Raw genomic sequence first — 57,671 nt, 5'->3', positions numbered from 1 at the left:
AGGCATCATGATTACGGTGTTATTTTTCGCGCAGGTGCGCGAGCTCACCGGTATTGACCGGTTATCCCTGCCTGCCGACTATCAGGATGTGGCATCGCTGCGTCAGGCGCTGTGTGAACGTGGCGACCGCTGGGCGCTGGCGCTGGAAGACGGCAAGCTGCTGGCGGCGGTTAACCAGTCGCTGGTGGCGATGACGCATCCGCTGACCGATGGCGACGAAGTGGCGTTTTTCCCGCCGGTTACCGGAGGCTGACATGGACACACGTATTCGGGTAGGACAGGAACCGTTCAGCGTAGGCGACGAGTACAGCTGGCTGTCAACCAGCGATACTGACGGCGCCGTCGTCACGTTCACCGGCAAAGTGCGTAACCATAATCTGGGGGATAACGTCAGTGCGTTAACCCTGGAGCATTATCCGGGGATGACGGAAAAAGCGCTGGCTGAGATTATCGAGGCGGCACGTGAGCGCTGGCCGATTCAGCGTGTCAGCCTGATTCATCGTGTCGGGGCGCTTTTCCCCGGTGACGAAATCGTGTTTGTTGGCGTCAGCGGTGCCCACCGTCAGGCTGCGTTTGATGCGGCGCAATTCATCATGGATTACCTCAAAACGCGTGCACCGTTCTGGAAGCGGGAAGCCACGCAGGATGGTGACCGTTGGGTCGATGCCCGTGATAGCGATCGACAGGCGGCAGAACGCTGGTCCTAAGCGGTGACGGCGGTGGATTGATTGCCGCCGCTACACCATTGCTGGCGATATGATTTTACTACTGGAATAAAAACGATAAAAAGCAGCCGCTTATAAAAGTTGCATCACTATAGTGTTCGAATAATAATTAATAAGAATCATTTTTATTTCTATTTTTATGCAACGATAATGAGCCGCGGTGATTTTTCGCCGGATTCGCTTTTATTGTCATACAGTTAATTGCCATACAGTGAAAAAGGATAATGGTATGAAACGGCGTATAGCTTCCCTGTTCCCCGCCACATTGCTGGCGTCTTCCCTGATGATGGGACTGTCCTTCGGCGCACAGGCGGAGGATGCAGGTATTGTGATTTACAACGCACAGCATGAAAACCTGGTGAAATCCTGGGTAGACGGCTTCACTCAGGATACCGGTATTAAAGTGACGCTGCGTAACGGCGGCGATAGCGAGTTGGGTAACCAACTGGTGCAGGAAGGCAGTGCGTCACCGGCTGACGTATTTTTGACGGAAAACTCGCCATCGATGGTGCTGGTGGATAACGCCAACCTGTTCGCACCGCTGGATGCCGACACGCTGGCGCAGGTGGAGCCGCAGTACCGTCCATCCCATGGGCGCTGGATTGGTATCGCGGCCCGTTCGACGGTATTTGTTTACAACCCGGAAAAACTGACCGAAGCACAATTACCGAAATCATTGATGGATCTGGCGAAACCAGAATGGAAAGGACGCTGGGCGGCGTCTCCGTCGGGTGCAGACTTTCAGGCGATTGTCAGCGCGATGCTGGAGTTGAAAGGCGAAAAAGCAACGCTGGACTGGCTGAAGGCGATGAAAACCAACTTCACGGCCTATAAAGGTAACAGCACGGTGATGAAAGCGGTGAACGCCGGTCAGGTCGACAGCGGCGTTATCTATCATTACTACCCGTTTGTCGACGGTGCGAAAACTGGCGAAAACAGTAAAAATGTCCGTTTGTACTACTTTAAGCATCAGGATCCGGGTGCGTTCGTCAGCATCTCTGGCGGCGGCGTGCTGGCATCGAGCAAGCATAAAGAACAGGCTCAGGCATTCATGAAGTGGATCACCGGCAAGAAAGGCCAGGAAGTGCTGCGCACCAATACCGCGTTTGAATACGCTGTGGGCGTCAATGCGGCTTCTAACCCGAAACTGGTTCCGCTGAAAGACTTGCAGGCTCCTTCCGTGGACGCTGCCAAACTCAACGGCAAGAAAGTGGTTGAGCTGATGACCGAAGCGGGTCTGCTGTAATAAGTCAGTGTAGGGCGGGAGTCCAATAAGACCGATGGCCGATGTGGAATGGAAAGTCGCTGGTGTGGGAATGCCACCACCAGCGCGTTCGGGGGCGAAGCCGTACCGGATAGCAGGCGGCAGTATGGCGCTGATGGCGCTACTGCTGTCACTGCTGGCGTTATTGCCGCTGGGTTTCGTCGTGGGGGTAACCTTTACTACGGGCTGGGAAACAGTAAAGACGCTGGTATTCCGGCCCCGGGTTGGGGAACTGTTGCTCAATACCGTGTTGCTGGTGGCGATCACGTTGCCGCTGTGCACGCTGTTTGGGGTAGCGTTAGCCTGGTTGACCGAACGTACCACGTTGCCGGGGCGTCGGATGTGGTCGCTGTTACTGACCGCACCACTGGCGGTGCCCGCCTTTGTCCAGAGTTACGCCTGGATCAGCCTGCTGCCTGGCATGAATGGCCTGGCGGCAGGCGTGTTTCTGTCGGTGCTCGCCTATTTCCCGTTTATTTATCTGCCGGCGGCAGCGGTACTGCGTCGGCTTGATCCCAGTCTGGAAGATGTGGCGACCTCGCTGGGTGCCAGACCCTGGCGCGTTTTTTTTCGTGTGGTGCTGCCGCAACTGCGTCTGGCGATATGGGGCGGCTCGCTGCTGATTGCGTTACACCTGCTGGCGGAATATGGCCTGTACGCCATGATCCGCTTTGATACCTTCACCACCGCGATTTTCGAGCAGTTCCAGTCGACGTTTAACGGCCTGGCGGCAAACATGCTGGCAGGCGTGCTGGTGCTGTGCTGTCTGGGGCTGTTATCGCTGGAAGCCCTGACGCGGGGGCGTGCGCGCTATGCCCGCGTGGGTTCCGGTAGCGCTCGCAGTCAGACCCCCTGGCGGCTGTCGTCATCAGCCGCGTTGATGTACGGATTACTGCCGCTGGCGTTAACCACGCTGGCGCTCGGTGTTCCGTTGATGACGCTGGCCCGCTGGTTGTGGCTTGGCGGCATAGAGGTATGGCGTAATGACGAACTGTGGCCCGCGCTGCGTCAGACTCTGTGGCTGGGTATCAGCGGTGCTGTGTTGGTCACGCTGTGTGCGTTCCCGATGGCCTGGTTGTCGGTACGCTATCCCTCACGACTGTATCGCCTGCTGGAAGGGTGCAATTACGTGACCAGCGCGTTGCCGGGCATTGTGGTCGCGCTGGCGCTGGTCACCGTGACTATTCATACTCTGCGACCGCTTTATCAGACTGAATTCACCTTACTGTTGGCCTATGTGCTGATGTTTATGCCACGGGCGTTGATCAACCTGCGCGCGGGTATTGCGCAAGCGCCGGTTGAGCTGGAGAACGTGGCGCGCAGTCTGGGATGTTCACCGGGGCGTGCATTGTGGCGCATTACGCTCAGGCTGGCAGCACCGGGTGCGGCGGCCGGGGCGGCGCTGGTGTTTCTGGCGGTGACCAACGAATTGACCGCCACCTTGCTACTGGCACCCAACGGCACCCGGACGCTGGCGACCGGTTTCTGGGCGTTGACCAGTGAAATTGACTATATGGCGGCCGCACCTTATGCGCTGATTATGGTGGTGCTGTCGCTCCCGCTGACCTGGTTGCTTTATTCCCAATCGAAACGCACGGCAGGCTTATGAATACGCTCGAACTTTATGGCATCGGTAAATCGTTTAACGCCGTTACGGTGCTCGATGGCATCGACTTGCAGGTCGCACCGGGCAGCCGCACGGCGATTGTCGGCCCTTCTGGTTCCGGTAAAACCACGCTGCTGCGTATCATCGCCGGTTTTGAAGCGCCCGATAAAGGCACCGTGCGTTTGCAAACACGCGTTGTAGCCGATGCGGATCAGTGGGTGCCTGCGCACCTGCGTGGTATCGGTTTTGTACCGCAGGATGGCGCGCTGTTTCCGCATTTTACCGTGGCGCAGAATATTGGTTTCGGGCTTGAGGGCAGTAAGCAGGACAAACAGCGGCGTATTGATGAGTTGATGGAAATGGTGTCGCTGGACTCACGGCTGGCGGCGTTGTGGCCACATGAACTGTCCGGCGGTCAGCAACAGCGGGTTGCGTTGGCGCGCGCCTTGTCGCAACGCCCGGCGTTGATGCTACTGGATGAGCCGTTTTCCGCGCTGGATACCGGCCTGCGTGCTGCTACCCGTCAGGCGGTGTCGGCGCTGCTGGCGGAGGCCGGTGTGGCGTCCATTCTGGTCACCCATGATCAGGCAGAGGCGTTGTCGTTTGCCGATCAGGTCGCGGTAATGCGTCAGGGACGGTTAGTGCAGGTAGGGTCGCCGCAGTCGCTGTACCTGCGCCCGGCGGATGAAGGTATCGCCGCGTTTCTGGGCGATACGCTGGTGTTGCCTGCACAGCTTACTGGGGGGCGTGCCGCCTGTGCGCTGGGGGATGTGGCAGTGGATGATAATCAGTCTGCCGGGGTGGCGCGTATCATGTTGCGCCCGGAGCAGATTCAGGTCACGCTGGCCGAACCTCACGCAACGCCACAGGCGGTGGTGACCGGCATTGAGTTCGCCGGATTTGTCTCTACGCTACGTCTGCGCATGACACAAGGCGAACAGGTGATCGAACTGAAAAGCGTGAGTCGGGAAGAGATTGTTGTGGGCTGTGGCGTCAATCTGACGGTGGCAGGACGGGCGCATCGGCTTGACTAACCCCTGCGCGGGAAACGGTTGCATTGGGCGGGGGTAGCGGTCGGGTGAATGCCTGTCGGGCGGTGTTCCGTTTTGCAGGAATTACGATCCTTGTTGAGAAAGTGTTACCCGTTGTGCGCGTGGTTTTGTGTTAAGCTGAAAGTCAGGTGGGCGTAAGCCTGTTGTGTTTCACTTCTCATGCAAAGGTTGCATCATGGATCGATTTCCACGTTCTAACGGTTCCATCGTTCAACAAGCCAGCACGGGTCTGCAAACCTATATGGCGCAGGTCTATGGCTGGATGACCTGTGGTTTGCTGCTGACGGCGTTTGTCTCCTGGTATGCCGCCAATACCCCGGCGGTGTTGCAGCTGGTGTTTTCCAGCAAAATTACCTTTTATGGACTGGTGATCGCCCAACTTGGGCTGGTGTTTGTGCTGTCCGGCATGGTGCATCGCCTGAGTGGTGGTGTAGCGACCACGCTGTTCATGCTGTACTCCGCGCTGACGGGGCTGACGCTATCCAGTATTTTCATCGTGTATTCCGGTGAGTCTATCGCCAGCACGTTTGTGATCACGGCCGGGATGTTCGGTGCCATGAGTCTGTACGGGTATGTCACCAAGCGTGACCTGACCGGTCTGGGCAGCATGCTGTTTATGGCGCTGATTGGTATCCTGTTGGCGACCCTGGTGAATTTCTGGCTGAAGAGTGAAGGGCTGCAACTTGCCATCACTTACATCGGTGTACTGGTGTTTGTCGGCCTGACGGCGTATGACACACAGAAATTGAAAAACATCGGTGAAGAGCTGTCGGTTGATGACAAGGATAACTTCCGTAAGTACTCGATCATGGGTGCGCTGACGTTGTATCTGGATTTCATCAACCTGTTCCTGATGCTGTTGCGTTTATTCGGCAGCCGTCGTTGAGGTTGTTAACAAACAACCGGATTGTTTTATGAACGGTGAAGTTTGTCTGGTCAGTGAATGATTTCGTGCGGGATAAACGGAGTGGTTTCTTTGCCACTTCACCGCACGCACGACAATGAGAGGCTCAAACGCCGCCTCTCCTTGACCACTGGCTGGTGGGCTAAACTGTGCCGCTACGCGGTTCCTTCGGCATTCGACTTCGCTGTTCGGACCGCCCGTGACGCGTTCCATACGCGGCACGGGCTTGCGCGGCTTCCCTGCCGCGCATCCGGCGAAGTCGCCCGCCTCAGCACAGTTTTTACGCCAGAAAAACCCTTGTCTGATATACAACTCTTGTCTGATATTTAAAAGGTATCAGTAGTCCAACGGGGCAAATTGCTCTGTTAGTGTTTTTCATTTCTTTTCGCTGTCATCCACCGATGTGTGTCCCACCTGAGTTAACTGCGGACTATGCGCCGGTAACCAGCCGACCATCGATGGGAAGCGTTTCAAAAAATGGAACACCACCACGTTTTTCAGCACCTGCCAGGACGAGCGTGCCGGTAACTGTGCCGGGTCAACCTGCACGCAGTCTTCCCGTATTAACTGGTGCAGATTATCGCGTAATTGCTGGTTGAAGCCCCGATCGTTGATGAACAGATTCGCCTCCAGATTGAGCGCCAGACTGAGCGGGTCGAGATTGCTGGAACCGATGGTGGACCAATACTCATCTTGCAACGCCACTTTGCTGTGCAATGGCTGGCGGCGGTATTCGTAAATATCCACCCCGGCCTTCACCAGCCAGGGGTAGAGCAAGCGCGCGCCGAACAGCACGATAGGCATGTCTGGTTGCCCCTGAATAATCAACCGTACCCGCACATGCCGCCGTGCGGCTTTGCGCATCGCCCGCAGTAACCGATAACCGGGGAAAAAGTAGGCATTGGCAATCACCACTTCGCGTTTGGCACGCCGCAGCATCAGCAAATATTGTCGTTCGACATCGCGGCGATGCAGACCATTGTCGCGCCAGACAAACAGCGCTTGTGCGTTACCGGGATGCGGATTACGCACCGGGCGGCGAAAACGTCGCCGCCACCAGAGATGTGGCTCTTCATCGTGGACCAGCGCTGCCAGCATAAAACGGTAGATGTCATCCACCACTGGGCCGCGTACTTTCACCGCGTAGTCCTGTTTAGCTTCCGGGCCGTAATCACTCAGGTGGTCGGCGGAATAATTGATGCCGCCTATCCAGGCGGTGTGGCCGTCCACCACCACCAGCTTGCGGTGCAGCCGACGGAACAGATTGGTACGCATCAGGCCAAACAGGCGAGGGCGCGGGTCGTAAAAATGAAAACGTATCCCGGCTTCGATCATCGGTGCCAGAAAATCGGGCGACAGGTCGTGCGAGCCGTAGCCATCGGCGGTGGCGTCCACGCTGACACCGCGCCGCGCTGCGGCAATCAGTACCTCCCGTAATGCGTAGCCTACTTTGTCTTCAAACCAGATAAAGGTCTCCAGCACGACCCGATTGCGGGCCTGGCGGATAGCCTCAAACACGCTGGGGTAGTATTCGTCGCCATTCACCAGCAATTCAATGTGATTACCGTCGCGCCATTCGGTTCTCACAAATGGATCTCCACTGCCAGCGGCGCATGGTCGGATAAATGCGCCCAGGGTTTAGACGGCAGTAGCTTGGGTACACTGGTTTTGGCGTTGCGCACGTAGATACGGTCAAGCCGCAGCAGTGGGAAACGGGCCGGGAAGGTACGTGCCGGTTTGCCAAAATGTCGGCTGAATACCTCCTCCAGCCCGGCGCGGCGCTTGAGTATGGCGCTGGCTTTCATCTGCCAGTCATTGAAGTCCCCGGCGACAATCAACGGCGCGTCAGCGGGCAAGGTAGCGAGCAGGTCACACAGCAGCGAGAGTTGTTGCCGACGGTGTGAGGCGGTCAGCCCCAGGTGTACGCAGACGACATGGATATGCACATCCCGGTTGGGGACTTTCAGCACACAATGCAGAATACCGCGTTTGGCCTTGTCTGATACCGATACGTCCAGATTGCGGTAGCTAAAAATCGGGAAATGAGACAACACGGCGTTACCGTGATCGCCTTCCGGGTAGATAGCGTTGCGGCCATAGGCGTAATCATTCCACATGGTTTCTGCCAGAAATTCGTAGTGTGGGGTATCCGGCCAATGCTCCACTTGTAGTGGATGGGTAGAGTGGCGGCCTAACACTTCTTGCAAGCACACAATATCGGCGGATACCGAACGTACGGCATCACGCAGTTCAGGCAAAATAAAACGGCGATTGAGTGCGCTGAACCCTTTATGGGTATTGATAGTGAGGACAGTGAAAGAAATCCCCAATGGCGCTGGCGAAACGGTATCCATGGCTTTCCCTCGTTCCCAAGTAGCTGAAAATCAGTGTAGTCAGGATTTGGCAAGTCGTCGCTGACGCCAGAAGCAAACGATTCGCTCAGCGCTACCCTATCTTGTGCCTGAATAGCGCGTAAGCCGCGCTGCCAGTGGTCGCAGTAATGGTCAGTAACGGCCATAAACCATGCCAGATGATGCTCAGGCTGGCGTTTTTCAGATAGATCTGTTTGGTGATGTCGGTGAAATGGCGCACCGGGTTAACCCAGGTGAGCTGTTGCAGCCACATCGGCATGTTCTCAACCGGAGAGACATAGCCGGAGAGAAGGATAGCTGGCATCACGAAAACGAATACGCCGATGAAGGCCTGCTGTTGGGTCGAGCAGAGCGCGGAAATCAATAGCCCAAACCCCACCAGCGATAACCCGTATACCAACATGCTGAGGTAGAACAGCAACAGCGAGCCGGAAAACGGAATGCGATAAGCCAGGATTCCGGCTGCCAGCACGATACTGGCCTGTACGGTGGCGACAATCAGCGCTGGCACGGCTTTACCGACAAAAATTTGCCCGGTAGAGAGCGGTGACACCAGCAACTGCTCCAGCGTCCCTTGTTCCCGCTCACGGGCCACTGACAGCGCGGTGACGATCAGGACACCAATGGTGGTGATCAGCGCCACCAGCGACGGCACCACAAACCACTTGTAATCCAGATTCGGGTTATACCAGTGACGAATCACCAGGTGACTTTGGTGCGTCAGCGTCGGGGCGTTAATAAGCTCCTGCTGGTAGTCCTGCACGATTTGCTGAATATAGCGGGCAGCAATTTGGGCACTGTTGGAATGGCGTCCGTCAAGCAACAGTTGGAGACTGGTCGGCGAACCGTTTGCCAGTTGGCGGGAGAAATCAGCGGGAAAGCGCACCAGCAGCAGCGCGCGCTGGTCATCAAGCGTGGGGGCGATTGCCTGCGGGCTGTGCAACATGATGACCTGCGAAAACGCGCTGGCGCTGGCGAAACGCTGCGTCAGTTCGACGGATGCCGCGCCGTTATCTTCGCTGTAAATGGCGATGGTGGCGTCGGTGACGTCCAGCGTAGCGGCGAACGGGAACAACAGTACCTGCAACAGTACCGGTAATACCAGGATGGCGCGAGTCTGTGGCTCGCGCAGCAATGACTGTAGTTCTTTGCGGATCAGCGTCCACAGGCGATGCAACATACGCTTTTCCCTCCGTACCGCTCAGGGCGTTACTGTCCATGATCGTGCTTCGGATCTAATCGAGCCGCCGCCGGGTTTTCCAGGCAGTCAGGCCAATGAAAAACACCGCTGATGTCATCAAAAACAACAGATTCATCAGCAACACGCTGCCGATGTTCCCGGCTAAAAATAGGGTTTGCAGTGTGCTGACGAAATAGCGTGCGGGGATCAGGTACGATACCGCCTGTACCAACACCGGCATACTGTGAATTTCAAAGATAAACCCGGACAGCATCACCGCGGGCAAAAACGCCGCATTCAGCGCCACCATCGCGGCGTTGAACTGGTTACGGGTCAGGGTGGAAATCAGCAACCCCATACCTAGCGTGCTGGCGAGAAACAGACTGCTCATGCCAAACAGTAGCCACAGCGAACCACGATACGGTACGCCGAGTACAAATACCGCCACCACCACGCACAGCACCATGGCAATCATGCCCAGCACGTAGTAGGGGAGCAATTTGGTGAGCAGCAGTTCTGCGCGGGTGACCTGGGTTGATAATAATGCCTCCATGGTGCCCCGTTCCCACTCGCGGGCGATCACCAGTGAGGTCAGAATAGCGCCGATCACCGTCATGATGATGGTGATGGCACCGGGAATGATGAAATGGCGGCTGATGGCGGCAGCGTTGAACCAGTAGCGGGTCTGTACGTCAATCAGCGGTTGGTAATGGCTGCCGTTGTCTTGCGCGTATTGCTGCTGCCACAGTTGCCATACCCCCTGGGCGTAGCCCTGTACGAACTGCGCCGTATTAGGTTCGCTGCCATCGGTGATCACCTGAATCGGTGCCGAGTCTTGTGGCCGCGCCAGACGGGTGGCGAAGTCGGCGGGGATCACGATTAAGCCGCGAATTTGCCCGGCTTGCATCTTCTCTATCAGCGCCGGGCGGTTGTCGCTCAGGGTGACGGCCAAAAAGGGTGAACCGGTAAAGGCGCGCGCCAGACTATTGGCTTCGGCGCTGTGCTGCTCCATCAACACGCCGACGTTCAAACGGCTGGAGTCGAGGTTGATGCCATAACCGAAAATAAACAGCAGCAACAGTGGAATGACGAAGGCAATCAGTGCGCTGCTGGGGTCGCGCAGGATCTGGCGGGTTTCCTTCAGACACAGCGCGCGCAGCCGTCGCCAGGAAAAACGTTGATCGTTAAGGTGTTTTTTATCAAGGCTCTGGTTATCAAGGTGCTCTTCATCAAGGTCTTGCGGCATGCGTCACCTCCCGGTCGTAAGCCTGTACCAGCGTGATAAACGCCTGTTCCATGGTTGGCTCTGGCGTGTCGTCGCAGGCCGCCTGCCGCTTGAGATCGTCCGGCGTGCCGCTGGCGATAAGCCGTCCCCGGTATACCAACCCGATACGGTCGCAGTATTCGGCTTCATCCATAAAATGGGTGGTGACCATGACGGTCACGCCTTTGTCCACCATGCCGTTGATATGCTGCCAGAACTCCCGTCGGGTGAACGGGTCGACGCCGGAGGTGGGTTCGTCAAGAAACAGGATATCCGGTTCGTGCATTAACGCGCAGGCCAGCGCCAGCCGCTGGCGAAAGCCAAGCGGCAGCGAATCCGGTGTTTGCTGGAAAATGGGATGGAAATTGAACGCCAGCGCCATGCTGTTCACTTTTTCCTGCTGACGTCGGCCGCTCAGGCCGTAGACGCCGGAGAAAAAGCGCAGGTTCTGTTCTACCGTCAGGTTGCCGTAGAGCGAAAATTTTTGCGCCATATAACCGAGGTGCTGACGTGCTCGCCCGGAGCCAGTTTTGAGATCCATACCCAGCACCAGCGCCTGACCATCGGTGGGTGTCAGCAGGCCACACATCATACGAAAGGTGGTGGATTTACCGGCACCATTTGGCCCCAGCAAACCGAAGATCTCACCGCGACGAACCTGAAAATTTACCTGGTCGGTGGCGGCAAAATCACCGAATTTTTTTGTCAGGTTGCGCGCTTCGATCACCGTTTCCCGTCGATGGGTATCCAGTTGCGGCAAAATCGCCGCCAGTGACGAGGTGGCGCTGGGGCCACCTCCCAGCAGGTCAATAAACGCATCCTCGAAACGTGGTGCGGTATTTTGCACCCGATCCGGTGGCAGGTTGAGGGCATGCAGTAAGGCGTCGCGGTCTGCCTGTGGTTTGAGAATCAACCGCACGTAGCGCCCCTGAATCACCCCATCGCTCACCTGTGACTGGCGCAGCGCCTGTTGTAGCAGGCGGCGGTGATTACTGTCCGGCTGGTCGAGCAGAATGCAGCGGCCTGCCATCTGTTGTGTCAGGTCGGCGGGCGCGCCCCGGTAGAGCAGTTCGCCGTCGTTGAGTAACAGGACATCGCGGCACTGTTCCGCTTCATCCAGATAAGAGGTGCTCCACAGAATCAGCATGCCATCATCCGCCAGCTCGTGCACCATGCGCCACAGCTCACGACGGGAGATGGGGTCGACACCGACGCCTGGCTCATCCAGCAGCAATACGCTGGGTTGCCCCAGCAGCGTACAAGCCAGCCCCAGCTTTTGCTTCATACCACCAGAGAGTTTGCCAGCCAGCCGGGTGGTAAAACGGGTGAGATCGGTAAACTGCAACAGCCGCTCAAAGGTGGCACGTCGGGTATCACCGGTAATGCCCCGCAGGTCGGCGTAGAGTGTCAGGTTTTCCATCACCGTGAGGTCTTCGTACAGACCAAATTTCTGCGGCATGTAGCCCAGTCTGGCATGTAGCTGTCGGTCATCGGCTATCGGGTCGAGCCCCATCACCCGAATGGTGCCTGCGCTGGGGGTTAGCAACCCGGCCAGCATGCGCAATAGTGTGGTTTTGCCCGCCCCGTCCGGCCCTACCAGCCCGGTGACCGCTCCGGCGCGAATATCCGCACTCAGTTGCGCCAGCGCCGGTTTTTCCCGGCCAGCAAAGCGTTTTTCCAGCGCATCAAGGTGGATAAGCGGTACATCACTGGTCATGTGAGGCGTTATCCTGTTCCAGCGTGAGTGTGACCGGCATTCCCTGACGCAAACCGTCGTCTGCATCGTCCACAATGATACGCAGCCGGTACACCAGGTCAGTGCGAAGTGCCGTGGTTTCAACGCTCTTGGGCGTAAATTCAGCACTGGGTGAGACGAAGCCGATACGACCATGATAAGGGCGTCCCGGACGGCTGTCGGTGTAAATCAGCACCTTTGCCCCCGGTGCGGCACGCCCTAACTGCGGTTCACTGACGTAAGCGCGAATCCACACCGGGTGGGTCAGCGACAGGGTAAAGACGGTGCTGCCCGCATTAAGCATACTGCCGACTTCGGCCGCACGGGTGAGGATCACGCCGGGGGACGGCGCATACAAATGGGTATCCTGCACATTGAGTTGTGCCTGTGCTTCGGCGGCTTGCGCTTGTGCCAACGCAGCCTCGGCGGCAGCGATTTCCTGCGGTCGGTTACCACGTTGATACTGGCTGAGTTTTTCCCGCGCGGCCTGTAATGTTGCCTGAGCCTGATTGCGTGTTGAGCGGGCGTCTTCCAGCGTGTTGTCGGCGAGGGTGTGTTGCTTCCACAGTCCCTGCTGTCGTTGGTAGAAGCTGTTGGCGTAGTCGTAGGCGGCTTGCGCCTGCTCCACCTGAGAGCGTACCTGCGCGATTTCTTCGCTGCGGTAGCCTGCCTGTAATAGCGCCAGCTGTGCTTGTGCGTTGGCGACGCTGGCTTTCGCCTGTTGCAGCGCATTTTGCAACGGCGCGCTGTCCAGCCTGGCTAATTGTTGACCGGGCTGAACGACATCGCCTTCATCCACATTGAGTGCCGCCACGCGTCCACCTACCCTGAAACCCAGATTAACACTGCGGATATCCACATTGCCGTACAGCGTTAACGGCGTATTTTGCTGATGACGATGCTGCACCAGGGCGTAACCGACGGCCGCGATAATCATGACCGCCAGTGCCAGCCAGAGTCCTGTTTTCTTATTCATAGCGCTCCCAATGTGCTCTTGAGGTCTGGTGGTGCCCACCGAGCGTGGGATGACCTATCCCGACTGGACGATGGCATCACTGTAAGAATAATGGCTCATTCAACCGTTTGCCGCATGCTGACTGCTGACGGGGCGGTTTGATACCCCCTTCACGGACGCTACGATGGCTGAATGGGCTTTATAATCAGTAACTAATTGATATCCATAAAGAGCAAAACTATTTTGCGCACAATGCCGAGGATAAAATGTGATCGACAGATAAAAATTCCTCAAACAAGCGATTTCCTGTTACAATCGCAGGCAGTCATGCACCGTAGTTTGTGCCCATTCATCTGGAGTCGGCGTTGTGCGGCATACAAGCCGAGGCGACGCGGAACCCATCTGTCATCACCCTAAAAACTGCACCGGTAGATACCGGGTAGGGTGACTCTGGAGTTGTTCTCTTTATGTCTTTTCAATCCCTCGGTCTGAGTGCCGATATCTTGCGCGCTGTGGAAGAGCAGGGCTACCGTGAGCCGACGCCGGTTCAGAGTCAGGCGATTCCTGTCGTGCTGGAAGGGCGCGATCTAATGGCCAGCGCCCAGACCGGTACTGGCAAAACCGCCGGTTTCACCCTGCCGCTGCTGCAACTGCTGAACGAACGCCCGGTACTGGCGAAAGGTCGTCGTCCGGTGCGAGCGTTGATCCTGACGCCAACCCGTGAGCTGGCGGCGCAGATTGGCGAAAACGTTCAGGCGTACAGCAAATATCTGCGCTTGCGCTCGCTGGTGGTATTCGGCGGCGTCAGCATTAATCCGCAGATGATGAAGCTGCGTGGCGGCGTCGATATTCTGATTGCTACCCCAGGCCGACTGCTGGATTTGGAGCACCAGAACGCGGTTGACCTGTCGCAGGTAGAGATTCTGGTACTGGATGAAGCCGACCGTATGCTGGATATGGGCTTTATCCATGATATTCGCCGGGTGCTGGCGAAATTACCACCTAAACGGCAGAATCTGCTGTTTTCGGCCACCTTTTCCGACGAGATTAAAGAACTGGCTGGCAAGCTGCTGACCAATCCGGCCTCGGTGGAAGTGGTGCGCCGCAATACCCCGTCCGAGCTGGTGACGCAACACGTGCATTTTGTCGATAAGAAACGCAAACGTGAGCTGTTGTCGCACCTGATCGGCAAGCACAACTGGCAGCAGGTGCTGGTATTTACCCGTACCAAGCACGGTGCTAACCATCTGGCGGAACTGCTGAATAAAGACGGCATCACCGCTGCCGCTATCCACGGCAACAAGAGTCAGGGTGCGCGTACCCGTGCACTGGCGAATTTCAAAGACGGCGACATCCGTGTGCTGGTGGCGACCGATATCGCCGCGCGTGGGCTGGATATCGATCAGTTGCCGCACGTGGTGAACTACGAACTGCCGAATGTACCGGAAGATTACGTGCACCGCATTGGCCGTACCGGGCGAGCCGCATCGACTGGTGAAGCGTTGTCGCTGGTGTGTGTTGATGAGCACAAGCTGCTGCGCGATATTGAACGTCTGCTGAAGCGGGAGATCCCACGCATCGCTATCCCGGGTTACGAGCCGGACCCAACCATCAAGGCTGAGCCGATCCAAAACGGCCGTCAGGGTGGACGCGGCGGCCGGGGCGGCGCACCACGTCAGGGGGATCGCCCACAAGGTGAAAGAGCCTCTGCGCGTCCGCAAGGCGATCGTCCGCTTCAGCCACGTCGTGACGGCGGCGCTCGCCCGGCAGGCCGTCCGGAAGGGCAACCTGCTCGCCGTCGCCCGCCGCGTAATAAACCTGCCAACGCGCAATAATCGACTAGATGGCGGTTTTCGCCTCCGGCTGTGGCCGGGGGCGATAAAACATCACCGCATTGCCCGCCAGAATCAGCAATAATCCCAGCACCGCATTACTGCGCCATACGTACCCTTCGTACAGTGTGGAGACTGAAAGCGCCACTAACGGAAACAGCAAGGTCGCATAGGCCGCCTGACTGGCACCGATCCGCCCGACCAGCGCGAAGTAAGCGCCAAACCCAATCACCGAACCAAACAGCGACAGATAAAATAGCGAACCGAGGTATTGCAGCGAGAATTCCGGCGTGAAGCGATAACCCAGCATCAACGCTATCAGTCCCATCGCCAGCGCTCCGTACAGCATTCCCCAGGCGTTGGTCGTCATAATGTCCCGACCACTGTGTTGATGACGGGCGCTGATCATATTGCCAAGAGAGAAACCGTAGGTTCCCAGCAGGCTCAAACCGACGCCCCAGAGCAGTTGCGGGCTGCTGTTAAGACGCAACAGGTCATGCCAGAACAGCAGGAGAATACCGGCCAGCCCCAGTGGGGCGGCGATCATCACATTCCGGCTGAGCCGGGTGCCGAAAAACAGCCGACTGTTGAAGGCGTTAAACAGCACCGCCATCGAAAAAATCACCGACTCCAACCCACTGGGGATCCAGGCGACGGCATGATAAAAACAGAAGAAATTAAGACCGAAGACGGTGGCCCCCTGTGCCATGCACAATACATGCGCACGTCCACTCAACGGACGCAGGCGACGCGTCAGGATCAACAATGCCATCAGCAGCGTCGAGGCACTGGCAAAACGCCAGAAAATCGACACTTCCGGCGGAATATTGCCGTGCTGCAAACTGATGGCTATCCAGGTAGTTCCCCAAATCAATACTACGGCGCTATAAAGCAGGCTATTCATTGTCATACTCCAGAAACTACACCAGCGCTTATTATTCGGCATTGTCGAGAGGCCGGCTGTCAGCAGGTTGCGGTGAGTAGCAGAATCCTGCGGTTTTTTCTGTCGTAAGGCGCTAGCTGATGGGGAAGGGCGGTGGATTGTCGTGCCGGAGGTGTACAGAGCCATTCCTAATCGTGAACGCTTGTTTTACTCTGGTAGCCAGAGAGGGATGTTTTTCAGGGTGACAGATGAGCCAGTACGACGCTTTTGAGGTGTTACAGCATTATAAAACCCGTTTGCAGGAAACCGTGACGCTGGATAATCAGGTGCAACTGGCGGTCTGGCAGAATAGTCACGATCGGGTCACGCTGGAAAATACTCGTCATCACACTTTCAGTATGTACGTGCAGGATGGGTACGAAAGCTACCACAAGCGTCCCGATGGGTGGTTTAACGGCGGCGCGCCGGGGCGTTTTTGCCTGATGCCACAAGCGAGTCAGTCCACCTGGGATATTCGTGGTAGCCTGCGTTTTGCCCACTTTTACTGTACCGATCAGCACCTGCGCCAACTGGCGGAACAAACCTGGGATCGCAGCCCGGCGTCTATCCTGCTGGATGAGCGCATTTTTGTCGCCGACCCGGCACTGGAAGCACTGTATCGCCATTTTTTGCTGACCGGTAACTGGGACGACCCCGCCAGCCAGATGATGTTGAGCTCTGCATCAACGATGGTGATGCTGCATATGTTGCGTCAATACAGCCAATTGCAGTGGCAGGAGCCGGGTAGTCGTGGCGGGCTGGCACCGGCGGTGCTACGGCGGGTAAAAGCGCGAATTGACGCCCAACTGGGGGATCCGCTCACCCTGGCGGATTTGGCGACGGAAGCCGGGCTGAGCGAATTTCACTTCTCACGCATGTTCCGCCAGAGTGAGGGGATGGCACCGCATCAGTATGTGATGAAGCGACGGCTGGCGCAGGCGGAACAGTGGTTACGCCATAGCAGTCGTTCCATTACCGATATCGCGCTGGCCTGCGGGTTTAGCTCCGCCAGTCATTTCAGCCAGCGCTTTCGCGCTGAATACGGCATCACACCGTCGGCGCTACGCCAGCACAGCTCAGACTGATGGCTGTTGTGCGGCGAGCTGGCATAGCGTCAATGCCACCTGATACGATTTAACGAACGACGGCACCGGCAGAAACTCGAAGCGTGAGTGAAAGTTGTGCGCGCCGGTAAAAAAGTTCGGCGTCAGAATACCTTTGGCCGACAGTGCCGCGCCGTCAGTGCCGCCGCGCATCGGAATCACGTTCGGGGTAATCGACAGTGTGCTCATGGCGGCGAATAGCAGGTCAAGCGCGCGCCGGTCATCCCCCAACGCGTTGCTGATGTTGCTGTAAATATCAGCGATGGTGCAGTTGACCTGACCGGTTGGGTACTGCGCGGCAAGCTGCGTCGCGACGTCGCGTATCTGCTGTTTGCGCTGTGCAAACCCGGCCAGATCGAAATCACGGATCGAGGCTTTCAGCACCGCTTCGTTGGCGTTGGCGTGGATGTCGTTAAACCAGATATATCCCTCCCGCCCCTCGGTGTGTTCCGGGGTCTGCTGGCGATCAAACTGGCTGATGAAATCGTGCGCCATCATAATGGGGTTAACCAGCACGCCTTTGGCTGACATCGGGTGGGCTGTCACACCGGTAAAGCGGATTTCCGCCGACGCCGCATTAAAATTCTCGTACACCACTTCACCTAATTCGCAGCAATCAATGGTGTAGGCAAAATCGACGTTGAAGCGCGTCAGGTCCAGCGCTTTCGCACCCCGCAAGCCAATTTCTTCGTCCGGCACGAACGCGACGATAATGTCGCCATGTGGCTGGTCATCAGGCAGGTTTTCCAGCAGTGTCATCACCACGGTAACGGCGGCTTTGTTGTCCGCTCCCAGCACGCTGGTGCCGTCGCTGAAAATGATGTCCTGATCGCGATAGGGCAGAATCTCCGGGTGTTCGCCAACGCGCAACCAAATATCCTGTTCCGGGTTCAGGCACAAGTCTTCACCGGTAAAACGTAAGGTTTGCGGGTGAATATCCGGTGACAGGCCGACATCGACGGTATCAATATGGGTAATAAAACCAATGCGTGGCGCAGACGGGGTATTGCCCGGTTTCACCGCGGTGACGATGGCATGCTCGTCGCACACTATCTGGCTCAGCCCCAGTGTGTGCAGCTCGTCTGCCAGCAACCGGGCCATCGCCATTTGGCCTGACGTGCTCGGCAGCGTGGTCGCGGCGGCGTTGCTCTGGCTGGTGACAGCCAGATAGCGGTAGAAACGGTCGGTCAACTGGCGCGTCAGGTTATCGCTCATAACGGATCCTTATTGGTAAACCCCATGGAAGGTTCGGTATTGTTTTCAACCATAATCAAAGGCTTCGTTGTACTCAGCGAGCTACCTGGAAGTCAATAAAAAGCGAGGGTGGGGATGAAAAACAGGTTAACACGTATTGCGCTGGCGGCGATGACGCTGACAGTTGCCCAGATGGCATGCGCCAAAACCCTGGTGTACTGCTCAGAAGGTTCACCGGAGAACTTTAACCCGCAGTTGTATACTTCGGGGACCAGCGTGGATGCCAGTGCAGTGCCGATTTATAACCGGCTGGTGGATTTCAAGGTCGGCACCACTGAACTGGTGCCGAGTCTGGCGGAAAGCTGGGAGATAAGCCCGGATGGCACGCAATACACCTTTCATCTGCGTAATGGGGTGAAATTCCATCACAACGCCCAGTTTACCCCGAGTCGTGATTTCAACGCCGACGATGTGATTTTCTCTTTTCAACGCCAGCGTGATCCCAATAACCCTTATCACAAGGTGTCCGGTGGCACCTATGCCAACTTCGAAAGCCTGTCGTTTCGCAGCCTGATTACCGCTATCGACAAGCTGGATGACCACACGGTACGTTTTACCTTAAGCCATGCGGAGGCCCCGTTTTTGGCCGATCTGGCCTGGTATTTCGCCTCGATCCTGTCTGCTGAATACGCCGACCAGATGCTGAAAGCCGGTACACCAGAGAAAGTGGATCTGGAGCCTATCGGCACCGGCCCGTTCCAACTGGTGCAGTACCAGAAAGATTCCCGCATTCTGTATCAGGCGTTTGCGGATTACTGGCAGGGTAAGGCCAAGCTGGACAGGCTGGTTTTTAGCATCACACCGGATGCTTCGGTGCGTTACGCCAAGCTGCGCAAAAATGAATGTCAGGTGATGCCGTTTCCCAATCCGGCGGAACTGTCAGACATGAAGAGCAATAAAGACATTACCCTGATGCAAAAAGCCGGGCTGAACATCGGCTTTTTGGCGTTCAATACCCAAAAACCACCGCTGGATAACCTCAAAGTGCGTCAGGCATTGACGATGGCTATCAACAAACCAGCGATTATCGAGGCGGTATTCCAGGGCACCGGGACGGCGGCGAAAAATTTGCTGCCGCCTGGCGTATGGAGCGCCGCGTCTGATCTTGAGGATTACCCATACGACCCGGAAAAAGCCAGAGCGCTGCTAAAAGAAGCCGGTATGGCGCAAGGTACGACTATCGATCTGTGGGCGATGCCGGTACAGCGGCCGTATAACCCGAATGCACGCCGCATGGCGGAAATGATTCAGGCCGACTGGGCGAAGGTGGGGGTGAAAGCGAATATCGTTAGTTACGAGTGGGGCGAATACCTGAAGCGGGTGAAAAGCGGTGAGCATCAGGCGGCGCTGATGGGCTGGACTACCGCGACCGGCGACCCGGATAACTTCTTCGGCCCGCTATTTACCTGTACTTCCGCCAATGGTGGGTCTAATTCATCCAAGTGGTGCTACCCGCCGTTTGATACCTTGATTACCGAGGCGCGAGCCGAGCAGGATCACCAGAAACGCGTGGCGCTATACCGTCAGGCGCAGTTCATGATGCATGAGCAGGCACCGGCGGTGATGATCGCGCACTCGACGATCTTTGAGCCGGTGCGCAACACGGTAAGCGGATACGAAATCGACCCGTTTGGTAAACACATTTTTTATCAGGTGGATATCCGCCAGTAATATCAACACCACAGTAATACCAGTACCACAGCAATACCAACACCATAGCGGGAAGGTTTCGGCTTTCCCGCTCGTTCAATCACCCCGCTGTGATACCGTTTTTCCTGTCGATGCTTTCTCCCCGTCGACAGTTTCTCCCGCCGACAGTACCATGACCTGCCTTTTTTATGATGAGTCGAGTTATGCGCGTTTTACTGGCCCCGATGGAAGGGGTGCTGGATTCCCTGGTGCGGGAATTACTCACCGAAGTGAATGATTACGATCTGTGCATCACCGAATTTTTGCGGGTGGTGGATAGCCGCCTGCCGGTAAAAGCGTTTTATCGCCTGTGCCCGGAATTGCGCCACGGTAGTCGTACCCCGTCCGGCACCCGGGTTCGGGTACAACTGCTCGGTCAGTACCCGCAGTGGCTGGCAGAAAATGCCGCCAGGGCTGTGGAACTCGGCTCCTGGGGGGTTGATCTCAACTGTGGTTGCCCATCGAAACTGGTTAACGGCAGTGGCGGCGGTGCCACCTTGCTCAAAGACCCTGAGTTGATCTATCAGGCTGCCAAAGCGATGCGTGACGCGGTGCCGCTATCGTTGCCGGTGACGGTAAAAGTGCGCTTAGGCTGGGATTCTGGCGAGCGCCAGTTCGAGATTGCCGATGCGGTAGCGCAGGCGGGAGCCAGTGAACTGGTGGTGCATGGGCGCACGAAAGAGGATGGATATCGGGCCGAGCGCATCAATTGGGCGGCGATAGGGGAAATTCGCCAACGCCTGAATATTCCTGTTATCGCCAACGGAGAAATCTGGGACTGGCAAAGCGCACAGGATTGTATGGCCGTGACCGGTTGTGATGCGGTGATGATTGGCCGGGGCGCGCTCAATGTGCCTAACCTGAGCCGGGTCATCAAGTATCGCGAGGCACGTATGCCGTGGGCGGAAGTGGTGCAATTGCTACAGAAATACGTGCAGCTGGAGAAGCAAGGCGACACCGGTTTGTATCACGTTGCGCGTATCAAACAGTGGCTGGGCTATCTGCGCAAAGAGTATGACGACGCCAGCGAGCTGTTTAGCCAGATTCGTGCGCTGACGACCTCGGCTGATATTGCGCGGGTTATCAACAGTATCCGGTAAGGGATACCTTGCTGTGCCATCCTGAGCGTCGTAACCTGAGCGTCGTAACCTGAGCGTCGTATCTGTTCCGTTGAACCATCGACTTGAAAGGCGCGAGGTTGTGCATGTTATCCGGATTCAATCATCTGACATTATCGGTGTGCGATTTACCGCGCAGCCTGACGTTCTACCATCATCTGCTGGGGCTGCGGCTGGAGTCTGAGTGGGCGACAGGGGCGTATCTGTCATTGCCGGGATTATGGCTTTGCTTGTCACTGGAACCGACACGTGGCGATATCGCCGCGGGCTATACCCACTACGCATTCAGCGTTTCTGCCGATAATTTTCCGTTGTTTTGCCAGCGTCTGCGTGATGCGGGCGTTACAGAGTGGAAAGATAACCGTAGCGAAGGCGACTCGCTCTATTTTCTCGACCCGGACGGTCACCAACTGGAAGTACACGTCGGTGATTTGGCGTCACGGTTGGCGCGCTGCCGTCAGGCCCCTTATCACGCGATGACGTTTTATTCGTGAAGCCTGGCTGTGAAAAGAAAATTTACAACAATATCTCTTCCTGATCGGCAAAATGCGTGATGGCAGATTGAATTATTATGCTTTCGTATCTATACATGAGTATCGAAAAGCAAGATTTGTAATAATGACGGGGCGAAATAGAGGAAATAGTGATGAAAAATACGACGATCCACATTCTACATGGGGGGTGTTAAGCAGGATTCATGGTTACGTGGGGTAAGTGAAAACAGCGATTGGTTTTTATCGTTATGATAACCGGTAACGGTAGATCGTCTGACGTAATGAGATTCATTTTGCCAGCCAACCATGATGGAAAATGGAAGACTGGTTTTTCTGGTAAGGAATAGATGGCGTTTCTGTTTAATCCGTTCTCTTTTTTCAGCATGGTGAACGCACACTGTGCTTTTTGCTTGTGGTGCTTATTTCAGCACATCATGCCAATGAAGGCTGGCGCAACTCACGCGTCGTTATCCGGAGCAATATCCAGGTGATACGATTCCAGATAGGTAGAGTGCAGGGCGGTTGGCGGCGTGATAATTGAGAACCATTAGCTATACCGCTGACAGCCTGAATAAAAGTTAGCATAATAATCTATCTGATGATTAATATTACATAAGCTGATCGTCTGTTGTCCTGCTTGTAGGTATTTTCCAAATAAAGAGGCGGTCAGAGAGAACCGATAAGCGGAGAAAAAAAGTGCACGAGCATTTCAGAGGGAAATATGAAGTTGAATTGAAATTTCGTATTCAGGATATTATCGCTTTTCGTGAAAAATTATTCAGCCATCATCCTGAATCGTTCGTATTCGAAAATAAGGAACATGATATTTATTATGATTCAGCGGAAAAGAAATTGAGGCAACAAAATATCAGTATGCTGTTACGCCGTATGGCACCATCTGGGATTAAGCTGTGGATTGTGAAAGGTCCGCGAACCGGCCGTTGTGAGGCCGTCAACGTGGAGTCATTCGATATGACAGACAGCATGCTGAGAACGCTGGGTTTTTTGCCTATATTTGAAGTGAATAAAACCCGTAGCATCTATTTTCTCGACCGGTTTCACATCACGCTGGATTATATTGAGTCGTTGGGGCATTTCGTCGAGATATCCTGCATGACGGAAGACGAAACAGAACTCGATATTCTGGGTGAACATTGCCAGGATTGCGCATTACGGCTGGGGTTACAGATGGACAGCATCGAAACCCGCTCCTACCGTCAACTACTGGGATATTAAGTGGTGTCGCCCAATAGCGCGTGACACCACCTGTTCCACGAGCCGGGGCTATCAGCCCCTATCGCCTTTGTCTTTATCGGCGGTGACGTCGTTGTCGGAGGCAGCGTTGTCGCCGTAATACAGCGTACCGATGCGGATGATATCGCGGCCCTGCGCCTTGCGGTGTTTATTGGTATCTCGCAGCGAGTAGATACACCCACAGTATTCCTGCTGGTAGAAACGCTCGCGTTTGCTGATGTCAATCATGCGGGCTGAGCCACCGCCTTTACGCCAGTTGTAGTCCCAGTAGGTCATGCCCGGATAGCGACTGGCGGCGGTGACACCACACTGGGTTATCTGTTGCATGTTCTTCCAGCGGGAAATACCCAGTGAACTGGAGATAACCGAAAAACCGTGCTCGTGCGCGTACAACGCGGTGCGCTCAAAACGCATGTCGAAACACATAGTGCAGCGAATACCGCGTTCCGGCTCCCATTCCATGCCTTTGGCACGTTCAAACCAGTTATCGCTGTCGTAATCCGCATCGACAAATGGAATGCCTTGTTTTTCGGCAAAACGCATGTTCTCTTCTTTACGGATCAGATATTCGCGTTGTGGGTGAATATTCGGGTTATAAAAGAAAATAGTGTACTGGATACCAGACGCAGTGATAGCTTCCATCACTTCGCCTGAACACGGTGCACAGCAGGAATGCAGCAACAATTTGTCAGCCTGATTAGGCAGTGTCAGCACTGGGCGTTGAAAGTCGGTGCGCGGTTCATTGCCGGTGGCATGTTCCTTACTGGTGGAATATTCCTTATTGGTAGCCTGTTCCTTTTGGGGTAAGTGTTCCTTGTCAGACACGGCGTCATCCTTATCTTCATGGGGTCATCAGCGGTGGGCAGTATCGGTTATCCACTTATCGATGACAATCGGGCACCCGTTGGGATACGGCTGTCAAACTTTGTCACAAAGCTTTTAAGACAGGCGGAGTGCGTGCGATCCGTCGGCGCATTATAATGCGTCGTTCTTTTTTTTCAGTTAACAGTACACTGTTTAAGCTATTGAATAATGAATAAAAAATTTCGGCTTTCCGTTGTAAGCCTGTTGTTGCTTTCCGCCCCTGTGTGTTTTGCCGCACAGGCCGTGGCTAAAACACCTGTGACACAGCATGCCCCATCCCGTCAGGAGATTGCCTCCGGCAGTGCGATGGTGGTGGATATGCGTAATAACGAGGTGCTCTATTCCAGTAATCCGGATGTGGTCGTACCGATTGCCTCTGTGACGAAACTGATGACCGCCATGGTGGTTCTGGATGCCAATCAACCGCTGGACGAGCTGATTTCCGTTGATATCAGCCATACCAAAGAGATGCAAGGGGTGTATTCCCGCGTGCGTCTGGGCAGTGAAATCAGCCGCCACGATATGCTGTTGCTGGCGTTGATGTCGTCGGAAAACCGTGCTGCCGCTAGCCTGGCGCATCACTACCGTGGGGGGTATCAGGCGTTTATCACCGCGATGAACGCTAAAGCGCGTTCGCTTGGCATGATGCATACCTACTATGTGGAGCCGACCGGGCTCTCAACCAGTAATGTGTCTACTGCACGTGATTTGACCAAGTTGCTGATTGCGTCCAAACAGTATCCGCTGTTAAGCCAACTTAGCACCACACATGAAAAAACCGCCGTGTTTACGCACCCGTCGTACACGTTGCCGTTTCGTAACACCAACCACCTGATTTATCGCCCGGACTGGAATATTCAGTTGACCAAGACCGGTTTTACCAATCAGGCAGGTCACTGTCTGGTGATGCGTACGGTGATCGGTGGACGCCCGGTGTCGCTGGTGGTATTGGATGCGTTTGGCAAATTCACCCATTTTGCCGATGCCAATCGTCTGCGTAACTGGCTGGAAACGGGGAAAGTGAGCCCGGTACCGGAAGCGGCGCTGAGCTACAAGAAGCAGAAGTCACTGGCGTCACGCCAGCCGCATGGCAGCGGAGCTGGCGTCACTGCTGAGGTAGATGAATAACTGTCGGATTAGGGCGGTGTTACGACGCCGCCCGTTGGTCCTGAACTATTCTGCCCGCTGCCGTAATGTCCTCTTCATGGCTGGGTTCGCGCCAGGTTTCTGCCAGTGCCTGCTGGTACCATAACTGCATCGCCGGTTGTGCCAGCATGTGGCTGGCATACTGTGCCGCTGCGCCCGTTAATGGCAGTGCGTAGGTTTGTGCCCGGAAGACTACCGGGGCGAAAAACGCGTCAACGGCACTGAACTGCGTGCCTGCCAGAAATGGCCCACCAAATCGTTCTATCCCTTCCTGCCACAATTGATTGAGCCGGTCGACATCGCGTTGCAATTCCGGGGTGATGGTATGAAGTTCCACCCGCACGCCGCAACTCATCGAACACTGGTTACGCAAGGCGTTAAAACCGGAATGCATTTCCGCCGCCGCGCTGCGCGCCCAGGCTCGGGCCGCTTTGTCTTGCGGCCAGACCGCTGGAAATTTTTCCGCCAGATATTCGGTAATGGACAGCGAATCCCAGACGGTGATGCCATCGTCAACCAGACAAGGGACTTTGCCGGTCGGTGAGAACGTTTTGAATGCCGTCTGGACGGGGGCGGGGGCAAACGGGGTCAGGATCTCGTCAAACGGGATATCCAGCGTTTTCAGCAGGATCCACGGGCGCAGCGACCAGGACGAATAATTTTTATTGGCGATGTGCAACTGATACATGTTTTCCTCCGTGGGAGATATAACGATGGGCGGTGTCGTTTTAGATGTATCACGAAATCAGCAACATGGCACTGACCGATTAGCTCGTCCCTCGGTTCAAGCCAACAGCACGTGAGCGCAAGCCGCCTGCAATGCCGGGAGGTCGGCATTACTGCTGCTGCCACTGTCGGTAATCAGCAGGTCGATATCCGTGGGAGCGGCGTAAATAACACGGCTGGTAACGCCAATCTTGCTGTGATCCGCCAGCATGATGCGTTGTCTGGCATTGCGAGACATCGCCCCGGCAATCGCGGCTTCATGGTGGGAAAAGCTGCTGGCGCCAGACTGGCTGGCAATACCGACCGGCGAGAGCAGCGCGATATCAGCCCGATAACGCTGGATTTCCGTCACCGTCAGAGCACCGCTGGTGGCCTGTGCGGCTGCGCCCATGTGGCCGCCGAGCAGAATGACCTCATGTGGCGCATGCTCGTCGGTTTCTGCGCCGGTAAGTGTCAGCGCAACGTTCAGGCTGTTGGTAATGATGGTCATGCCGGGAAGCACCAGCAATTCCGCAGCCAGCAAGGTGGTGGTACTGCCTGCGTCAATAAATAATGTCTGGCCTGCTTTTACCTGCTGCGCCGCCAGTTGGGCAATCGCCCGTTTCTCCTGTTCCCTTACCGTGTTGCGAACGGATAGCGGTGGCTCCGGTTCGACATCCATCGCGACGATACCGCCATGAACCCGACGCAACACCCCCTGAGCTTCCAGCTTGAGCACATCACGCCGCACGGTTTCCCGCGACACACCAAGATGCTGAATGATGTGGTCAGTACTGACTCGGTTGAGGGACGACAGCAGCAGGCGGATACGGTGCAGGCGGGTTTCTTCAAGCATGAGCAGGCATTCTCTCGGTCAGGATAACAGTCGACGTCATTATAACGATAAGGCAGCAGACTGGCAGGAACAACAGAGTGTTGGTCTGTTTGTGTAATTTTGTGCATTTAAGCATAACAGGTGTCACGGTATTGGCAATGGTCTGCTGGGAAATTGTGGTAATTGTGTTTATAAACTTGTTTTTAATAGATTAAGTTGCTTTTCTTGCAAAGGGTGCGATCGCGTAACAACACGTTAAATTACGAGTTTTCTAGGCGGTAAATCTGCCTTTCTAGTATGCGTATTTTTGTATTTGTGTATTTCGTTGCTTTTGGTGTAGGGTAGTGCTCATCAGGTGGCACCGGAGAGCCGGTCGCCATCACGCGTTGGCACATTACTTTTAATCGGGAGTCATCATGGCGACACGTTCAACCATCATGGATACCAACAGCTTCCGGGCTGAACACGCAGCAGCATTGAGCGACGATATCCGCACACTGACCGAAAAACGCGGCAGGGTGCTGGGGGAGTCTTACCGGCTGTTCTACCGTAACCCGGTGCATCTGGTGCGGGGTGAGAAGCAATACCTGTGGGATGCGGCGGGTAACCAGTATCTGGATGTATACAACAACGTCGCCAGTATCGGCCATTGCCACCCGGCGGTCATTGAGGCAGTACACGCGCAGATGTGCCAGCTCAATACGCACACCCGCTACCTGCATGACCGTATTCTGGATTACACCGAAGAGTTGTTGACGCTGGTACCAGCGGCTATCACCAAGGCGATGTACATGTGTACCGGCTCGGAAGCTAACGATCTGGCAATTCGCGTTGCGCGCGCTTACAGCGGTGGTACCGGGATTATCGTGACCCGTGAAGCGTATCACGGCACCAGTGAACTCACGTCCGGTGCGTCGCCAGCGCTGGGCAGTGGACAGCCAATTGCGGCAACGACGCGTCTGGTTCCCGCGCCGGATCGCTATCGTGTCGAGGCACCGGATTTGGGGGCCTGGTTTGCCAATGAAATCCAGAAGCAGATCGATGACATGGCCGCGCACGGCATCAAGTTTGCCGGTTTCCTCGCCGACTCGATTTTCTCTTCTGATGGCGTGTTGCCGGGGCCAGCCGGTTACCTGCAAGCCGCTATCGATGTGGTCCATGCCAACGGCGGCATCTTTATCGCCGACGAAGTACAACCCGGCTTTGCCCGTACCGGTGACGCGTTCTGGGGGTTTGCCCGCCACGGCATCGTGCCGGATATCATCACGATGGGCAAACCGATGGGAAATGGTATTCCGGTTTCGGCGTTGCTGGCGAAACCCGATGTACTGGCGGCATTCAGTGATGAAATTCCCTATTTCAATACCTTCGGTGGTAATCCGGTATCGATGGCGGCGGCACAAGCCGTACTGACGGTGATCCGTGAAGAGAAATTGCAGGAGCACAGCAAGGTCGTCGGTGCCCAGTTACTGAAAGAGCTGGCAGGGCTGGCGGCTCGTCATGCCTGTGTGGGTGATGTTCGCGGTGCCGGGTTGTTTATCGGTTTTGAGCTGGTGAGCGATCGTGATAGCAAAACGCCGGACAAAACGCGCGCGTTGAACGTGATAGAACAGCTGCGTGAACAGCGCGTGCTGACCTCTGTCGCTGGTCCGCACGGCAATGTGCTGAAATTACGCCCGACGCTGGCGTTTCAGGCGCATGATATCGACTGGCTGGTCGGTGCGCTGGATAAGGCACTGAGCGCCACCGGCTCCTGATTGTTTCGACGTGCGATGAGCGGTTGTCTGACGATAACTCGCCTGAACGGTGTTTGATCCCTCCCCAGCCCTTGTGTTGTGTCACACCGTCGGCGGGAAAATGCGTGATAGCCATTTTTCCGCTGGCGGTTTTGTGGCACATTAGCCGCCTTGTTAACCCCACACTCATCGGGCAGCGTGTCGCACCCTAACTGGCAACTGCACAAGGAATTCGCAATAACAATGAAATGGTTTACTCCACTGGCGCTCGCGGTCGGTTTGGCCTGTAGCCCGCTTTGGGCGCAAACGCCTCTGCAACAGACAACTGCGCCACAGGCAACGCCCGCTCACCAGCAACAGCGCGATGCTTTCGTTAACGACTTAATGAAAAAAATGACGCTGGATGAAAAGATTGGCCAGCTTCGTTTGATCAGTGTCGGTCCGGATAACCCGAAACAGGCCATCCGCGAGATGATCCACAACGGTCAGGTCGGTGGGATTTTCAACACCGTCACCCGGCAGGATATTCGCGTGATGCAGGATCAGGTAATGCAGTTAAGCCGCCTGAAAATTCCGCTGTTTTTCGCTTATGACGTGGTGCACGGTCAGCGTACCGTATTCCCGATTGGGTTGGGGCTGGCTTCCAGTTGGGACATGAATGCCGTCGAACTGTCGGCAAAGATTGCGGCGTATGAAGCCACCGAAGACGGCCTGAACATGACCTGGGCACCGATGGTGGATATCACCCGCGATCCGCGTTGGGGCCGTGTTTCCGAAGGGTTTGGTGAAGATACATATCTGACCAGTGAAATCGCCCGCGTGATGGTAAAAGGTTTTCAGGGTGATGACCTGACCGGCCGTCACTCGCTGATGACCAGCGTCAAACATTATGCGTTGTATGGCGCGGCAGAGGGCGGGCGTGATTACAACACCGTCGACATGAGCCCGCAGCGCATGTTCCAGGAATATATGCCGCCGTATAAAGCCGCGATTGATGCCGGTAGCTACGGTGTGATGGCCTCGCTCAACTCCATCAACGGTGTACCGGCGACCGCCAACCGCTGGTTGCTCAAAGATGTGCTGCGCGACCAGTGGCATTTCAAAGGTATTACCATCAGCGACCATGGTGCTATCAAAGAACTGATTAAGCATGGCGTGGCGGCAGACCCGAGTGATGCTTCGCGCATCGCGGTGCAATCCGGTATCGGTATGAGTATGAGCGACGAGTATTTCGCGCGTTACCTGCCGGACCTGGTGAAGCGCGGCGTGGTCAGCATGAAAGATATCGATGATGCCTGCCGTCAGGTGCTGAACATGAAATACGACATGGGCCTGTTCGAAGACCCGTATCGTCACCTTGGCCCAGCCGGTTCCGACCCGGTGGATACCAATGCCGAAAGCCGGTTACACCGCGAAGAAGCCCGTGATGTGGCGCGTCGCAGTCTGGTACTGCTGAAAAACCGTCTGGATATTCTGCCGCTGAAAAAATCCGGCACCATCGCGGTTGTTGGCCCGCTGGCTGACAGTAAGCGCGATATTATCGGCAGTTGGTCCGCTGCCGGACGTCCGGCTCAGGCGGTGACCGTATATGAAGGCATCCGTAAAGCCGTCGGGTATAACGCACGGGTTTACTACGCTAAAGGCTCGAACATCACCAATCATCCGGGGTTGATCAAATTCCTCAATGAATATGATGAATCCGTGGTGGTGGACCCGCGCTCGCCGCAGGCAATGATTGATGAAGCGGTCGACGTGGCGAAGAAATCCGATGTGGTGATCGCGGTCGTGGGGGAATCCCAGGGGATGGCGCATGAAGCCTCCAGCCGCGCCAAAATCACTATTCCGCCGGAGCAGAAAGCGCTGATCGCCGCGTTGAAAGCAACCGGTAAACCGCTGGTGCTGGTGCTGATGAATGGCCGTCCGTTGGATCTGAGCCGTGAAGATCAGCAGGCGAACGCGATACTGGAAACCTGGTTTAGCGGTACCGAAGGTGGCAACGCCATCGCCGATGTGCTGTTTGGTGATTACAACCCGTCGGGTAAACTGCCGATGACCTTCCCGCGCTCCGTGGGGCAGATCCCGATGTACTACAGCCACTTGCCAACCGGTCGTCCGTACTCAGCCGAAGCACCCAACAAATACACGTCGCACTATTTTGACGAGGCCAACGGGCCGCTGTATGCGTTCGGTTATGGCCTGAGTTACACCACCTTTGCGGTATCGGACGTGAAGCTCTCCAGCCCGACGATGAAACGTAATGGCAGTATTACCGCGTCGGTGACGATCACCAACACCGGTAAACGGGCTGGCGAAACCGTGGCACAGCTGTATCTGCATGATGTCGTGGCGTCGGTTAGCCGTCCGGTGAAAGAACTGCGTGGTTTCCAGAAGGTGATGTTGATGCCGGGTGAAAGCCGCACCGTGACATTTACCCTGTCACCGAAAGATCTGATGTTCTACAACGCACAGATGCAGCAGGTGGCGGAACCGGGCAAGTTTGACGTGATGATTGGGCTGGATTCCCAGCGTGTGAAAACCAGCAGCTTTACCTTGCTGTAAAGACTGTGGGTTGAGCCCGTTAAGGGTGACAGACGACGGCCCCTGCGATGTAGGCAGGGGCCTGACAGGAAAACCGGCTGCACGGCAACAGGCGGCCGGGACTGACCGGTTCGGCGTTAGCCACCGTGCACGATAATAATATACCCCACCAGCATCACACCGCCGATGCCGCCTAACGCGCACAACGCAAACAGGCTGACGACCCCCAGTTTTTTGATATTCATCCGGTTATCCTTTTGTTACGCCCCGGTAATGGTGACGTTCCGGCGATTATAGAGACTCCACCATCGGATACAAGCCAGCCGCGTGTGTTGATACCCATCCGCTACCGGGTTGATAAATGTGACAACGTCACAACATCACGATGGCAAAACTGTGCTTGCTGACGTTGCCGTTGGTCTGTGGGACAATACCCGCCAGATTGAACGACAGTGAGATGGCATGACCCTGACCCCCGCGTTAAAGCAGCAGATTGGCGAATGGTATAAAGCGCTGCAACAGCAAATTCCTGATTTTGTCTCCCGTGCGCCGCAGCGTCAGATGATCGCCGAGGTAGCCAAAGCGCTGGCAGGGGACTACCCGCGTCATCTGGTGATTGAAGCGCCGACGGGTGTGGGTAAAACCCTGTCGTATCTGATCCCCGGCATTGCTGTTGGCCGCGTTGAGCTGAAAACGCTGGTTATCAGCACCGCCAACGTGGCGTTGCAGGACCAGATCTTCAACAAAGATTTGCCGCTGTTGCGCCAGTTCATTCCTGAGCTGAAATTCACGGCGGCGTTTGGTCGTGGGCGCTATGTGTGCCCGCGTAATCTGGCGGCGATGGCAACCGAGGTTTCAGCGCAGGGCGATTTGATGCTGTTTATGGATGACCATTTGCCATCCAGCCGTGAAGAGCAAACCACCAGCGCCCGGTTGCAACAGGCATTGCAAAGCTACGCCTGGGATGGGTTGCGCGACCACTGCCAGGAGTCTATCGACGATGGATTATGGCAACGCCTGAGTACCGACAAAGCCAACTGTCTGGGGCGTAATTGCCATTATTACCGCGAGTGCCCGTTCTTTCTCGCCCGCCGGGAAATTGAAGACGCCGATGTGGTGGTGACGAATCACGCGCTGGTGATGGCGGCGATGGAGAGCGATTCCGTATTACCGCAGGCAAAGAACATGCTACTGGTGCTGGATGAAGGTCACCATGTGCCGGATGTGGCGCGCGATGCGCTGGAGATGTCCGGCGAGGTGACGGTCAGCGCGGTACAACATCAGATGGATCAGTTGATTCAGCAGGTAGGGATGTGTCTGGCGCAGTTCCCGCCCAAGTCGTCACCCAGACTGATGCAACCGGATAGGCTGGGTGAGCATTGCGGTGAAATTCGTGAACAGTTGCAATTGTTCGATCGCCTGAGCAGCCTGTTTCTGCCTGCCGCCCAACCCGATGCCGACTACCGTTTCCCGATGGGGGAATTGCCAGACGAGATGCGCGAGTGCTGCAATCGGTTATTCAAACTCACGGATAGCTTGCGCGGTCTGGCGGAATACCTGCTCAACGATCTGGCGGAAAAAACCGGTAAGCATGACGTCGTGAAGTTACATCAGGCAATGCTGCGTATCAGTCGACTCAATGGTTATTGGGAGGCGCAAAGTAAGTTATGGCGGCTGGCGGCGCTGGAGAAATCCTCTAACGCGCCGGTGTCGAAATGGTTGCAGCGGGAACGGCGTGACAACCAGTTGCACCTGTATTTCCACTGCGCGGGCATTCGCGTGTGCGACCAGTTGGACCGGTTACTGTGGCGTAATTTGTCGCATGTGGTGATCACCTCGGCGACCTTGCGCTCGCTCAACAGTTTTTCCCGCCTGAAAGAGCTCTCCGGGTTGGATGAAGAAGAGGGCGATACTTTTATCGCGCTGGATTCACCGTTTAATCACCGCGAACAGGGTAAGCTGGTGATCCCGCAGATGCGTCATGAGCCGCTGATTACCCAGGAAGCGGAACATCTGGCCGAGATGGCGCGTTTTTTTCCGCGCGGAACTGCAGCGTGACGTGCATAAGGGCATGCTGATGTTGTTCGCCAGCCAGCGTGCCATGCAGCAATTTCTGACCGAGGTGCCGGACTTGCGGCTGATGTTGCTGGTGCAGGGTGACCAACCGCGTTACCGGCTGGTGGAATTGCACCGCCAGCGGGTACAGCAAGGGCAGACCAGCGTGTTGATTGGCTTGCAGTCCTTCGCCGAAGGGTTAGATCTCAAGGGCGAATTGCTCTCGCAGGTGCACATCCACAAGATTGCCTTTCCGCCGATCGACAGCCCGCTCATCCTGACGGAAGGCGAGTGGCTGAAAAGTCTCAAACGCCACCCCTTTGTGGTGCAAAGCCTGCCCAGTGCGTCCTTCAGCCTGATCCAACAAGTCGGGCGATTGATTCGTAGCCATGATTGTTTTGGTGAAATCGTCATCTACGACCGTCGTCTGTTGACCAAAGGCTACGGGGCCCAGTTACTGGCGGCGCTCCCCGTATTTCCTATCGAACAGCGTGCGATGCCCGATGATAAGTAGCTTGCTGTTATTCATCTCTTTTTTCTGACAAAGCGCCGTTAAATCCCTATCATAATCGCCGCTGTGGCCCATTGGCTACAGTGTGGCAGACAGTGTGCTGTATCGGCTTGGTTAGCAGTTGGCGATGCAAGTGCTGCGCGGTCTGACGTTTGGTGAGTCAATAAGGATATGTAATGAAAAAAATAATGATGGTGTTGGGCACGTTGTTATTCCTGTCGCAGGCTTCGGCGGCACCAGTCAACATTGAAGTGCTTGATGCCACTATCAAAGATAAAAAAGTCACCGATGCTGATGTGCTACTACAACGTGATGGTGCACAGACAGTCGTGGGGCGTACCAATGCCTTGGGACAGGTGCAACTGGCACCGGCGTTTAATGCGGATGAGAATGCCCTGTTGATCATCAAGAAGCCGGGATTTTCGAATTTAGTGGTTAAATGCCCGTGTGATGGACTGACCTACGCTATCAGCCCGGTGATGAAGAATCTGGATGGGATGCGTATTGTGCTGACCTGGGGGGCTACACCAGCCGATCTCGATTCGCATCTGATTTATGGCAATAGCCATATCTATTTCGACCATAAAAATGGACCAGACGCGAATCTGGATGTGGATGACACCGACAGCTACGGCCCAGAAACCATCACTATCGAGAAAAAACGCTTTGGTGAAAGCTATCTGTACGCGGTTCACGATTACACGCACATTCAGGAGCCGACCCAGACTGCGTTGTCTAACAGCCAGGCTAAGGTGTTTGTTTACGTCGGGCAGTCGCTGGTCAGAACCTATGATGTTCCCCGTAATCAGGTCGGTAACCTGTGGACGGTATTTCGCCTGAATCCGAACGGCGATTTTGAGGACATCAACACGATTAAACAAACCGGTTATCAGGAGCCTAATAACGTGGCCTCTGGGGTAAGCGGCCAGCTGTCTGGTCAGGCAGCAACAGGAGCAGTGAACGTTAATCAGGCTGCCGCCAAGGCGCTGAACCGTCAGGGTGAGGATGCCTATCGCCGTGGCGATCTAGAAAGTGCTATCGCGTATTACCAACTTGCGATTGAACAGGATGCGATATTTAGCCAGGCATACAGCAATCTGGGACTGGCTTATCAGAAGCTCGAACGCATCGCAGAAGCCATCTGGGCAAACCGTAAAGCTATCGCGCTGGCGGATGGACCAAACGCCGCAACCGTACGTGCCAGCTCCTACTATAATATTGCCAGAATTTATGAGGCAGCTGGACAACTGGACGATGCATTACGTCATTACCAACTGGCTAAAGCGCAGAAAGACAGCGCTACTTATGATCAGGCTATCAGCCGCATTAAGAGCAAACGGTAACCGCTGACCTGCTTTCCTTGCTGCTCCCGTCGGGAGCGGCAACGGTGATTTCACGCTTCCCCTCAGACTAATTCATGCTATGTTTCCAGTGTGTTATCCCACATAACCGGGGCTACCCACTCGCCCGTTCGAGGGCACCGTTTAACCATCGCCTTACCAGTGAGAGCAGATCATGGATTACACCCACATCATTAAAGAGGTTGGTCGCGGCAAAAATCATGCGCGCGATCTGAACCAGGACACGGCGTATCAGCTGTATGGTCATATACTCAATGATCAGGTACCGGAGCTGGAGTTGGGTGGGCTGTTGATTGCATTTCGCATTAAAGGCGAGTCTGAAGCCGAAATGCGGGGCTTTTATCAGGCGATGCGCGAACAGACGCTACGTCTGTCCGTACCGGCTAACAGGCCGATGCCAGTGGTGCTCCCCAGCTATAACGGCGCACGCAAACAAGCTAATTTGACGCCATTACTGGCGTTGTTGCTGCATCGGCTGGGGCTGCCGGTGGTGGTGCACGGTGTGAGCCACGACCCAACCCGCGTGACCAGCGAGGCGATTTTTCGTGAGCTGGGCCTGATGCCGGTGAGTGACGCGCCGTCGGCACAGCAACGGCTCGATGAGGGCGAGCCGGTGTTTATGCCGGTGTCGCTGTTGTGCCCGGCTATCGAGCGTCAGTTGGATTTGCGCTGGCGTATGGGGGTGCGTAATAGCGCGCATACGCTGGCCAAGCTGGCCACGCCGTTTGATGAAGGCGCGGCGTTGCGTCTGGCAAGCGTGTCGCACCCGGAATATGTCGGCCGGGTGGGTACCTTTTTTCAGGACATCAATGGCCGCGCGTTATTGATGCACGGCACGGAAGGCGAGGTGTACGCTAACCCACAGCGCTGCCCGGAAATGTATTTCATCCGTGAACAGCGCAACGATCTTTTGCAGGTCCGTCAGGATATCGCGGTCGACCGCTCAGCACTGCCTGCGGATAAAGACGCGGTGACGACGGCCCGCTGGACGCAAGCCTGTCTGGCGGGGGAACAACCGATACCGCAAGCGATTCGGCTGCAACTGGCGTGCTGTCTGGTGGGAACCGGCGAAGCCGCGTCGATGGAGCAGGCGGTGTCAACAATACGAAAACGACTGGGTTGAACATAACGATTAACGATAAGGAACAACCACATGCAACAGGCTAAGGCGTATTTTGACGCCCTGAACCGCGATTATCTGGTGGTACATCAAACGAAAGAAGATCTTTTCTGGCAGTGTTATATGGGGACTGGCGACGAGACCGTGGCTACCCGCTTTGCCGAGGCAGAGAGTGCCTGGAAACGCTTTATTGCACAATCCTCACGGCTGGCCGAATTGCGCCAACACATAGCGACGGTTGAAGCGGAGTCTGCCAGTGAAGCGCGTGACGCGCTGCTGCACGGGTTACGCGGCTGGTATCGTTTCTTTGACTGCAATGTGATTGAAGACCCGAAGGCGCAGGCGCTGATGGATGAGCTGATTGCCGCTGAGCACGCGTTGTTCGCCCGCCGCAAAACCTATCAGCCCATGCATGTTGATGAGCAAGGGGAACTGGTTGCGGCGTCGCTTGGCGAGTTGCTGACCAATCAGGCGACCAATGATAACGAGGCGCATCGCCGCAGCTCGCAACAAGCGCTGCGTGATTTAGAACAGTGGCTGGTCAACCACGGATTTCCAGAGCTGGTCAGCCTGCGTAACCGCTTTGCGCGCCAGATGGGGTATCGCAACTACTTTGACTACAAGGTTAACAAAACCGAGCGTATGACGCCGGAGCAGTTATTCGCCATTCTTGACCGCTTCGAAGAACAGACCCGGGAGGCCAACCTGCGTAGTCTGCGTCAACTGGCGGCGGAGAAAGGCGAGGACGCATTAACACCGTGGAACGTGCGCTATGCCAGTACCGGTGATGTGACCCGGCAGATGGACCCGTACTTTCCGTTTTCAGCGTCGTTGTCCCGCTGGGTCGATAGCTTCAAACGTCTGCATATTGGCTTTAGTGGGGCACAAATGCAGCTCGACTTGCTGGTACGCAAAGGGAAATATGAAAACGGTTTTATGCACCAGCCGGTGCCGCCGTTTGTCGACCAAGGCCGGTGGTTGCCTGCGCGCATCAACTTCACCAGTCTGGCGCAGCCAGATCAGGTAGGCAGTGGTGCCAACGGTATCAACACGTTGTTCCATGAAGGGGGCCATGCGGCGCATTTCGCCAATATCCGCCAGAATGCGCCCTGTTTTGCCCAGGAGTTCCCGCCGACGTCGATGGCCTACGCCGAAACGCAGTCGATGTTTTGCGACAGCCTGTTGCAGGACGCCGACTGGCTCAAGCGCTATGCCTATAACACGCAAGGCGAGGTGATCCCCGATGCGTTGATTCAGGCCGATATCCGTGCCCGCCAGCCGATGCGGGCGTTCAACGAACGCCACATTTTGCTGGTGCCGTATTTCGAATGGCAGTTGTACTGCATGGACGACGAGGCGCGCACGCCCGAGGCGATTTTGCAGCTGGCGCGCGAGACTGAGCAACGTATTCTCGGCATCAGTGGCAGTCCACGCCCGACGATGGCGATCCCCCATTTGTTATCGATGGAGTCGGCCTGCTCCTATCAGGGCTACCTGTTGGCGACGATGGCGGTAGAGCAAACGCGGCACTTCTTCCTTCAGCGTGATGGCTATTTGACGGATAACCCGGCGATTGGCCCGGATTTGACGCGCCATTACTGGCAACCCGGCAATAGCCTGAGCCACGATGAAACGCTACGCAGTCTGACAGGCGAAGGATTCAATCCAGACTATCTGGCCCATGAGTGCAACCTGACGGTTGAACAGGTGTGGCAACAGGCACAGGCCACCATCGCCGCGGCGATGGCGCGCCCGCAACCTGCGGCAGACTTCCCCCTCAACGCCCATATCCAGGTGGTGGATGGTGATACGGTGCTGGCCGATAATCAGGATGGCGATGACGCTATGTGTCAGGCATTCGCCCGTGTGATTGAGGAAACCTATCTGCTTCATGCCTGAGTACGCACAGGTGCTGTGGCGAACCGCAGCGCCTGTCTCACTGTGTCATCTCTTGCGTTCCCATTACCTTTTTATATCGCTAAACCGGTGTGGCTCTCTCGCGCCAGCAGCAACCCATGCCTATACTGGTCTGGTGGTTATTTGCAATCAATTTGCAATGAAAGTGCCTGTTATTAAAAAAGTTTCACTGAACTGTCATCAGCAGCGCTTAGGCTGATGCTGTTTCTTGTCTTTGACGATAATCCGTGACAATAAAAAAGGACATATCATGCGCTATTCTTACGTGTTTATGGCGGTGGTTTGCTCACTGGCGACAGCCCAGACGCAAGCCGCTTCACGTAGTGACACCCAATTGCCGCAGATAAGCCTGCTGCAAACGACCACCGAGGCCAGCAATAGTGCGCCGGTGATTGAAATGCAGCAACGGGTGCAGCAGTACCTGCAAAAAGCCCTACAGGGAACCGCGCCAAAGCTGACACGCGCCGTGCTGGATAAAGCGCCGGATCAGGGGGAACCGCAGGGTGATATGAAATGGCTGAAAGCCACCGGTTACGCGTTCAACCCGAAAGACCAGCAGCAGGCCAGCGTTAAATTGCTGGAAGGGTTCAGAACCCTGCCTGCCGAGGTGTTAGCGAAAAACCTGGCGACCGTTGAGCGCATTAATCTGGAAGCGACGCTGGCATTGCGCCAGAAAGCGCTGATTGATGCTGAAAATACCCGCTATCTGTATGCGCTGGCAGAGGCGCTGGGGCCGAAATTGGGCAAGGCGTTTCTTGCTGTCTACCAGAAAGGTGAAATCGGCAAAGCCGCTGCGTTGATTAAAGCCACCAACGTCAGTACCTCTGCGGCGAAAAACGCGTTTAACTATCCGCGCCCGTTCAGACACGAGGGTAACAGCATCCATCTGGTACCGGATACCGCTGTCGTAGCGGACAATGCGCTTTACACGGCGTCGGGTGGTTCATTCCCGAGCGGGCATACCAATGGCGGCTATAACGATGCACTGCTGTTGGCGCAGATGCTGCCGGAACGTTTTGTGCCGCTGCTCGATCGTGCCGCCACCTACGGATATTCCCGTCTGGTGTTGGGGGTACATTACCCGCTGGATGTCATCGGTGGACGCATGACCGCCGAGCGTAGCGTGGCGCATTTCCTCAATGATCCGAAATACCGCGTGTTGTTCAACGAGGCGAAAGCCCAGTTGCGGACCGCGCTGGAAAAAGCCTGTGGCACGACAGTGGCGGAATGTGCCAAACCGCAGGGTAAAAACGACCCTTACACCGACCCGGCCATGAAGTCATTCTACCGTTACACCATGACGTACAACCTGCCGATGGCGAAGGTGAAAGCCCAGTCGGTCAAGGTGCCGGAAGGCGCGGAGGTGTTGCTGGAAGGGCCATTGCCTCAATTGAGCGCTGCCCAACGTCGTGCCTTGATGGTAAAAACCGCCATTGCTGACGGTTATCCGTTGTCCGCTGGTGGGGTGGATGCCAATTTCTGGCAGCGCCTGAACCTGCATGACGCGGTGGAAGCCGCGAAGAAATAAAGAATTCCCTCTTCACGGAGGGAAATCATGGTGAGTGATGAAGAGAGGCGAGATTCACGCCTCTCTTTTTTTGTGGCTATACCCAACTGCAATGGTATAACCAACTTCAATGGGGGCGACTAGCGCTCAATACTCACGTTATCGAAGCTGACTTTCCCATTATTGTGGCGTGACGAGAGTGCCAGCCCGACGTACAGCGTATCGTTCATGTTTTGATTGATGACTTTATTGAGCGTAGTCCAGCTCTGCCCATCGCTGGATACCTCAGAGATAAAGGCGTTGCCATCACGAGTCAATCGTAACCAGGTCGGCTGACTGCCGCTTTCAGATTTGGCAAACCGTCCCCGACTGCCCGTGGCACTGGCCTCTTTACTGCGCCATTGCGACATCGCGCCGGATGAGGCGATATAGCCAGTCAGCATGTAAGCGCTGCTGTCAGATAGAGTATTACGCATCATCACACCGGCTTTGGCGTAAGGGTCGCTATAGCGCAGGTCTATCAATCGCGCGGTAATGCTGCCGTCGCCTTTCAGTTTTTGATACACAAAATGCACACTGTCAGATTCAGCCCACATATCGCCGTTGTGCGCTTGCAAAGCGATCACGTCATGATCTTCGCTGGCGGAACCGGGTGTGTCGGCTTTCCCGATATCCTGCTGCGTCCAGTTGCTGCTGAGTGCCGCATCGGGCGGTGTGGTCACCGTGACCACGTTAGAGTAGGCAGAGTCTCCGGCTTGATTGTAGGCTTTGACCCGAAAGGCGTAAGTCGTGTTGGGCTCCAGCGTCCCGACCTCGATGGAGGTGGCGTTCGGCCCCAGCGATTTGGCACTGGTATAGACTGCACCTGCATCATAGTGATGGGGCGTGGTGTCGTAGGATCCTTCGCCGAAAGTACCCGCATACGAATATTCAACGACGAAGCCGCGCTCGTTGTCCGAGCCATCATTCCAGTCCAATTGCACCACCGAGCTGGAGATAACGCCTGCCGTCAGGCTATCGGGTGAGGTGGGGGGCTTATCTGCGCCGGTATAGGGATCCAACGAGATACCGTCGCGTAGCGTGGCAGCGTTAATGCGATAGCGCGTTGCCGCCAGCCGGTTGTTCACCTCAGCCAGCGTCAGCGGTGTGATACTGATATCGTAATCCACCGGGCCTTCGCGCTGAGTGAGGGTCGCCGTGCCGTCCAGATAGAAAATCTCGTTGAGCCACAGACTGGGCATGATTTCCCCGTTACCAGCTGGTGCGCCAACGGAGAAAGGTACCAGCGGATTGCCGGTGCTGGTCTGGATACCGGCGTTCCACAGCGCAGAGCGACCGGGTGCGCCGTCAAGAGGGTAATCCGGCGCGTAACGGCCGGTTAACGCCACTTTTTTGATGAAACCCTGCGAGGTAGTTACCAGTGGCGCATTGTCTGCCAGTAAGGTGCCGCCATGATTGAAATAGTTCAGTTCCCAGTGCATCAGAAAATACCCCTGGCCGGTCAAAGTCAGGTGCTCTCCGGCGTGTAATAACAGGTACTTTCCTTCTTTTGAGCCTTTAACCGGTTCAACGTACTTATTCGCTTCGCCGTCGTTGTCACCGACCAGCGTGACACCGCTGGTCGCTGGTCGCTGGTACAGGCCGTTGATCTTCGGATAGGACAGATCCTGATCGCCTTTATCGAATGCGGAATTATTGAGCGTGGAAGTACTGAGAGCAGAAGTACTGAGAGCGGGAGTACTGGATGAGGCGACGGTACCAGCACCTTGTTGCGTATCGACCGTGGGCGGCGTGTCGTCCGCGAGCCCATATGCGCTGAAAAACAATCCGCCCAGCAGGGCGCTGAATCGGCGTCGGGAAAGGCGAGAACGGGGAGTTTTCATGCGTACATCCTGGTGAACTGAATAACGTATTGATTTAAAAGTGATATGAATAATGCGTGACAAACGTTTCGTGCAGCGTATCGGAATCAGGAAAAAATGCCAAATCCGGTAGCATCAATCTCGGAATAGTCGGACATCGTGTGGTGATAATAGCAGCAACAGTGAAGGGCAGTCAGAAGGGGTCAGAAGTCAGTACTGACGGCAGCCTGGTCAAGGCCGCCGTCACTGCACTATCAGGATACGTGTTGCAGGAACTCACGCAGACGATCGCTGGGAGGGTTGGAAATCAACTCATCCGGGTGACCATCTTCGGCGATACGGCCTTTATCAATGAAGATCAGGCGGGAGGCGACTTTCTGGGCGAATCCCACTTCATGGGTCACGATCACCATGGTCATGCCTTCTTCAGCCAGATCCTTCATCACGTTCAGGACTTCGTGACGCAGCTCTGGGTCCAGCGCCGAGGTGGGCTCATCAAACAGCATCAGTTTCGGTTTAACCGCCAATGCACGGGCGATAGCCACACGCTGCTGTTGACCACCAGAGAGCTCGGAAGGGTAGTGGTGCGCACGTTCCGCCAGACCGACTTTACCCAATAGCTCGCGAGCGAGTTTCTCCGCGTCGGCTTTGCTGGCGCCACGTACCCGAATCGGGCCGAAGGCCACGTTTTCAAGCGCGGTCAGGTGTGGAAACAGATAGAACTGCTGGAACACCATCCCCGCTTCCTGACGAATCAGTCGTTCGTCCACTTTCGGGCTATTGACGGTCAGACCATCCACCACCAGCTCGCCGCTGGTAATCTCTTCGAGCTTGTTGATACAGCGCAGCAGGGTGGATTTACCAGACCCTGACGGCCCGATAATCACGACGACTTCGCCCTGTTTAATTTGCAGGTTGATATCGTGCAGCACCTGCGTCTGGCCGTAGTGTTTCGATACGTTTTTAAATTCAATCATATAATTTTCAGTCTTGTTTCCAGCCAGCGTAAAACGGCACTCAACACCAGCGTTATCACCAGATAGATGATGGCGACTGCACTCCAGATTTCCAGTGCGCGGAAGTTACCGGCAATGATTTCCTGTCCCTGACGGGTCAGCTCTGCAACGCCGATGACGATAAATAACGAGGTGTCTTTAATACTGATGATCCATTGGTTACCCAGTGGTGGCAGCATGCGACGCAACGCCAGCGGCGCGATAACATGACGCAGGGTGTCACGACGGGATAACCCCAGCGCCAGACCCGCTTCAGTAAAACCTTTGTGGATAGACAACACCGAGCCACGGGTGATTTCCGCGATATAAGCGCCCGAGTTGATCATAATGGTGACCACAGCCGCGCTAAACGGGTCGATGCGTATCGAGGTGAGCAGCATCGGCAGCGCGAAATAGATAAACATCACCTGTACGACAATCGGCGTACCGCGGATGATTTCGATAAATACCAGCGCGATACGGTTGGACAGCCAGCCGCCGTAAACACGGGCAAACCCTGCCAGTACGCCAATTATCAGCCCCCCCAGCAGACCCAGCACCGAAATCAGCAGGGTCATTTTCGCCCCTTCCAGCAGAAGCGGGATGGACGGCCAGATGGCACTCCAGTCAAACTGCATGAACATTCTCCAGCAATAATCATTCTGTAATAGCAAGGTGCCGAACGGTCTGGCCGACGGCACCCTCAATGCTATTAAGCGGATACGTTACTCAACCTGGTATGTCGTTAACCAGGTAACACGCCTGCTCAGCACGCGTGTTGTGTTTCCGCTTCTTATTTTGGGTCAGTACCGAACCATTTCTTGTAGATAGTGGCGTAGGTGCCGTTGTCACGCAGGGTTTTCAGCGCCGCGTTCACCTTGTTGCGCAGGTCGTCGCTGCCTTTCGGGAACGCCACACCGTATTGCTGTGCTTTGATGGAATCGCCTACCGCTTTAAACTTGCCATTGCCTGCGGTTTTGATGAAGTAAAGGATATTCGGCGTGTCGTGCAGCACGGCATCGGCGCGGTTAGTGCCGAGTTCCAGATAGGCGTTGTCGATGTTCGGGAACTGACGCAGCTCTTTGGTTTTGATGTTGGCTTTCGCGTAGTCGACAGAACCGGTGCCGCTCTTCACTGCCACGACTTTACCGGCCAGATCCTGCTCGCCTTTGATGTCCTGATTGTCGGCACGCACCATCACCAGCAGGCCGCTGTTGTAGTAACCGTCTGAGAAATCGATTGCGTGCTTGCGCTCTTCAGTAATGGTGATGCCAGCCAACGCCAGATCCACATTGCGGGTTTGCAGTGCCGGGATGATCCCGCTGAAATCCATCGGTTTCAGGGTATAGGTCAGGTTCAGCTGTTTAGCGATGGCATCCCACAGATCGATATCAAAACCGACATATTTGTCGCCTTGCTTGAATTCAAACGGTACGAATGCTGTATCGGTTGCTACGATGAGCGGCTTCTCGGCGGCCTGACCGGACAGGCTGAAGGCCAGCGCTAATGCGGCCAGTGAAGATTTAAATAACGATTTCATCAAAACGTCCTTCCTCTCGTTGGTTATATATTCCACTGTCTCACCGCACCTCACAGGTGTGTTGCACCTGCTCCGGCATGTCGGTATGACGCTGATGGCACGGCATCGGCTAGGGTCGCCCGCCGTGCTGCCGTTGACGGTGCGGCGGAGAAAACAGGGGGAGTCGTTGCCAAAACAGGACGGGTAGACCCGCTAATAATTATGGTGCTTCCATCAGAAACGCCTATGGAACGCGCTGCTATGAATAACTGAATTGTGCAGGGGACACAACCGTTGATTACGTTCAAAAGGTAATATTGCTAACAAGCGCTAATTTTTTGTACATTTTTTGGCTACCATACATGCATTTTGAGTAGTGATGCAAAAAAAATGCATATTATTTCACGATGTGTGATGGTGTCAGAATCGTGAAAAATGGGGCAGAGAGAACAACGGTGAAGGGGACGTGCTGACAATCGTAGGGGAAACCCGGCGGCAGAACCGCCGGTGGGGATTGATGAATTATTCGATGTTAGCTTCGATGAACCACAGGTACTGATCCAGATCGCGGGAAGCCGCAGTGAGCATGTCGGCGGTATCTTCGTCCTGCGCCTGGCTGATGGCTTTACGCACCGCATTAGCAACAATGGCATAGCGATCCGCCAATGCTTTCAGATGGTCTTGCACGCTGTGGAGCGTCAGTGGGTAGCTGGCTAACGCCGTATTCTGATGGATGACCTGCACTGTGCCGGTTGCCACGCCGCCCAATTGCACTACGCGTTCGGCGAAAGTATCCAGATGGGTCACCAGCGATGTGCGGAAGGTATCCAGCATTTCATGTACGGCAATGAAATTTGCGCCACGCATATTCCAGTGCGCCTGTTTGGTAATAAGCGACAGATCGGTAAAGTCCACGACCAGCTGGTTGAGCAGGGCGATGGTCGAGGCTTTAACGTTATCGTCCAGATCGTTACGGGTGAAAATAAGGTCAGCAGAGGCTGCTTTTACCAGTTTGGCTGTACGCATAGTGTTATCCTCTTTATTTCTTCTGTTGCTGATAATGAGTCTGGCTTTCAACGAAAAGAATTATAACAGTCGATATCAGTCGGGGATGCTCAGTTCGGTCTATTACAGGAATAGCTTCAGTCAGTGAGAAATAACGCGCCGTTGGCATGTTATTTATCGCTCACATCACGCGCTAAAAAAAGCGAAAGAAGATCGGAGAAGGAGGGCGAATGATTTACGTTGCCAGCCTGATAACGAAAACAAGAAGATTAACTTCACATTTAGTGCTATGGGAATAATCCACTGATTTTCTGAATGCGGTGGCTAATAACACATCAGCGAAGAATGACACTCGCGACCGACGGCAGTGAAGATAACCAACGCACTATTTCCCAGCCGGATGAGCGGTGGGAAATTATTTTTTAGCCAGAGTGACACCGCAATGGTGAGTCAGTATTGCAGGGCAATACTGACAGCTGATGTTCTAGGATGTGGCAGAGGCGCTACGCGTTTTTACGCTGAGCGTGGTGCCCAGGGACGCAATAATAATGAATGCCAGCGCCAGCCACTGCGTGAGCGTCAGGTGCTCATTCAAAAACAGTATGCCGGATAAGGCTGCTACCGCAGGCTCCAGACTCATCAATGTGCTGAAGGTGCGTGTTGGCAGCCGGGTCAACGCCATCATTTCCAATGTGTAGGGTAAGGCGGTAGACAGTACCGCCACGGCAATGCCGATGGGTAAGATTTTCATCGACAATAAGCTGCTGATATCGGAAAACAGCAGCCCTATCGGGCAATATACCAGCGCGGCGATAAGCGAACCCATCGCGACAGTACCGGCACCGTGGCTGGCACCCGCTTTTTGGCCAAACAGGATGTAGCCTGCCCAGCAGGCCCCTGCGCCCACGGCGAAAGCCGCACCGGTGAGATCGACATTATTGACGTGCTGGCCGAGCGGTAACAGCAGCCACAGCCCGGCGGCGGCTAGCGCTATCCACACGAAATCCAGCACCCGGCGTGAGGCCAGTATTGCTACCGCCAGTGGCCCGGTGAATTCCAACGCTACGGCAATACCCAGCGGTACGGTGCGCACCGCCAGATAAAACAGATAGTTCATGCCGCCCAGCGTGATGCCATAAATCAACAATGGCAACCGGTTGGAAGCTGTGCGTAGTCGCCAGGGTCTGAACGCTATCAGTAAAATCAGCGAGCCTATCGCCAGACGCAGCACCGTCATGCCGGATGCGCCGATCAGTGGAAAGACGGTTTTGGCTAATGCGGACCCCGTCTGGATGGACAGCATGGCGATGATTAGCAGTAATACCGGCAACAGAACAGAGTTTTTTAATGCGGAAATCAAGGTCATTGCAGGGCCTTAACATTCAGTGGGGCAATACGGAAAAAGCAGGCAATAAATGAACAAATTATTCTCGCTTAGTTTACTCTTGTTGACCTTAATTTACTCTCACTTTGAAAATCTTTTTTTTGATATAAAATCAGCCTGAAAATTAATCAAAAAATTAAGAAAACTCTGCATCAAAGCGCGGCCTGTTATTTATTTTTTCATGCAAAATTGAACTTTGTTTTTTGTTTTAAAACAGTCAATTAACTCGTTTTTGAAAAAAATTGTTACATGTTTACCCTAATTGAAAAATAATAACCAGGCAGCATGTGCCCTAATTTTTTGTTATATTTACCTCGCTTAAATCTTCTTTGGTAAGATAAATTCGAGGCATATTATGAAAAAAATCGCGTGTCTTTCCGCTTTAGCTTGTGTTTTGGCTGTAAGCGCTGGTTCTGCTGTCGCTGGTGAAAGTACTGTTACTCTGGGTTATGCTCAGGGCGACGCTCAGAGCGTGCAGAACAAACTGCCAGGCTTCAACCTGAAGTACCGTTACGAGTTCGATAATAGCCAACTGGGCGTGGTAGGTTCTTTCACTTACCTGCAAGACAGCCAGACTATTGACTCCACCTACAACAAGAACCAGTACTACGGTTTCAGCGCGGGTCCGTCTTTCCGCTTCAATGACTGGGCAAGCATCTACGGTCTGGTGGGTGTGAGCGCTGGCAAGTTCACCTTTAACAACACTGACGGTTCTTCCAACAACCGCACCAGCGATGCTGGTTTTGTATATGGTGCCGGCCTGCAGTTCAACCCGGTTCAGAACGTTGCCTTTGATGTTGGCTACGAACAGAGCCGCATCCGCAGCGTTGACGTGGGCAGTTGGAACGTTGGCGTAGGCTACCGTTTCTAATCGCACCCAGTGCGACAGGTGCGGTGTAACCACCGTACGCTTAAAAATCCGCCCAAACGGGCGGATTTTTTATTGCTGTGGCAAACCGGCCAGTAATTTCTTGAGCAACACATTCAGCTGTTGCTGTTCTTCTGCATCCAGTGATGCCAGTAGTTGCCGTTCGTTATCAATATGCTGCGTCAGCACTGCTTCGACCTGTTCCCGTCCTTTTTCTGTCAACCTCACCAGGGTGCCGCGTCGGTCTTGCGGGTTACTTTGACGCACGACCCATTGTGCCTGCTCCAGCCGGTCGATACGGTTGGTCATACCGCCTGATGACATCATCAGCGCTTCGTACAGTTGCGTGGGGGTCAGGGCATAAGGTGCGCCACTACGTCGCAATGTGGCCAGTACATCAAATTCACCGGGACGCAGGCCGAACTGTGCAAACAGCGGGTTAAGATGATCTCGTTCCAGCCGCAACGAGGCTTCAAACAGCCTTCCCACCAGTTGCATCGGGAACGGATCTATATCCGGTCTTTCCCGCTGCCATTGCTCATATGCGTTATCTGCTCGATCAGTCATGCGTGTAATTTATCTTGACGTTAAGATTCTTTTTGTGAAGATATTCTATGGGTAAAATGTATCATTGCTCAAGTATCAGGAGCCACAGGGAGCGCTATGTCACACGCAATTCGTGCCAGATCACTATTTTTTGTCGTTATTACCGTCATGTTACTGGGACTTAACCTCCGTCCGGTGCTGGCCGGTATTGGGCCGCTGCTATCGCGTATTCAGGCGGATACTGGCATGGGGGATACGCAGGCGGGCCTGCTGACAACGCTGCCGGTGTTCGCGATGGGGATTTGTGCCTTATATGGTGGGTGGTTGCAGGCCAGGGTGGGTGAATACCGTGGGATCGGGATCGGCATTGTCGGCATTGCGGTTGCCAGCCTGCTGCGTTGTTGGTTAACCGGTACGGCCGGGTTACTGCTGACCGCGGCGTTAGCCGGTATCGGTATTGCGTTGATTCAGGCATTGATGCCGTCGTTCCTGCGCCGTAGCTTTAGCCAACAAAGCAGTCGCCTGATGGGGTTGTACACCACGGCGATTATGGCGGGGGCTGCGCTGGCGGCTGCCAGTGTCTCTCCGCTGGCCGATGTGATGGATTGGGATGGTGCGCTGGCAATCTGGGGCGGTTTGGCAACGCTGGCTGCCATGGCCTGGATGATCACGGTGTCGCTCAATCCGATGCCGAATAACGCACCGCACACGAAGGCGGCTACCACATTGTCGCGTAGCCGGGCGTGGGCGTTGATGATCTTTTTTGGTATCGGCACGGCCGCCTACACGCTGGTGCTGGCCTGGTTGCCACCTTACTACACCCAGCTTGGCTGGAGTTCTGCCCACAGTGGGCTGCTACTGGGCGGGCTGACGCTGACGGAAGTGGTGGCCGGGTTGCTGGTGTCGTGGCTTATCAACCATGTTCCTGACCGGCGCTATCTGTTGTTGCCGGTGTTGCTGTTACTGCTGTTGGGCATGGCGGGCCTGATACTGGCACCGCTGACGCTGGTGTTGCCGATTATGGTGGCGCTGGGGTTGGGGATCGGTGCGTTGTTTCCACTGTCGCTGATTATCGCGCTGGATCAGGTGGACGATCCGCGTCAGGCCGGGGCGCTGATGGGGTTTGTGCAAGGTGGTGGTTATCTGATAGCCAGTCTGATGCCGCTGCTGGCAGGATTTATCCGGCAACACACCAGTGGGCTGAATCAAGCCTGGCTTATCATGGCGGCGGGTGTTGTCGTCTTGATCTTGATGGCACTGCGTTTTGGCCCACGTCATCCGGTTCCGGCATCAGCTTAACGGCGTGAAAAGGCCAACTGCGGTGTCAGGAACAGATTACGGAAATATTCCCGAACCGCCTGCATGGCCGGGGTAAACTCGGCGTCACGGTACCAGGCCAGCCCGACGCTCATCGGGTGAACCTTGTCTTTTAGTGAACGGGTTTCGATACGCCGCCCCTCAAGCGACCAGGGGCGGTACACCAGATCAGACAGTATCGCTACACCTAACCCATTCGCCACCATGCTGCGCACCGCTTCCACCGAGCTGGTGCGTAACATCACCTTCGGGCGGTGTCCGCTGGATTCCCAGTAGCGCATCGCGCTGTGGTCCGCCTCATCGACGGTCAGCATGATAAAAGGCTCGTCAGCAACATCCGCCAGGCTCACTTCCGCTTTATCACACAAAGGATGCCGACTGGGCAGCCATAAACGTCGCTCGGAATTAAACAGGGTTTCTGAGGTAATTTCCGGATGCGTGAGGTTAGCCGTCAGCACTAACGACAGATCCAACGAGCGGTCCAGTAACCCCAATTCGATATCCTGCCGCTCACGTTCGTTGAGATGCAAGGTGACGTGTGGAAAACCGTCAGACAGCCGTTGCAGGTGAAAAGGCAGGAAGTAGCCCATGACCGTGTAGCTGGCGGCGATATTCAGTGAGCCGCTGATCCGGTTGTCAGTTAACGGAATGTTCATGGCGTCGTTCACACTGCGCAGCACCGCATAAGCGTGATTAAGGAAGTAACTGCCGTTTTCCGTCAGCGTCATACCGTGTACCGAGCGTAGGAACAGCGGTTTCCCCAGCAGGTGTTCCAGCTCCTGAATAGCGGTCGTAACCGCCGACTGCGAAATGTTGAGATGAATCGCCGCCTGTGAGATTTGGCCCATCTCGGCGGTGGCGATGAAGTAGCGGATCTGACGCAGTGTGACCATAACCGGTTCCTTATCGATGAGCGTTCTGTTTTTCAGATAGTGAGTATTCTGAAAATACGTCTTTCCGAATGGAAAATTGTAGTTCTATATTATTTTTAAACAAAACCATCACAAATAAGAAATAACTATGAAATATGAAATCGATCTGAATTCCGATATGGGCGAAAACTTCGGTCCCTGGAAAATAGGTGATGATGTTGACCGGGAGATTATGCCTTATATCAGTTCGGCCAATATTGCCGCCGGATTTCACGCAGGCGATCCTTCAACGATATGCCACACCATTGAATGGGCTAAAGCGTGTGGTGTGGCGGTGGGTGCCCATCCCGGATTTCGCGATCTGGTTGGTTTTGGTCGTCGGCATATTCATAGCCAGCCGCAGGAAGTGGTGAATGACATTCTGTATCAGCTTGGGGCGGTGCGGGAATTTACCCGACTGCATCAATTACCGTTGCAGCATGTGAAACCACACGGTGCGTTGTATATGCATCTGGCCCGCGATCAGGTTGCCGCGCAACAATTTGTAGAAGCGTTACACCGGCTGGACCCGGAATTGCGGTTATTTTGCCTGCACGGTTCCCTGGTGTGGCAGGAAGCGAAAAATCTGCAACATCCTGTTATTTGTGAGTTTTATGGTGATAGGGAATACGACATCAGCGGTTCTATCGTGTTTACTCGCCGGGTCGGTGCGCTAGACCCAACGGCGGTGGCGGCGAAGGTCGTACGCGCGTGTGTTGAGGGCAAGGTCACGACGGTTGACGGCGAGGATATCGCTGTCGAGTTTGATTCTATCTGTATTCATAGTGATACCCCCGGTGCGCTGTCATTAATTAAAGCCACGCGAGAAGCATTGAATGACGCCAATATTCAGGTGCGCTCGCCACTGAAAAATAGTTTCAATCATCGGTAATCAATCAATAAATATAAGGGTTAAAGATAATGAAAACATATGAAGTATGCTCCCCTTTGCCGGGTATTTTCTATCGTCAGCCTGCCCCAGACACCCCGGTGTTTATTGAAGAGAATACCCCAGTGACGGCGAATAGCGTTATTGGCCTGGTCGAAGTGATGAAACAGTTTAGTGAGATTTATGCGGAGCAGGCAGGGGTATTAGTCTCGTTTTGTGTGAATAACGGTGATGCGCTGGAACCGGGGCAGGTTATAGCCATCATAAAAATCGATGAATAACGGTAAATCTACCCTATAAACGACATTACTACGTCATCAGGAGGACCACAACGATGCGTCAGCCGATCAAAAAATTGCTTATCGCCAACCGTGGGGAGATTGCCGTACGCATTATTCATGCCGCCCGCAGTCTGGGGATCACCTCGGTCGCTGCCTGCAGCGAAGCCGATATCGATTCGTTGCCCGCGCGTCTGGCGGATGAAACGGTATTATTGGGGCCAGCGCGCGCTGATCAAAGTTACCTGAATCAGGCTGCGTTGCTCAATGCCGCCAGGGATTGCGGTGCCGATGCAGTCCACCCGGGATACGGTTTTCTTTCGGAGAATGCGGCATTTGCCGATGCGGTGGAACAGGCGGGGCTGGTGTTCGTCGGGCCTACGGCGGACACCATTCGCCTGATGGGGGACAAGGCTGCCGCACGGCGCACGGCACAGGCTGCCGGTGTCCCGGTCGTTCCCGGTTCCGGGGTGCTGTCATCATTGGAAGCGGCGTTGCAGGCGGCGACGGAGATTGGCTATCCATTGTTGATTAAGGCTGCCGCCGGTGGCGGTGGGCGCGGCATTCGGGTGGTGAATAACGAGGATGACCTGAAACGGGAATTACCGATCGCCCAAAGTGAAGCGAAAGCGGCATTTGGATGTGGCGATGTCTATCTGGAGCTGTTTATTCGTCATGCCCGCCACATTGAAGTGCAAATTCTGGGGGATGGCGAACGGGCGGTGCATTTGTATGAGCGTGAATGCTCGCTGCAACGCCGACGTCAGAAAGTCTTTGAGGAAGCGCCTTCATCGGCATTATCACCGTCACAGCGTGACGCGCTGTGCCGTAGCGCATTGCAGCTGGCACAGCAGTTGTGCTATCGCAGCGCCGGTACGCTGGAATACCTGTTTGATACCGAGCGAGAGCAGTTCTATTTTATCGAAATGAATACCCGCATTCAGGTTGAACACCCGGTTACCGAGCGGGTAACCGGCGTTGATCTGGTGCAGTGGATGTTGCGTATCGCCAGCGGTGAACCCCTTGCGCTGCGTCAGGAAGAGATTGCCTTACGCGGGCATGCCTGCGAAATGCGAATTAACGCGGAAGACCCGGCGCGGAATTTTTTTCCTTGCCCCGGCGTAGTGACCTCGTTGACCTGGCCGCAGGGTCCCGGCATCCGTATCGACAGCCATGTGTTCAGTGGTTACCGGATTCCACCGTATTACGACTCGCTGCTGGCGAAAGTGGTGGTGTCAGGGGTGGATCGCTCTCAAGCGCTGGCCCGTGCCGAACAGGCGTTGCGTCAGTTGCAAATCGATGGCATCACGACCACGCAATCGTTACACCAGTGGCTGTTGGCTGACCCCCGCGTGCGGGCTGGGCGCTTTGATACCACTTCGCTGGAAAACTGGCTACAGGAGCGGGAAGCGACTCATGCGCTACCGCTGACCAAGGAGGCCTGAGATGACGTTCCCTGAAATCAGGTACACCTTTGGTGGCGATGAGCACTTGTTTGCTGAAATTGATGAAGCGATGTCGTTGGGGGCGTTCTTCCGTGGGTTGGCGATGACCCGTGCACTCGAACAGCAGGCGTTGCCCGGCGTACTGGATATTTGCCTTGCTAACGCATCGTTTCAGGTGCGTTTTAATCCAGACGTCATCGCACCGCAGGCACTGCTGGAACAGGTGCGGCAAACCGAGAGTCAGGCGCAAACGATGACGGTGCTCGACACACGCATCATCGAAATTCCGGTGCTGTACAACGACCCCTGGACGCACGAGACCCTGATGCGGTTTCGCGATCGTCATCAGGACCCCAGCGCTACTGATCTGGAGTACGCCGCTCGTATCAACGGTTATCAGGATGTGGCGGCGTTTATTGCCGCGCACAGCGGTACACCGTGGTTTGTGTCGATGGTGGGGTTCGTGGCGGGATTACCGTTCATGTTCCAAATGGCAGAGCAGGCACAACAGCTTCAGGTACCGAAATACCTGCGCCCACGTACTGATACCCCCAAGCTGTCGCTGGGGCATGGCGGCTGTTTCGGCTGTATCTACTCGGTACGTGGGGCAGGTGGCTATCAGTTATTTGGCGTAACGCCCGCACCGATTTACGACCCGGAACAGCGGCTGGATTATTTGCAATCGTCGATGGTGTTTTTCCGTGCGGGCGACATCGTGCAGTTCAAGCCAATCGATCTGGCCCGTTACGAACAAGACGTGCAGGCGGTGGAAGCGGGCAGCTTCAGCCTGCGTATTCGCCCGGTCACGTTTGAGCTGGATAAATTCCTCGCCGACCCGGTGGGTTATAAACACTATCTTCAGGGGGTGCTGTATGCAGCGCAATAGTGGGCAGCTATCGGGTGGGCGAGTCAACGTTATTCGGCCAGGGCTTGCCACCTCGGTACAGGATACCGGGCGCGAGGGGTATTACCATCTCGGTATCCCGCCGTCCGGTGGGTTAGACCAATATTCACTACGGCTGGCCAACCTGTTGGTGGGAAATCCGGCACAGGCAGCAGTGCTGGAAATGACGTTGTTGGGGCCGGAATTACAGTTTGAAGGCGATACCGTGGTGGCGGTATGTGGCGCGCGCATGTCGCCGTTGCTGGACGGCGAAACCATGCCGATGAATACCGCGTTCGCGGTGCGGTCAGGTCAGGTGTTGCGATTTGCACCGACGACGGCAGGCTGTCGTGCCTATCTGGCGGTAGCCGGGGGAATTGCGGTACCGGAGGTGTTGGACAGCCGTTCGACCTACGCGTTGGGCGCGCTGGGCGGTTATCAGGGGCGGCGGCTGGCGGCCAACGATGTCTTACCGATAGGCGTACCGACCCGTCAGGTGAACCCCGGTGTGACGGTGCCTGCAGATTGCCTTCAGCCGCTCGATAAGCAGGTGACGCTGCGTATGGTCACCGGGTTGTATATCCATCGGCTGACTCCCGCCGCCGTCGAGCAGTTTTTTGCTGATGACTGGCGGGTTGGCACCGAGGCTGACCGTATCGGGTACCGACTGAAAGGTGGCGCACCGCTAGCGTTTGAGCCGCGCACACCACCGTTTGGTGCCGGATCAGACCCCTCTAATATCGTCGATGCCTGTTATCCCATCGGTTCGGTACAGGTGCCGGGTGGGTTGGAGCCGATTATTTTGCTGCGAGATGCGGTATCCGGCGGGGGGTATATGACGTTGGGAACGGTGATCAGCAGTGATCTTGACCTTATCGGGCAGTTACAACCCCATTACGGCGTTCGCTTTACGCCGGTATCGCTGGAGGAGGCGCTTCTTGCCCGCCAGCACTATCGCCACCGCCTTGAGCGGCTGGAACATCTGTTAGCGCACTGATTTCAGACGGCCCCGCCAACTCTCACCCCGCGCCAACGCCAGGGCAACGGTGGCGGCGGGGCATGTCTGATTATACCGAATGCATCATTGACCGTGCGGTTATTACCGCCACGGCGGGTGTGTTCGGCCTTAAAACCTGCATCAGCAGGCTCATTAACGTCACGTTATTAACGTTAACAACGATACATCAATGACAGGTCTGTGGAGGGTGTATGGCTGAAATATCCGGAGTACAAGGGGAGGTGGTGACGCCTGCCGATACCGTGTCTGGAGCCGAGCGCATGGGTAAGCTCTCGCTGACCATGGCCTGGTGGGCGGTGTGCAGCGCGATTTTTTACATTGTGGTCGGTGCATCGCTGGCGCTGAACTACGGTGCGCGCAATGCCATTATTGGCATGGTGCTCTCTGTGGTGTGTTACGGTGTGATCAATGCGGTGATTAGTCGTTTTGCCATCCGCAGCGGCCTGTCGGTGGCGGCGTTTTCCGGCCAGTTATTCGGTCAGGCGGGTTCAGCTCTGGCGACGCTGATTTTTTTCTCTACCGCGATTTATTACGCCGTGTTTGAAGGCTCGGTAATCGCGTTTGCCATTAATCACCTGTTTCCCGCGCTGGATTACCACTGGGCGGCATTACTGGTGGTGCTCTACAGCGTACCGTTGATCTTCGGCAGCGTGCAGCATTGGCTGGATAAATTCAACGGCGTCCTGTTGCCGTTTTATCTGTTAGGCCTGGCGCTGACGGTCGCGGTGTCTATCCAGCATTATGGCTATCAGCCGCAATGGCTGTCGTTTGGCCCGGCGTCGCCGCCTGCCAATGGGTGGTGGAACTGTTTTACCTACTATATGGGGGTGTGGATCTTGATGATGTACACCTTTGATTATGCCCGCTTCGGCCGTCAGGAAGACAGTCAGTATCATGCGCGCATTAACTTCGGTATGCCGTTCTATCTGATTACCTTCCTGCTCAATGGCGCGGTAGGTATCTATCTGGTCAGTAGTTTTGCCCAGCAAAATGGCGTCAGTGAAACCGCCGTCGTAGTCAATATCCTTAATCTACTCGGCTTTTGGGGATTACTGTTTGTGTGGGTGACACAAACACGTATCAATACCGCCAACTATTATCTGGCTACCGTCAATATGCAGGTGTTTTTTGACCGACTGTTTCGGTTGCGCCATCGCAAGATTGTCTGGGCCTGTGTGGTGGGCGCGGCGGTATATGGCCTGATGCTGGCGGATGTCTTTGCCTATATTTTGCAGGCGCTGGCCTATCAGGGGGTGTTTGTGGTGGCGTGGGTCGGCGTGGCGCTGGCGCATATTCTTGGTCGCCGTTCCCTACCGACCACAACAGCGGTACGTGCATTTAATCCGACCGGCCTTATCGCCTGGCTGCTGAGCGTGATTGCCGGGGTGGCGTTGATGCACGGCAGCGCGCTATTACAGTCATTTTCCGCGCCGGTGACCTTTGTGGTGGCGCTGGCGCTATACCGGGTGTTACCGGATAGCCATCGCGTTCGTGGGTAACGCCGCAACGCCGCCATTGTGTAAGACAGCACTGACCGGGCAGGGACGCCCATCGTTTTCCGCTGGTCGATTTCTTGACTAATCCCCTTGAAAAAATCGGATACGGATCTATATGAAGAAGTGAAAGCAAGACAATACTGTTGCCTTGCGGTTTGCACTTTTGAATGTGTATCACGATATATTCAGGAGGTTAACCATGGCATTCAAAACGGTGTCTTTATTTCCGGCGTTTACCGACTCACTGTTCTCTGATCGTTTCAACCGTATCGACCGGCTTTTCAGCCAGTTGACGGGAGATACGCCGCTTAGTGCGACACCATCCTACGATATCCGTCGTCTTGACGACACCCATTACGGCATTACGGTGAGTGTGCCGGGCTGGCGCGAAGAGGAATTGGAGATCAATACACAGGGTGGTCAGCTCACCATTAGCGGCAAACACAGTGAAGACGTACCGGAAACGTCGCAACATCAGGAAGGCTGGCTCTACCGCGGGATCAATCGCACGGATTTCAGCATCAGTTATTCGCTACCGGAGCATGTCAAGGTGGAAGGCGCACACCTGGAAAACGGGTTGCTGACCGTTAACCTTCGGCAGGATATTCCTGAAAGCGAAAAACCGAAGAAAATCGCCATTGAAAACCGTAATCCACAGGCGTCTAAGGCGCTGGAGCACGCCCACTAACCGGCATTTTTCGCCATCGTTACGCTGTGTAGCCCCGAGAGTCTCGGGGCTTTTTACTTTTCAATCATTCATGATGTTACTGTGCGTTTTGCGGGCGGTTTTGAGAAAAATAGCACGCCTCCTGTTTTTGCACGGCTTTTCTGTTAGATATAGCAATAGCCGCCGGGTAGTAAGGGCGGAAAGGGCGGACGTGTGACGTGCCGAATAGCAAACCGATAACCGAACATCATCAATATGGCCTTACTGATAAAAGCGGCGCTGGGCGCACTCGTGGTGGTTTTGATTGGCCTGTTAGCCAAAACCCGTAATTACTACATTGCCGGGTTGGTGCCACTGTTTCCGACCTTTGCGTTGATTGCGCATTACATCGTGGGAACGGAGCGTGGTGTGGAAGCGTTGCGCGCCACGATTCTGTTTGGTATTTGGGCGGTGATCCCTTATCTGGTGTACCTGATATCGCTCTATTACTTTACCGGTGTGATGCGCCTGCCCCCAGCGCTGTTACTGGCGGTAGTGTGCTGGGGTCTTTCGGCGGCGGTATTGGTCAAAGTCTGGAGTGTCTATCATGTTGGATAAATCCGCACATCGGATAAACCCGCGTGATAGCGGTGTTGCTGAGAGAGAAGAAAAGCCCGGTGCTCAACACCGGGAGCGCGATATTACAGGTCGTCTTTGGTGATGCCCCGGCTGGCTGGTGCCGCCGTCGGACCGGCGCTGACACTGTTTTCAGCGTTATACACCAGGTAGATATTCTTCTGGCTATCGATACCGTTGTCGAACACCAGCGTAATCGTGTTCTTGTCGAACCGGGCGGTGACGCGGGTATTGGGCTTGTTCATGAAGGTATCCACATCGTTGGCGGACAGCGGTGCCGTCATGCCGTATTTGCTTTTTAACCCTTCGACGACGCTCGGCAGGTCGGCCATTGTGATAGAGATAGCCATACGGTTGAATTTGTCATTGCTGAAACTGAAGATCGCCTGGGTTTTCTTATCGGCAAAATTGAAATCAGGGCAGATGTATACCGTCTGGCCCATGATCATCTCCGGGCCGCGCAGTGAACAATTCGCCTGTTGCCGGATAGTGGCGGCGGAAGACCCGAATTTCAGGTTTTTGTAGCCATCGGCGGCGGACGCCGTCAATGACAGCAGCGACAAGGCAATCGCCAGCAAGGGGGTATGTGGCTTGTTCATGTGAACCCTCGTGATTGTGTTGCTATGGTGTTGTATTGCTATAGTTATTGCATTGCTATGGTAATAAGCCTTGCACCTGACGAACCGTATGGGCCTGGCGGTAATGATAAAACCTATCTTACGTCGACTGGCGGATTCTCTGAACGATTTATTTGCTTATGGCTCAATGCCGGTGGCATGACTCAACGGTGATCCCAAGGGATCAGCAATAACAGCAGTTCAATCACCACGACAATAATCAGCAAGGCAATCAGTTTATTGCGCCATAACCCGTCATCAAACCGCATGGTTTTTCCTGTGTTATACCTCGTTGGCTTAATCTAGCGCTTTTCGCCCCATGATACTGTAAGTATCCC

Annotated in this window: 51 protein-coding genes and 1 pseudogene (1 of these 52 only partly in view); 31 read left to right on the top strand and 21 right to left on the bottom strand. The window is 55.2% G+C overall.

The features are described from left to right. From moaC to DZE2538_RS11295, 7 genes are all read left to right on the top strand, one after another. Positions 1–11, top strand: partial view of a cyclic pyranopterin monophosphate synthase MoaC gene (gene moaC, locus DZE2538_RS11325; protein WP_012885132.1) — the 3' end only. The gene continues 472 nt to the left of window position 1, outside the view; only the last 11 of its 483 coding nucleotides appear in the window; the start codon falls outside the window, past its left edge; the stop codon is at positions 9–11. After that, entirely contained in the window at positions 8–253 is a 246-nt protein-coding gene (gene moaD, locus DZE2538_RS11320) for a molybdopterin synthase sulfur carrier subunit (protein WP_012885131.1), read from the top strand. Before moaC ends, moaD begins: the two co-directional genes overlap by 4 nt. 1 nt (position 254) lies before the next feature. Then, positions 255–707, top strand: a complete 453-nt coding sequence (moaE, locus tag DZE2538_RS11315) for a molybdopterin synthase catalytic subunit MoaE (protein ID WP_019845642.1) — start codon at positions 255–257, stop codon at positions 705–707. Positions 708–954: 247 nt separating this feature from the next. Further along, positions 955–1,971 (top strand): iron ABC transporter substrate-binding protein, encoded by a 1,017-nt coding sequence (locus DZE2538_RS11310; RefSeq protein ID WP_023639956.1) that lies wholly within the window; start codon positions 955–957, stop codon positions 1,969–1,971. A 124-nt stretch (positions 1,972–2,095) separates the two neighbouring features. Next, complete coding sequence (locus DZE2538_RS11305; protein ID WP_236306849.1) at positions 2,096–3,598, top strand: ABC transporter permease; 1,503 nt, start codon at positions 2,096–2,098, stop codon at positions 3,596–3,598. After that, the gene (locus DZE2538_RS11300) at positions 3,595–4,629 is read left to right on the top strand and encodes an ABC transporter ATP-binding protein (protein ID WP_038914176.1); all 1,035 of its coding nucleotides are present in this window, start codon (positions 3,595–3,597) and stop codon (positions 4,627–4,629) included. Before DZE2538_RS11305 ends, DZE2538_RS11300 begins: the two co-directional genes overlap by 4 nt. A 193-nt stretch (positions 4,630–4,822) precedes the next feature. Continuing rightward, on the top strand, positions 4,823–5,533 hold the full coding sequence (locus DZE2538_RS11295) for a Bax inhibitor-1/YccA family protein (RefSeq protein ID WP_012885126.1): 711 nt from the start codon (positions 4,823–4,825) through the stop codon (positions 5,531–5,533). Positions 5,534–5,926: 393 nt separating this feature from the next. Here the strand turns inward: DZE2538_RS11295 and clsB are convergent, their stop codons facing one another. The 6 genes from clsB to hlyD all read right to left on the bottom strand — a co-directional run bounded on the left by clsB (position 5,927) and on the right by hlyD (position 13,078). Beyond that, positions 5,927–7,138: a cardiolipin synthase ClsB gene (clsB, locus tag DZE2538_RS11290; protein WP_038916373.1), complete on the bottom strand. Its 1,212-nt coding sequence runs from the start codon at positions 7,136–7,138 to the stop codon at positions 5,927–5,929. Next, positions 7,135–7,905 (bottom strand): endonuclease/exonuclease/phosphatase family protein, encoded by a 771-nt coding sequence (locus tag DZE2538_RS11285; RefSeq protein WP_038916372.1) that lies wholly within the window; start codon positions 7,903–7,905, stop codon positions 7,135–7,137. The genes clsB and DZE2538_RS11285 overlap by 4 nt, the downstream gene beginning before the upstream one ends. A gap of 91 nt (positions 7,906–7,996) precedes the next feature. Then, positions 7,997–9,103 (bottom strand): ABC transporter permease, encoded by a 1,107-nt coding sequence (locus tag DZE2538_RS11280; protein WP_038916371.1) that lies wholly within the window; start codon positions 9,101–9,103, stop codon positions 7,997–7,999. 55 nt (positions 9,104–9,158) lie between these two features. Then, a complete protein-coding gene (locus DZE2538_RS11275; protein WP_038916370.1) occupies positions 9,159–10,349 on the bottom strand; it encodes an ABC transporter permease in 1,191 nt (396 codons plus the stop codon). Further along, positions 10,333–12,084 carry an ATP-binding cassette domain-containing protein gene (locus tag DZE2538_RS11270; RefSeq protein ID WP_038916369.1) on the bottom strand — a complete coding sequence of 584 codons (1,752 nt, stop codon included), beginning with the start codon at positions 12,082–12,084 and terminating at the stop codon, positions 10,333–10,335. The genes DZE2538_RS11275 and DZE2538_RS11270 overlap by 17 nt, the downstream gene beginning before the upstream one ends. Further along, positions 12,074–13,078, bottom strand: a complete 1,005-nt coding sequence (gene hlyD, locus DZE2538_RS11265) for a secretion protein HlyD (RefSeq protein WP_038916368.1) — start codon at positions 13,076–13,078, stop codon at positions 12,074–12,076. Before hlyD ends, DZE2538_RS11270 begins: the two co-directional genes overlap by 11 nt. Positions 13,079–13,524: 446 nt before the next feature. Between hlyD and rhlE the strand changes: the two genes are divergently transcribed. Continuing rightward, positions 13,525–14,892, top strand: a complete 1,368-nt coding sequence (gene rhlE / locus DZE2538_RS11260) for an ATP-dependent RNA helicase RhlE (protein WP_038914170.1) — start codon at positions 13,525–13,527, stop codon at positions 14,890–14,892. A 4-nt stretch (positions 14,893–14,896) separates the two neighbouring features. Here the strand turns inward: rhlE and DZE2538_RS11255 are convergent, their stop codons facing one another. Then, positions 14,897–15,793 carry a DMT family transporter gene (locus DZE2538_RS11255; protein ID WP_023639947.1) on the bottom strand — a complete coding sequence of 299 codons (897 nt, stop codon included), beginning with the start codon at positions 15,791–15,793 and terminating at the stop codon, positions 14,897–14,899. Positions 15,794–16,020: 227 nt separating this feature from the next. On the opposite strand from DZE2538_RS11255, the gene DZE2538_RS11250 reads away from it, so the two are divergent. Next, positions 16,021–16,896, top strand: a complete 876-nt coding sequence (locus DZE2538_RS11250; RefSeq protein WP_038916367.1) for a helix-turn-helix domain-containing protein — start codon at positions 16,021–16,023, stop codon at positions 16,894–16,896. Here DZE2538_RS11250 and pepT read toward each other — a convergent pair. Continuing rightward, positions 16,888–18,129 (bottom strand): peptidase T, encoded by a 1,242-nt coding sequence (gene pepT, locus DZE2538_RS11245; protein WP_038916366.1) that lies wholly within the window; start codon positions 18,127–18,129, stop codon positions 16,888–16,890. The two genes, DZE2538_RS11250 and pepT, sit on opposite strands and share 9 nt — an antisense overlap. Before the next feature lie 114 nt (positions 18,130–18,243). Here pepT and DZE2538_RS11240 point away from each other — a divergent pair, with 114 nt between their 5' ends. From DZE2538_RS11240 to cyaB, 4 genes are all read left to right on the top strand, one after another. After that, positions 18,244–19,839, top strand: a complete 1,596-nt coding sequence (locus tag DZE2538_RS11240) for an ABC transporter substrate-binding protein (RefSeq protein WP_038916365.1) — start codon at positions 18,244–18,246, stop codon at positions 19,837–19,839. Between the two features lie 182 nt (positions 19,840–20,021). After that, positions 20,022–20,957: a tRNA dihydrouridine(16) synthase DusC gene (dusC, locus tag DZE2538_RS11235; RefSeq protein ID WP_038916363.1), complete on the top strand. Its 936-nt coding sequence runs from the start codon at positions 20,022–20,024 to the stop codon at positions 20,955–20,957. A 104-nt stretch (positions 20,958–21,061) separates the two neighbouring features. Further along, positions 21,062–21,469 carry a VOC family protein gene (locus tag DZE2538_RS11230; RefSeq protein WP_038916362.1) on the top strand — a complete coding sequence of 136 codons (408 nt, stop codon included), beginning with the start codon at positions 21,062–21,064 and terminating at the stop codon, positions 21,467–21,469. Between the two features lie 696 nt (positions 21,470–22,165). Further along, on the top strand, positions 22,166–22,705 hold the full coding sequence (cyaB, locus tag DZE2538_RS11225; RefSeq protein ID WP_019845627.1) for a class IV adenylate cyclase: 540 nt from the start codon (positions 22,166–22,168) through the stop codon (positions 22,703–22,705). Between the two features lie 51 nt (positions 22,706–22,756). Here cyaB and DZE2538_RS11220 read toward each other — a convergent pair whose 3' ends face one another. Continuing rightward, positions 22,757–23,548, bottom strand: coding sequence for an epoxyqueuosine reductase QueH (locus tag DZE2538_RS11220; RefSeq protein WP_038916361.1), 792 nt, complete (start codon positions 23,546–23,548; stop codon positions 22,757–22,759). A 207-nt stretch (positions 23,549–23,755) separates the two neighbouring features. Here DZE2538_RS11220 and pbpG point away from each other — a divergent pair, with 207 nt between their 5' ends. Next, complete coding sequence (gene pbpG / locus DZE2538_RS11215) at positions 23,756–24,715, top strand: D-alanyl-D-alanine endopeptidase (RefSeq protein ID WP_016942597.1); 960 nt, start codon at positions 23,756–23,758, stop codon at positions 24,713–24,715. 19 nt (positions 24,716–24,734) lie between these two features. On the opposite strand, the gene DZE2538_RS11210 is transcribed toward pbpG, so the two are convergent. Both DZE2538_RS11210 and DZE2538_RS11205 read right to left on the bottom strand, forming a co-directional pair. Beyond that, a complete protein-coding gene (locus tag DZE2538_RS11210) occupies positions 24,735–25,421 on the bottom strand; it encodes a glutathione S-transferase family protein (RefSeq protein ID WP_038916360.1) in 687 nt (228 codons plus the stop codon). A gap of 96 nt (positions 25,422–25,517) precedes the next feature. After that, positions 25,518–26,294 carry a DeoR/GlpR family DNA-binding transcription regulator gene (locus tag DZE2538_RS11205; protein ID WP_038916359.1) on the bottom strand — a complete coding sequence of 259 codons (777 nt, stop codon included), beginning with the start codon at positions 26,292–26,294 and terminating at the stop codon, positions 25,518–25,520. A gap of 395 nt (positions 26,295–26,689) precedes the next feature. Between DZE2538_RS11205 and DZE2538_RS11200 the strand changes: the two genes are divergently transcribed. Together DZE2538_RS11200 and bglX are read left to right on the top strand one after the other, a co-directional pair. Then, entirely contained in the window at positions 26,690–28,030 is a 1,341-nt protein-coding gene (locus DZE2538_RS11200) for an aspartate aminotransferase family protein (RefSeq protein WP_038916358.1), read from the top strand. A 222-nt stretch (positions 28,031–28,252) separates the two neighbouring features. Beyond that, positions 28,253–30,568 carry a beta-glucosidase BglX gene (gene bglX / locus DZE2538_RS11195; protein ID WP_038916357.1) on the top strand — a complete coding sequence of 772 codons (2,316 nt, stop codon included), beginning with the start codon at positions 28,253–28,255 and terminating at the stop codon, positions 30,566–30,568. Positions 30,569–30,684: 116 nt separating this feature from the next. Here bglX and DZE2538_RS21260 read toward each other — a convergent pair whose 3' ends face one another. Further along, positions 30,685–30,792, bottom strand: coding sequence for a membrane protein (locus tag DZE2538_RS21260; RefSeq protein ID WP_012770198.1), 108 nt, complete (start codon positions 30,790–30,792; stop codon positions 30,685–30,687). Positions 30,793–31,009: 217 nt separating this feature from the next. Here DZE2538_RS21260 and dinG point away from each other — a divergent pair. The 5 genes and pseudogenes from dinG to DZE2538_RS11165 all read left to right on the top strand — a co-directional run bounded on the left by dinG (position 31,010) and on the right by DZE2538_RS11165 (position 39,039). Continuing rightward, a pseudogene (gene dinG, locus DZE2538_RS11185) lies at positions 31,010–33,116 on the top strand (ATP-dependent DNA helicase DinG). Positions 33,117–33,289: 173 nt separating this feature from the next. After that, positions 33,290–34,456 carry a YfaP family protein gene (locus DZE2538_RS11180; protein WP_038916356.1) on the top strand — a complete coding sequence of 389 codons (1,167 nt, stop codon included), beginning with the start codon at positions 33,290–33,292 and terminating at the stop codon, positions 34,454–34,456. Positions 34,457–34,628: 172 nt separating this feature from the next. Beyond that, on the top strand, positions 34,629–35,597 hold the full coding sequence (ybiB, locus tag DZE2538_RS11175; protein ID WP_038914130.1) for a DNA-binding protein YbiB: 969 nt from the start codon (positions 34,629–34,631) through the stop codon (positions 35,595–35,597). 30 nt (positions 35,598–35,627) lie between these two features. Further along, complete coding sequence (locus tag DZE2538_RS11170; protein WP_038916355.1) at positions 35,628–37,493, top strand: M3 family metallopeptidase; 1,866 nt, start codon at positions 35,628–35,630, stop codon at positions 37,491–37,493. A gap of 268 nt (positions 37,494–37,761) precedes the next feature. After that, on the top strand, positions 37,762–39,039 hold the full coding sequence (locus DZE2538_RS11165; RefSeq protein WP_038916354.1) for an acid phosphatase: 1,278 nt from the start codon (positions 37,762–37,764) through the stop codon (positions 39,037–39,039). 119 nt (positions 39,040–39,158) lie between these two features. Here the strand turns inward: DZE2538_RS11165 and DZE2538_RS11160 are convergent, their stop codons facing one another. From DZE2538_RS11160 to rhtA, 6 genes are all read right to left on the bottom strand, one after another. Next, positions 39,159–40,901 (bottom strand): DUF1349 domain-containing protein, encoded by a 1,743-nt coding sequence (locus DZE2538_RS11160; protein ID WP_038916353.1) that lies wholly within the window; start codon positions 40,899–40,901, stop codon positions 39,159–39,161. Between the two features lie 233 nt (positions 40,902–41,134). After that, positions 41,135–41,857 (bottom strand): glutamine ABC transporter ATP-binding protein GlnQ, encoded by a 723-nt coding sequence (gene glnQ / locus DZE2538_RS11155; protein WP_012885098.1) that lies wholly within the window; start codon positions 41,855–41,857, stop codon positions 41,135–41,137. After that, positions 41,854–42,513 carry a glutamine ABC transporter permease GlnP gene (gene glnP, locus DZE2538_RS11150; RefSeq protein ID WP_012885097.1) on the bottom strand — a complete coding sequence of 220 codons (660 nt, stop codon included), beginning with the start codon at positions 42,511–42,513 and terminating at the stop codon, positions 41,854–41,856. Before glnP ends, glnQ begins: the two co-directional genes overlap by 4 nt. Before the next feature lie 155 nt (positions 42,514–42,668). Continuing rightward, complete coding sequence (glnH, locus tag DZE2538_RS11145; protein ID WP_012885096.1) at positions 42,669–43,415, bottom strand: glutamine ABC transporter substrate-binding protein GlnH; 747 nt, start codon at positions 43,413–43,415, stop codon at positions 42,669–42,671. A 501-nt stretch (positions 43,416–43,916) separates the two neighbouring features. Then, the gene (gene dps, locus DZE2538_RS11140; RefSeq protein WP_019845616.1) at positions 43,917–44,420 is read right to left on the bottom strand and encodes a DNA starvation/stationary phase protection protein Dps; all 504 of its coding nucleotides are present in this window, start codon (positions 44,418–44,420) and stop codon (positions 43,917–43,919) included. A 463-nt stretch (positions 44,421–44,883) separates the two neighbouring features. Continuing rightward, the gene (gene rhtA / locus DZE2538_RS11135; protein WP_038916351.1) at positions 44,884–45,765 is read right to left on the bottom strand and encodes a threonine/homoserine exporter RhtA; all 882 of its coding nucleotides are present in this window, start codon (positions 45,763–45,765) and stop codon (positions 44,884–44,886) included. 373 nt (positions 45,766–46,138) lie between these two features. Between rhtA and ompX the strand changes: the two genes are divergently transcribed. Further along, positions 46,139–46,654 carry an outer membrane protein OmpX gene (ompX, locus tag DZE2538_RS11130; protein ID WP_023639932.1) on the top strand — a complete coding sequence of 172 codons (516 nt, stop codon included), beginning with the start codon at positions 46,139–46,141 and terminating at the stop codon, positions 46,652–46,654. Positions 46,655–46,723: 69 nt separating this feature from the next. Here ompX and DZE2538_RS11125 read toward each other — a convergent pair whose 3' ends face one another. Continuing rightward, the gene (locus DZE2538_RS11125; RefSeq protein WP_038916350.1) at positions 46,724–47,218 is read right to left on the bottom strand and encodes a MarR family winged helix-turn-helix transcriptional regulator; all 495 of its coding nucleotides are present in this window, start codon (positions 47,216–47,218) and stop codon (positions 46,724–46,726) included. A 96-nt stretch (positions 47,219–47,314) separates the two neighbouring features. Here DZE2538_RS11125 and DZE2538_RS11120 point away from each other — a divergent pair, with 96 nt between their 5' ends. Further along, positions 47,315–48,496: an MFS transporter gene (locus tag DZE2538_RS11120; RefSeq protein ID WP_023639930.1), complete on the top strand. Its 1,182-nt coding sequence runs from the start codon at positions 47,315–47,317 to the stop codon at positions 48,494–48,496. Here the strand turns inward: DZE2538_RS11120 and DZE2538_RS11115 are convergent. Then, positions 48,493–49,407 carry a LysR family transcriptional regulator gene (locus DZE2538_RS11115; RefSeq protein WP_012885090.1) on the bottom strand — a complete coding sequence of 305 codons (915 nt, stop codon included), beginning with the start codon at positions 49,405–49,407 and terminating at the stop codon, positions 48,493–48,495. The genes DZE2538_RS11120 and DZE2538_RS11115 overlap by 4 nt on opposite strands. A gap of 127 nt (positions 49,408–49,534) precedes the next feature. On the opposite strand from DZE2538_RS11115, the gene DZE2538_RS11110 reads away from it, so the two are divergent. From DZE2538_RS11110 to DZE2538_RS11075, 8 genes are all read left to right on the top strand, one after another. Further along, on the top strand, positions 49,535–50,317 hold the full coding sequence (locus tag DZE2538_RS11110; RefSeq protein ID WP_023639929.1) for a 5-oxoprolinase subunit PxpA: 783 nt from the start codon (positions 49,535–49,537) through the stop codon (positions 50,315–50,317). Positions 50,318–50,346: 29 nt separating this feature from the next. Then, positions 50,347–50,595 (top strand): acetyl-CoA carboxylase, encoded by a 249-nt coding sequence (locus DZE2538_RS11105; protein ID WP_019845612.1) that lies wholly within the window; start codon positions 50,347–50,349, stop codon positions 50,593–50,595. 53 nt (positions 50,596–50,648) lie between these two features. Beyond that, entirely contained in the window at positions 50,649–52,037 is a 1,389-nt protein-coding gene (locus DZE2538_RS11100; protein WP_038916349.1) for an acetyl-CoA carboxylase biotin carboxylase subunit, read from the top strand. 1 nt (position 52,038) lies between these two features. After that, positions 52,039–52,923: a 5-oxoprolinase subunit B family protein gene (locus DZE2538_RS11095; protein ID WP_023639927.1), complete on the top strand. Its 885-nt coding sequence runs from the start codon at positions 52,039–52,041 to the stop codon at positions 52,921–52,923. Next, on the top strand, positions 52,910–53,917 hold the full coding sequence (locus DZE2538_RS11090) for a 5-oxoprolinase subunit C family protein (protein WP_038916348.1): 1,008 nt from the start codon (positions 52,910–52,912) through the stop codon (positions 53,915–53,917). Before DZE2538_RS11095 ends, DZE2538_RS11090 begins: the two co-directional genes overlap by 14 nt. 212 nt (positions 53,918–54,129) lie before the next feature. Then, on the top strand, positions 54,130–55,437 hold the full coding sequence (locus DZE2538_RS11085; RefSeq protein ID WP_038916347.1) for a purine-cytosine permease family protein: 1,308 nt from the start codon (positions 54,130–54,132) through the stop codon (positions 55,435–55,437). 196 nt (positions 55,438–55,633) lie between these two features. Continuing rightward, positions 55,634–56,122, top strand: coding sequence for an Hsp20 family protein (locus DZE2538_RS11080; protein ID WP_023639924.1), 489 nt, complete (start codon positions 55,634–55,636; stop codon positions 56,120–56,122). Positions 56,123–56,356: 234 nt separating this feature from the next. Next, positions 56,357–56,698, top strand: coding sequence for a GlpM family protein (locus DZE2538_RS11075; protein WP_038916346.1), 342 nt, complete (start codon positions 56,357–56,359; stop codon positions 56,696–56,698). An 83-nt stretch (positions 56,699–56,781) separates the two neighbouring features. On the opposite strand, the gene DZE2538_RS11070 is transcribed toward DZE2538_RS11075, so the two are convergent. Continuing rightward, the gene (locus DZE2538_RS11070) at positions 56,782–57,315 is read right to left on the bottom strand and encodes a hypothetical protein (RefSeq protein WP_038916345.1); all 534 of its coding nucleotides are present in this window, start codon (positions 57,313–57,315) and stop codon (positions 56,782–56,784) included. Between the last annotated feature and the right edge of the window lie 356 nt (positions 57,316–57,671).

This window comes from Dickeya zeae NCPPB 2538 (genome assembly GCF_000406165.1).
Taxonomy (GTDB): Bacteria; Pseudomonadota; Gammaproteobacteria; order Enterobacterales; family Enterobacteriaceae; genus Dickeya; species Dickeya zeae.
This window is presented reverse-complemented; position numbering and strand designations above follow the sequence as displayed.

Coding starts and splice junctions, on each gene's coding strand:
- moaD (WP_012885131.1), top strand. CDS start 8: ATGATTACGGTGTTATTTTTCGCGCAGGTGCGCGAGCTCACCGGTATT.
- moaE (WP_019845642.1), top strand. CDS start 255: ATGGACACACGTATTCGGGTAGGACAGGAACCGTTCAGCGTAGGCGAC.
- DZE2538_RS11310 (WP_023639956.1), top strand. CDS start 955: ATGAAACGGCGTATAGCTTCCCTGTTCCCCGCCACATTGCTGGCGTCT.
- DZE2538_RS11305 (WP_236306849.1), top strand. CDS start 2,096: ATGGCGCTGATGGCGCTACTGCTGTCACTGCTGGCGTTATTGCCGCTG.
- DZE2538_RS11300 (WP_038914176.1), top strand. CDS start 3,595: ATGAATACGCTCGAACTTTATGGCATCGGTAAATCGTTTAACGCCGTT.
- DZE2538_RS11295 (WP_012885126.1), top strand. CDS start 4,823: ATGGATCGATTTCCACGTTCTAACGGTTCCATCGTTCAACAAGCCAGC.
- DZE2538_RS11285 (WP_038916372.1), bottom strand. CDS start 7,905: ATGGATACCGTTTCGCCAGCGCCATTGGGGATTTCTTTCACTGTCCTC.
- DZE2538_RS11280 (WP_038916371.1), bottom strand. CDS start 9,103: ATGTTGCATCGCCTGTGGACGCTGATCCGCAAAGAACTACAGTCATTG.
- DZE2538_RS11275 (WP_038916370.1), bottom strand. CDS start 10,349: ATGCCGCAAGACCTTGATGAAGAGCACCTTGATAACCAGAGCCTTGAT.
- DZE2538_RS11270 (WP_038916369.1), bottom strand. CDS start 12,084: ATGACCAGTGATGTACCGCTTATCCACCTTGATGCGCTGGAAAAACGC.
- hlyD (WP_038916368.1), bottom strand. CDS start 13,078: ATGAATAAGAAAACAGGACTCTGGCTGGCACTGGCGGTCATGATTATC.
- rhlE (WP_038914170.1), top strand. CDS start 13,525: ATGTCTTTTCAATCCCTCGGTCTGAGTGCCGATATCTTGCGCGCTGTG.
- DZE2538_RS11255 (WP_023639947.1), bottom strand. CDS start 15,793: ATGAATAGCCTGCTTTATAGCGCCGTAGTATTGATTTGGGGAACTACC.
- DZE2538_RS11250 (WP_038916367.1), top strand. CDS start 16,021: ATGAGCCAGTACGACGCTTTTGAGGTGTTACAGCATTATAAAACCCGT.
- pepT (WP_038916366.1), bottom strand. CDS start 18,129: ATGAGCGATAACCTGACGCGCCAGTTGACCGACCGTTTCTACCGCTAT.
- DZE2538_RS11240 (WP_038916365.1), top strand. CDS start 18,244: ATGAAAAACAGGTTAACACGTATTGCGCTGGCGGCGATGACGCTGACA.
- dusC (WP_038916363.1), top strand. CDS start 20,022: ATGCGCGTTTTACTGGCCCCGATGGAAGGGGTGCTGGATTCCCTGGTG.
- DZE2538_RS11230 (WP_038916362.1), top strand. CDS start 21,062: ATGTTATCCGGATTCAATCATCTGACATTATCGGTGTGCGATTTACCG.
- pbpG (WP_016942597.1), top strand. CDS start 23,756: ATGAATAAAAAATTTCGGCTTTCCGTTGTAAGCCTGTTGTTGCTTTCC.
- DZE2538_RS11210 (WP_038916360.1), bottom strand. CDS start 25,421: ATGTATCAGTTGCACATCGCCAATAAAAATTATTCGTCCTGGTCGCTG.
- DZE2538_RS11205 (WP_038916359.1), bottom strand. CDS start 26,294: ATGCTTGAAGAAACCCGCCTGCACCGTATCCGCCTGCTGCTGTCGTCC.
- DZE2538_RS11200 (WP_038916358.1), top strand. CDS start 26,690: ATGGCGACACGTTCAACCATCATGGATACCAACAGCTTCCGGGCTGAA.
- bglX (WP_038916357.1), top strand. CDS start 28,253: ATGAAATGGTTTACTCCACTGGCGCTCGCGGTCGGTTTGGCCTGTAGC.
- DZE2538_RS21260 (WP_012770198.1), bottom strand. CDS start 30,792: ATGAATATCAAAAAACTGGGGGTCGTCAGCCTGTTTGCGTTGTGCGCG.
- DZE2538_RS11180 (WP_038916356.1), top strand. CDS start 33,290: ATGAAAAAAATAATGATGGTGTTGGGCACGTTGTTATTCCTGTCGCAG.
- ybiB (WP_038914130.1), top strand. CDS start 34,629: ATGGATTACACCCACATCATTAAAGAGGTTGGTCGCGGCAAAAATCAT.
- DZE2538_RS11170 (WP_038916355.1), top strand. CDS start 35,628: ATGCAACAGGCTAAGGCGTATTTTGACGCCCTGAACCGCGATTATCTG.
- DZE2538_RS11165 (WP_038916354.1), top strand. CDS start 37,762: ATGCGCTATTCTTACGTGTTTATGGCGGTGGTTTGCTCACTGGCGACA.
- DZE2538_RS11160 (WP_038916353.1), bottom strand. CDS start 40,901: ATGAAAACTCCCCGTTCTCGCCTTTCCCGACGCCGATTCAGCGCCCTG.
- glnQ (WP_012885098.1), bottom strand. CDS start 41,857: ATGATTGAATTTAAAAACGTATCGAAACACTACGGCCAGACGCAGGTG.
- glnP (WP_012885097.1), bottom strand. CDS start 42,513: ATGCAGTTTGACTGGAGTGCCATCTGGCCGTCCATCCCGCTTCTGCTG.
- glnH (WP_012885096.1), bottom strand. CDS start 43,415: ATGAAATCGTTATTTAAATCTTCACTGGCCGCATTAGCGCTGGCCTTC.
- dps (WP_019845616.1), bottom strand. CDS start 44,420: ATGCGTACAGCCAAACTGGTAAAAGCAGCCTCTGCTGACCTTATTTTC.
- rhtA (WP_038916351.1), bottom strand. CDS start 45,765: ATGACCTTGATTTCCGCATTAAAAAACTCTGTTCTGTTGCCGGTATTA.
- ompX (WP_023639932.1), top strand. CDS start 46,139: ATGAAAAAAATCGCGTGTCTTTCCGCTTTAGCTTGTGTTTTGGCTGTA.
- DZE2538_RS11125 (WP_038916350.1), bottom strand. CDS start 47,218: ATGACTGATCGAGCAGATAACGCATATGAGCAATGGCAGCGGGAAAGA.
- DZE2538_RS11120 (WP_023639930.1), top strand. CDS start 47,315: ATGTCACACGCAATTCGTGCCAGATCACTATTTTTTGTCGTTATTACC.
- DZE2538_RS11115 (WP_012885090.1), bottom strand. CDS start 49,407: ATGGTCACACTGCGTCAGATCCGCTACTTCATCGCCACCGCCGAGATG.
- DZE2538_RS11110 (WP_023639929.1), top strand. CDS start 49,535: ATGAAATATGAAATCGATCTGAATTCCGATATGGGCGAAAACTTCGGT.
- DZE2538_RS11105 (WP_019845612.1), top strand. CDS start 50,347: ATGAAAACATATGAAGTATGCTCCCCTTTGCCGGGTATTTTCTATCGT.
- DZE2538_RS11100 (WP_038916349.1), top strand. CDS start 50,649: ATGCGTCAGCCGATCAAAAAATTGCTTATCGCCAACCGTGGGGAGATT.
- DZE2538_RS11095 (WP_023639927.1), top strand. CDS start 52,039: ATGACGTTCCCTGAAATCAGGTACACCTTTGGTGGCGATGAGCACTTG.
- DZE2538_RS11090 (WP_038916348.1), top strand. CDS start 52,910: ATGCAGCGCAATAGTGGGCAGCTATCGGGTGGGCGAGTCAACGTTATT.
- DZE2538_RS11085 (WP_038916347.1), top strand. CDS start 54,130: ATGGCTGAAATATCCGGAGTACAAGGGGAGGTGGTGACGCCTGCCGAT.
- DZE2538_RS11080 (WP_023639924.1), top strand. CDS start 55,634: ATGGCATTCAAAACGGTGTCTTTATTTCCGGCGTTTACCGACTCACTG.
- DZE2538_RS11075 (WP_038916346.1), top strand. CDS start 56,357: ATGGCCTTACTGATAAAAGCGGCGCTGGGCGCACTCGTGGTGGTTTTG.
- DZE2538_RS11070 (WP_038916345.1), bottom strand. CDS start 57,315: ATGAACAAGCCACATACCCCCTTGCTGGCGATTGCCTTGTCGCTGCTG.